Below are 57671 nucleotides of genomic sequence, written 5' to 3'. Positions count from 1 at the left end.
TGCTGCCATTTCACCTGAATAAAGATGTGGATTTATGTCACGAATATCCTTCGTACTAGCATAAACTATTTCATCTTTATTTTCTTTTTCACTAGACTTTGTACTAGCATTTCCTCCACAGCCTACAACCGATAAGCACATAACTGTACTAAGTATAAATGTCGCTAATTTTTTAAATTTCATTATTTAACATTCCCCCTAATCTTTAATAAATCTATTAATAAATTTAATCGCCTTAAAATATGATAAAATCGCCTTATTCATCAAATTATATACCTTAATTGTGACATAATTATGTCATTTTCTCGTCAAAATAAGTACAATTAGCATCTTAACTACAAAAACACTTTAAATAAATCAAAAAAACTGTCTAAATTTTAAGACAGTTTTTTTGATTTATTTATTCTTTTATTTATAATGTATTGTAAACGCAAAATCAGATCCCTTACCTAACTCTGACTTTACGTATATATCCTCATTTAAATACTTCATAATTTCCCATGCTATAGATAATCCGATTCCAGTTCCTTTAGATGAATGTGCCTTATCTACTTTATAAAATCTATCAAAAATAAATGCTATATCTTCTTTGTCAATACCTACTCCTGTATCTGATATAATTACTTCTAAATACTCTTCTTTTTTCTTAACCTCTAATGTAACACTTCCTTCAATAGGAGTAAATTTAAATGCATTATCAAGCAAAATAACAAGAACCTGTTCTATTCTATTTCTGTTAGTAAATATACTTAACGTATCTTCTATATCCACTTTTTTTATAAAATTTATTTCTAAGTCATCAGCTATAACATCAAATTTTTCAATAGTATCTAAAAATATCTCTCTTATATTTACAACCGATTTCTTAAGAGATACATTTCCAGATTGAAGTCTAGATAATTCTAGCATATCTTTAATTAACAATTGTAACCTCATAGATTCTCTAAGTATCATGCTATAATATTTCTTCTTATCAATAATATCTATCAGCATATCATCATTTAATGTTTCTGCCACTGCACGTATTGTACTAATTGGCGTCTTTAATTCATGTGAAACATTTGCTACATAGTCTCGCCTTGTTTGTTCTAACAACTTTGCTTGCTTATCATTTTCTTCAAGTTTTGATGCTAGATAATTGAAAGATTTAGCTAATTTTCCTATCTCATCTCCTTCATATTCTTTAGTTCTTATTGAAAAATCCCCCTGCGACATTAATATAGCTGCTTCTGTTACATCATTTAGAGGCTTGTATAGCTTTCTTAGAAATATATGTGCAGGTACTAATATTGATACTAAAGCTAAAACCATACTTACTGATAAAACTATATAAAATCCTATAAGTGATGATTCATATTCTTCTATCAATTTGATTACAAATACTGAACCTATAATTTTATAGTTTCTTTTTATTGGTTCTCCAATTATCATAACATCTTCTTTTAATCCCTCTAGCTTAGTCATTCTTTTTATAGAATTTCCTCCCAATACAGTACTCATATAAGGATTTAATGCTATATTGATATCCTTCTCTGAAAATATATCATGATTTATCTTTCCTGGACAATTATATATCCTTGCCATATTATCATTTGAAGAATCATAACATTGTATAATTGAAGATGTTATAGATTGTTTATGTATTATTCCATTTATACTATAATCTCTTTCGCCTATATTTTTTGCAAGATTTTTAACTTTTATTTGAGTTTCTTCTAACATAGTATTTAAAAAGTACTGCTTAACAGCAAAACTAGAAAATAATATTGTAATTATTACAGATACTATTGTTATTATACTTATTGTCTTAAATAATCTTTTGAAAATTCCATTTTTCATTGAACTACCTCAAATTTATATCCTACTCCGTATATAGATTTTATATCCCAATTTAGTTCATAATTCGGAATTTTCTTTCTAAGCCTTTTAATTTGAGTATCTACCACCCTAGTATCTCCAAAGTAATCATATCCCCAAACTTCAGATAATATATGCTCTCTACTAAATATATTCCCTGGATTTGAAGCAAGCATATAAAATATTTTAATTTCTTTTGGTGTAACCTTTACATACTCTCCTTTTACATATACCTCATGTTTATCTAAATCTATTTCTAAATTTTCATATTTAATTTTATGCTTAGATTTACATACAGAAGTAGTAGTACGTCTTAAAACTGTTTTAATACGTGCTACTACTTCACGTGGTGAAAATGGCTTAGCAATATAATCATCTGCACCTATTTCTAGACCTATTATTCTATCTACAGTTTCTGCTCTTGCTGTAAGCATAATTATAGGAACTTCACTATTTTTCCTAATCTCCTTACACACATCTACTCCAAATATTTTAGGCATCATTAAATCTAATAATATTAAATCGGGATTTATATTTTTTGCCTTTTGTAATGCGTCTAATCCATCATATGCAGATACATAATTTATACCTTCTATCTTTAAATATTCACCGACTGTATCATGTACAGACTCCTGATCATCGCATATTAAAATTAATAATGGATTTTCCAAATTTCGTCCCCCCAAGCTCATTTATTACTTAATATTTTCTAATTCATTGTCTATATCTATAAATTTAAAGACTATTTCAGTTAATACTCCATCTATAAATAGATTATTCTAAATAAAAAGCAAATTTAATTTAATCGTATTATTTTATTGCATATATTCCAAACATTTTAGTTGGATTACAAAATTCATCTTGTGTAGAGTAAATTTTTTCACTAATCGTATTATCAATTTTGCAACTTGAAAAACCTATTTGATTCAAAATTTTAGTATCCCATTTAGGTCTAGCTTGCATGCTAATATCTAAATTATTTTTTATATCATCACACTCTTTTAGAATACTGTTTTTAATACCTACGTGTGCATGATTAGCATCCAATGTTTTTACTTGATTTGAAAATGATACTTGACCATAATCACCATCAAAATTTAATAATCTTCCATTATGCTTAAGTACTCTGTACCATTCTTTATATGCTTTTTTTACATCTGGTAATGTCCATGTTAAGTTTCTAGAAATTACTACATCAAAGTAATTATCCTCAAAACTTAAATTTTGAGCATCCATTACTTTGAAATCTATATTATAATTCAATAAATGTGATGTTTTATTAGCACCATTAATCATAGCCTCTGTTAAATCTATTCCTACAACATCATGTCCTAAAGATGCCATAAGTATAGCTAAAAAACCAGTTCCTGTACCTACATCCAGAATTCTTAATTTTTTATCTTGAGGTAAATTTTTAGATATAACCTCTATCCAAAGGTTCCTTTTATTACTATTTATTTCAGATATACGTAAGTTGCAAAATTCATCGCTTCTTTCCGTCCAATACTTCTCTATTCTATTAATTAGGTCCATGTAATCCTCCTTTAAATTTCTCGTATACTTAAGTTACAAGACTTTATTTCGTTTATTTTTCACATATAATCAGAAAGATAGGCGTAGAACCGTAGCTTTGTTGCTATTTCTTTTAAATATATTCCCACTAAATTCTCTCCCCAAAAAATAAAAATCATGAAAATTAGTGCAATATATTCATTGTACTAAATCTTCATGATTTAATTTATTTACTATATTTAATTTATTTAAATCGTAACATATGTCTTTTTATAAGTCAATTTTATGTAATAAATTTATTTTAAAAACTAAAAATTCACTTCGCCTAATCGACGTATTGGCGAAACACTTCATGTCGCCAATGACCTTTAAAATCAGATCCGTTTCTCAATTTTAGAGGTTAAAAATTATATTTCATCCACAAACCAGATTAAATATAATTTCCTAGTAATAAAAAAAGACTATCATATAATGATAGTCTTACTGGCGGAGAAGGAGGGATTCGAACCCTCGCACCGGTTTACCCAGCCTAATCCCTTAGCAGGGGATCCTCTTGAGCCGCTTGAGTACTTCTCCGAATTAAGTTATATTTAAATTATATAATAACTTTTTATATTAGTCAATACATTATTTTTATCTAATCTTTCTTAATAATCTATAAAAGGGCAAAAAACTTACGTTCCGCCCTTCTGTCTTATTGATAGCTTATATTAAGCTTCTACCATATATCTCCCTATATCTTTTGCTCTATGAGAATCTGATCCTAAAACCATAGGTATATCATATTTTTGTATCAATTTTAATAAATACCCACTTATATATGGTTCTTTACAGTACTCATATCTAGCTCCTGATACATTGTAATCAACTTCATATCCTTTTTCTTTTATTGATTTAACCACTTCTTCTAATACTATATTATTCTTATAATCATATGGATATATTTGGTTAAATTTCCTTACAAGATTTAAATGACCAATTCTTTTTGGCTTGTACTGCCCTAAATCTGCATCAATTGCTTTTTTAAGAGTTTTATAATATTTATAATAAACATTATCCACTCCACCTAGCAATGTACTAATTTTTTTAAATTCATCTTTGCTAAAATCCATGCAATAATACTGTTTACCTACATTTAGAATGTGTACAGATAAAATTGCATCATCAAATTCATGTCCATAAGTATTTAAAACCTCTTTGATTTCTTTTTCATATCCTTCTAAATAATCAACTTCTACACCTAAATTTATTTTTATCTTATCCTTATATTTTTCTTTAAGTTTATTCACCGTTTTTATATAACAGTTTATGTCTTTTATACTCATTGCACTATCCTTTTTTGGTGAGGGGTCTTCAAAGTTGTCTGGTAGTGGTAAGTGTTCCGTAAAAGTAATTTCTGTTAATCCTACTTCTATTGCTCTCTCAATATACTCTTCAAAGCTATCATTGCTTCCATGAGGGCAATAAGGAGTATGAATGTGACCATCTTTCATAAACTTTCCTCCCTTATGCAACTAATTTTTCTTATTATTTTATAGCTAATTCTAATTAGTCCTTTACTAAAGTATATTATATAATTCTTGAACATTTCAACAAATACCTTTATATATTTGTATTTATAAATAATTTCTAATACTTTTTTATAATTTAAAAAGAAGTATAAATACTCTGTTTAATTAACAAAGTTAAATATACTTCATCTAATTTACTACATGTGTTTTTTCGCTTCTACTAACATTTCATTAGCTTTTTGCATATACTCTATAGCTTTCTCTATGCTACTTGCAGTTTCTTCTTTACCTAATATTCTAGCTTTTTCTACCCATTCATTGAATCCTTCTTGATGTGATTCATTATGATTTACCCAATGAACTAAAAGTATTTTTAATGTTTTTTCATCTTTACTTTCTGCTTCTTCTCCATGGCTATGAGAATGCGTATGACCTAATTCTAAGTCATGATCATGATTATGACCATGGTGGTATCTTAAAGTTTCTTTGCTAAGCATAACTTTCACCCCATATTTATTTTATATTAAATTCTTTCTTTATTACCTTAATTGTATCTTTTATAAGTAATGCTAATGGTTTATTTTCTAAACCAACTATTTCAATATTCTCAGGCATAATTGGTAATAGTATTTTTAAGGCTTCACTATCAGCTACAGCCTCACTCATCTTACTGGTAACTTCCCCCATCATAGAATTAGGCATTACTACAGAAACTGGTGCAACTATTACATTTGCTCTTTTTGAAGATGTAACTATTGCATTTTCCCCCGTAGCTCCTTTGTTAGCATGCGCTTTCATCATTGAGCTAGTTGCTATAGAGTTTGTTCCTAAAGCATATACCTCTATATAAGTTGGTAACTCTTCTCTAAGAGCTAACACTACTTGAGCACCAATTCCTCCGCCCATTCCGTCTATAACTGCTATTATCATATGTATTCCCTCTACTAGTTATTTTCTTCTATTATTATTTTATGATCAATTAATCTGATCTCCTTTATAACTCCATCTACTATTTTTTCTTCTCCAAGTAAGTCTGTTAAATATACTTTTCCATCATATGGATCTATAGTCACTACATTATCCATAATTCTTTCTAACTTATTTTCTTTCAAAATGAAAGCGGCTGACTCACACATATAAATCCCCTCCTAAAGCATTTTTGTAATCAAAAAAAGGTTTCTTGAGGTATCATAATACTCCAAAGAAACCTTCATGATTTCATTATACTCATTTATACTTTTATAAGTTGAGTATATCACTTTATTTAACTTAAAGTCAAATATTTTTACCTTTTTTTACCACAATTAATTTTGATTAATATCTATGTTTAACTCTTTTATTGATAAACATATTTCTTCCTTATTTAAAGGTCTTGAGTAGTTATAAATTGTACTCTTAGGTCTTTCATTATAATATGGTCTATTGCAATTTTTACAACCTGTAATCTCAAAAGGATATCCCTTATGTATATCTTCTAAAATTTTAGAATTTAGTTTTATGTCTTCTATATATCCATCTTTAAAAGTAAAATTTTCTTCTTTATATCCTTTATCTATCATATATGTCATAAGTTGAACTTTTCTATAACTCTCTATAGTCGGCTGATTTATATTTTCCATCCTTGTTCCTTTAACTGGTGTAAATGCGAATAAACTAATTGTAACACTGCTTTCCTTTAAATTTGTATATAAATCAAATATCTCTTTATGAGTTTCACCTAATCCAACTATTATATGAGTACTAATCTTATTAGGATATTTTTTAGCCATCTCATTAATAAAGTCTACTTTATTTTCATAATTATTTCCTTTAATTTTTTCATATAGTTCTTTATTTGCTGCATCTATAGCTATTCCTATTCTATCTGCACCTATACCTAAAAATCTTTCTATATCATCACTATTTTCTATTTTTGCAGATAGTGAAACGGGTATATCTATTTCTTTTTTGATATATTTTATAAACTCTTCTGATGCCTTGTGAGCTTCTTTACTTGACATAGATTGGATACAAATTCGCTTTATGTTATTTTTGTTGTATTTTTTTAAAGATGATGAAATTTCTTCTTTTGTAAACTCTGGCCATACTACTCTAGATAATTTATCTTTTCTTGAATTACTTTCTATTGATTGAGAGCAAAAAGCGCATTTATTATCACAATTGTTTCCAACCATTATATATGCGGTAGTAGGAGGTATATCACTCTTTTTATTTAATAATCCAAGCTCTATTGCTGTTCCTGCAGATAATCTAATCATAATACACAACACTCCTTACCTTCTACTATATTCAAATTCATTTCTAAAGCTTTATTTTTAGCACCTCTAGACGGCAAAACTATTTTATTTATACCACATAATATGGCTATTTTGTCTAATTCACTTCTATACATACCTCTTGGTCTCATACATCCTAAATTAATTTCTGTTTTTGGCAAATTAATTCTAGCTTCACAAATTATATCAGCTACTTTTTCTAATTCTGGTGGAGTTACATTTTCATATTCAGTATTTTTAGTAGGTATTAATACTATAAAGGTTATTTTTTTAGGTGGATCTTTTTTTAGATAATTTATAATTTCATATTCTCCCTTTATTTTTCCACCCTTTAGACCTATACATATATGAGGCGCAATTTCTACTTGTTGTTTTATAAATTCATATGTTTCTATATAATCTTCTTTTTTCTTATCCATTTTATAAACTTCTTTTATAGTTTCTTCATCTAATACAATGTCAAAAGATACTATATCTATATACTTACATATAGATTTTATACTCTCTTTATCCATTAGCCCTAAATGTGCATTTAAAGAATATCCCTGTTTTTTTAATTTTTTAATAGTTTCTATATGATTATTTATAGGCACATCGCCTTCATGTTGACACCCTCCACTTATTAAAAAGCTAGTTATAGTTTTACTCTTTATTTTGCTTTCATAATCATTAATATGTACCATATTATTTAAATAGTGACCATTACAATGAGCACAATTTAAACTACAACTATTTCCAGTAGTACTTATAGCTAATGTTTGATTTGGATAAGAAAATCCTATTGTATTTCCAAAATTATCAACTTTAATATTATAGGCAAGTTTCATTTTTTCATTTAACTTCATAATTATTCACCTATTAAATTCTTAGTTGTTGGGAATTGTTCTATATTTGTATGTGGTAAGAAACATGCAGATATAAATTCATCCATATAAGTTGGATATACGCTTAATTCAACATATGTTATTTGATTGCCTATTTCTTCAAGCTTAAATTTTGCGTCCTTACTTATTAATGTAAGATATGCCCCTACTAAAGAACTATTTCCTATATATACAAATTTTTCTCTATCTATATCTGGAAGCAATCCTATTATAATCGAATTTTCTATGTCTAAGTTATTTCCTATTCCACCAGCAATATATACTTTATCTATAACACTAAAATCCATACCTAAGCTTTCTATAAGAGTTGATGCTCCTGAATATATTGCACCCTTAGCTCTTATAAAATTATCGATATCTACTTCATTTACCACTATATCATTTTCTAAATTATACTCTTCTTTAAATGCTAGTACATACTCACCTATTTCATGTTCATTAAATCTTACCCTTCTATTTTTCAAGTCTCTATGCATCTTTCCTCTTCTGTCAACCACACCCTTTGTAATCATCTGGCAAATTAAATCTATAATTCCAGAACCACAAATTCCAACAGGAGCACATTCGCCTATTATTTGTAATGTAGGGTCCAGAGTATCTTTATCTATTTTTACTTTTTCAATAGCTCCTGCTGATGCTCTCATTCCACAACTTATTCCTCCACCTTCAAATGCAGGTCCTGCTGAACAAGCACAACTCATCATATAATCTTTATTTCCAAAAACTATTTCTCCATTAGTTCCTAAATCTATAAATAATATATTTTCATCTGTTGCCCATATTCCTGCTGATAATACCCCTGCAGTTATATCTCCTCCTACATAACTTGCTACTGACGGTGCTAAATATACATAAGCACTTTCATTTGTATTTAGTCCTAAATCTTGTGCCATAAGATTTGGAGATTTTAAGAATGGTGGAATATAAGGTTCTTGTCTTAAGAAATCTGAAAATACGCCTAAAAATAAACTAGACATAGTTGTATTTCCTGCTACTACAATCGACACTACATTATTTTTAAGAATATTATTTTTTACATATAAGCTACTTAGTAATTGATTTATTGTTTCTTCAATTATAGCTTTATTTAAAGTTTCCAGTCCGTTACCTTTTGATGAATATATTATTCTATTTATTACATCTGCTCCGTATTTAATTTGAGCATTTCCTGAAGATGCCTTGTCTATAACTTCATTCGTTTGTAAATCTACTATACATACAACTACAGATGTTGTTCCTATATCAATAGCTGCCCCATATAATCTTCCTTGTGTATTTCCACTTTCTATATCTAAAATAGTAATTTTATTTTTCTTTTCTACATATGTTATAGTCACTTTGAAATTCTTTTCTCTAAATATTTTTGGCATTTTTCTTAAAAGACTTAAACCAAAATCTATATGATCAAATCCCAAATTATTTCTAACATATCTTTGTAATCTATCAATATCACTTATATTGTCATCTAAATTTGGTTCTTCTATCTCTATATATTTTTTCTTTATATTTACCTCAAATTTAAGATCATGTTCATTTGCTATTTGTTTTGCTCTATCAAATATTTGTTGATCTTTCTTTTTATCTGATCCTTCAATTTTCATTCCATGCATAGATGATGAAAGTTTAGAAGGAACTTCTATCTCTATATCTTCAATTACTTTTGTTGCACAGGCTAAAATATACCCTTGTTCCCATTCTTCATCACTTATATGTCTCGTTTTTTCTGTATCAACTTTCCCCTTTAAAAGTTTCACTTTACACTTTCCACATGATACATTTCCATTACAAGGAGCATCTATAAATATATCTGCCTTTCTCGCAATATCTAGCAAAGTATCCCCTTTACTACAAAAAGCTTCTTTATTATGAGATTTGAAAACTACCTTAATCATACTCTACCCCCCAATATAGTCTTTAATATAATTTTAACATAACTTACCACCATAGTAATTAAATTCACACTTTTAAACAATTTATCCTATAAAAAAGTTCACTTCGCCTGAGCGACGTGTCAGCAAAACATTTCATGTCGCCAACAATCTTTATAATCAGGTCCATTGCTCAAATTTAGAGGTTGGAAATTAATTAATTTTGGGAGATAATTAAGAAACAAATAATTTATAAAATAAAAAGAGCTGTCTCAAAAAACAAGCGAAAGTTTTATTTTTGAGACAGCTCCTATTTATACTGTTCTTAAATTCCTAGCTCCCGAGGTATTTATTTTAAATTTTAGGCAGGTCTCCTGACTTAATTTCATCCTACTTCCTATCCTTCCCGCAAATTCACAGTGGTTAATATAGGTTTCGTCCATATCACAGTAGCGGGAACTGTAAAGGATTTTCACCTTTTTCCCTATTAATCTCCTTTAAGAGAACCTAAAATTTAATATTCAATTTTATTAACGTAAAAAAGTATAGTTGATTCGCGTGCACTCAAATCAACTATACTTTTATATATCTAAATTATTCTAAGCCTTTTTCATAGTCATCAGAGCTTATTAGTTCATTAACTTCATTAGCATCAGACATTTTTACTTTTATTATCCAAGCATCATATGGATCTTCATTTATATATTCAGGTTCATCTTCTAATTTTTCATTGATTTCTACAACTTCTCCAGATACAGGAGCTATCAAATCAGATGCAACTTTAGAAGATTCAACTACACCAAAGTCTTCATCTTTAGTTATAGTATCTTCAACTTCTGGCATTTCAACGAATAACACTTCTCCTAATTGATCTTGAGCAAAATCTGTTATTCCAACATAAGCATATTCACCTTCAACTTTTGCCCATGTATGTTTACTAGAGTATTTTAAACTTGGTATAACTTTCATATTTTTTCCCCCTAATATACTATTTTACATTACAGCTTCCATTCCTAAAGCTGGGTGTCCTTTTTCTTCTAAGAAGGCAAGTACTCCCTCTGAATCAGTAGATATTGTTTCATCACATATCATATCACAGAAGTTTTCTATTCCTGTCATTTCTTGAACTGTAGCATTTAATTTATCAGCTACATACTCTTTTAATTCTTTTGGCATCCATACTATTCTTTCTGGTCCACCTTCAGCATAAGCGAATTTTTTAGAAGATATGAAGTGTCTTCCGTGTCCCATAAATCCTGGAGTTTGAACTCCACCACCTGTCATAGAAGCAAGTTCTCCAAATGTCATACCAACTGGTGTGATACCTGGATGTTCTCTGTTTACTATAACAAATCCATTTGCTTCTGGCATTATACCACATATACATTCGAAGCATCCACAAGAAGTCATTGGATCTTCTAATATAGAATATAATGTAACACTTTCAACAGCACCTTGAGATATTTGACCTACTGTATCATTAACAGAATCCCATACCCCTGTTCTATCATCTAAACATTCACCTTTAACTATTGGTTGACAAGGACCTGTTGGGTCTAATTCTTTAGTTGCCTTAGCATCTAGCCAACTAACTGCTCCACAAAGACCAAGTCTTTCAGGAGTAACTACACAAACGTGAGCTGGAGCAAATGATTGACATAAGTTACAAGAATAGAATGTGTCAACACTTTCATCTACTAATGAAGCTAATCTATTATCTCTAGCCTCATATCTTTCTAAAGCTTCATGTTTTCTTGCAGATACTTCTTTTGCATCAGTTATTATAGTTATTTCACATTTATCAACAACAGATTCAAATTCATCTTTCATCTTAGCATATAGAACTTCTCCTATATGTTCTAATCTAAATCCTTTTTCATAAGCATCTTTAGATATTCTTACCCAAGACATATCTCTTTGACCAACGTGCATTACACCTTCTATATAGTTCATGAAATAGTGGAAACGTCTTTCTAGAACTGGTTCAAAGTCATCTTGCATAGCTTTACCAGCTATTTTAACTACTACAGCTAATGGTAATCTTACTACACCGTCAGCTTCTACTTCATCTACATTTGGTCCTATTATTTCTATTTTATGGTCTTCTACTTCAGTTAACTCTTTTTTAATTACAAGTTCCCAAGCTTCTGTTTTATTTCCACCAAATTCAGCGAACATATCAGCTTTTCTGATTCTTTCACCTTCAAATGCTGCTGCAAATGCTACTGGTATAGGTATTTCAGTTATTTTTATTTTTATTCCTCTAGCTTCTAATGAAGTTGCAACAACTTTATCATAATCTCTTTGAGTTAATAAGTTCATTGGAACTTCAAGAACTGTCTGATCAGTTATAACTGGGAATCCTAAAGCTATTGCTCCTGCACCAGCAGATACAACTAATTCACTTAATGGTCCAAATGCATTAACAAATGCAGGAACTCTCTTAGCTGTATATTCTAATAATCCTGGAAGATCTCCTGGTGTTAATCCTCCGAATATTAATGCAGCTCTTATTGCTATAGATACTACGTGGATAACAGATGTTACATCATATCCTAGAGGTATAACTCTTAGTTCTGCTCCCATTTTTACATCTTGTTCTATAGCTTGATCTATAACTTTACCAACTAAGCAAGTTAATAAACCTTTAGATTGGTAGTCTTTTATAATTTTTGCTGCTGTTTCTGAATCTGGACATTCTCCAAGTACAACAGCAACCCCTGGTATATCTCCTGTTACTAGTGGTACACCTAGTGATCTTATTAATGGGTCACCTACGTGTCCTGCACAAGGTGCTGTGTATGGTTCTTCCATTGTAGAATATTTTAAAGCTTCTATAACTTCAGCTGCAAGAGCTGTAGCTAAACCAGCATTTAAACCATGTTCTAATAAATGAGTTCTATTTATTAGAGATTCAACCACACCTAATGCTCCTTCTAAATCAGCTAATGTATTCATTTTTTGTCCTGTTGCTGCATAAATACATGGTAATGAGTATGCAGTATCAGGAAAAGCTACTTTATGTTCTCTTCCATTTTTTTCTATAGCTTCACTTAACATTCCTTTAGCTGCTGCTAAAGCTTGTTCTGATCCCGTAAAAATTATATTAAATAAATTCATTCTACTTCCCCCTTTTGAGCTTTAAACATTACATTTCAGACTATGCGTTATATGAAAATGCTCCTTCATTTAATTCTAAGAAAGAATCTGCATATAAAGATGCTCCATTTATTATGTCGCAAGATTTTATAGTTTGCATTAATAATTCATCACATGGATTTACTATAGCTGAACTAAATCCATTTGCCATAGCCATAGCTAAGAAGTTACTATCTAATATAGGTCTTATATGTTTTGGACAACCATTAGATACATTTGATAATCCTCCTGTAGTTAAAAGTCCCATTTCAGTCATCATTTTTATAGCTTCTAGAACTTCTGCTTGTTTATCTTGCATACCTTTTATAACTAAGCATAATGGGTCAAATAATATATCAGTTGGTTCCATACCTAAAGTTAAACCTTTTTCTAATATTTCTTGACAATATGCCATACGTTCATCATTATCTCTTGGTATACCTTCTTTAGCACATAAACCTATAACTTTAGCATCGTATTCAGCAGCTAAATCTATTAAATCTATTCTTCCGCCTGCATCAGCAGAGTTTAATATTGGTTTTGCATGAGTTCTATTGTAAACTTTAAGACCTGCTTCTATTGCTTTTCTGTTAGCTGTATCTAATGCTAAAGGCACATTATTAAGCTCAGATTGAAGCATTTGAACTCCCCAAGTCATTACTTCTTCTCCATCTCTTTCTGCTGGACCTATATTAAAATCTATATAATGTGCCCCTGCATCTAATTGCTCTTTTGCTCTTTTTAATATTGGTTCTGGGTCTCTTTCAGCTAAAGCTTTTCTTATTGATGGTGATATACAGTGTATTCTTTCACCTATGATCATAAATTTTTCCATTTACAATTATCCCCCTTTAGTTTTTTATATAGTTAACTTAACATTTTTTATTTAGACTAAGCATTTGCTAAAGCTTCATCTTTTTTTGCTTTATATTCTTTTAAGAATTTAGGTATTTCCATAGATTCTTCTGTTCCTATTATTACATTCCATCCTGGTAAGTTTTCTTCTATATCACCTTTAAGAACTGCAACTTTACCTGGTATTATTAAATCTCTATTTTTAGTCATTTCTTCTACTTTACATTCTTTAACGAATGAAGCAATTGAGTTTCCTCCAAATTTACCTGCAGCCCAAGCAGTAAGAACAGAATATCCTCCTGCATCTGGTATTACTAACCATACTGGTACTTTAGATCTTTCTACATCTCCTGATACTATAAAGTAAGTTAATGCAAAGTCAACAGTAACTATTACTGGTGAATTTTCATCTGGGTTATTTATTGGATAAACCTTAGGTTCAACTCTCATTGGTCTTTGTGGGTCAGTGAATATGTTTTGTCTTAATGCAAATAGTGGTAATGCTTTTGAATAATCTATGTCATCTATTACTATTATAGATCCATATTTAATTGTGAATACTGATGATAATGCAACTTCCATCATAGGATTATCATTAGCTAATTTATTTGCAAATACTATTGAAGGGTATCCGAATGTTCTATCTTGCTCTTTTAATGATATTCTTCTAACTTGAACTGCGTTAGTGTAAGTGTCTTTGATATTTTCCCCTGTTACATCTAATATTAATTCTTTATATCCAGCACCTTGGATAAGTTCAACTGTAGCATATAATTCTTCTAAGTTTGCAGCTTTTACTCCTAATGCTAATTTATTTCCTTTAACTACTTCTATCATTTCTTTGTAGTTATCTTTAGTAGCTCCATATACTATTGGTTTAGAATCTTTTAATATTTCAACAGCTTCTTTTGCAACAGCTGGATCTTCACATTGTAGTATGTATGCTATGTCTAATCCACTATCTTTAACTTTGTTTACTAATTTTAAATAAGCATCTTTGTTCTCAAAGTATTCTAAAACAGCCATTTCAGCTTTCATTTGTTCTCCGATTCTTATATAATCAACCAGCTTCATATTAGCTAATTTAGAATCTATTTGTTCGTCAGTCATACATTCACAGAATGCTACTGCATATCTATTTTTATTAACTAAAGTTTTTTCATGTCTAAATAATACTGTTTCTCCGCCTAATTGATATTCAGAATTTCCAGCACCAAATTTTAAAGTTTTCATTAATGGTGCAGTTGCTTCTGATAATTTTGATAATGCTTCATCTGACATGTGTGGACATTTACTTACTTCTGCAGCTCCTGATGCAACTTTCATACAGAAAGCCATACAAGTTGGAAATCCACAATCCTTACAGTTTTTCTTTGGTGTTAATTTAAATATATCTAAAGCTTTTAATGCCATTATTTTATCCCCCTAACCCTACATTTTAATTAAGCTAATTCGCTAACTAATGTTTTTATAGTTTCTATTGATTTTGGATGACGAAGTATAACTGCATTTGATCCACCAACTAAACAGCTTGCTGCAGTTGAAACTTCCATAGCTATTGTTCTTTGTTCTGGACAACCCCAATCTGGTTCATCTTCTACTGGAGCTATAGCCTCTTTTACATGGCCAACTTCAAATGCTACTGGAGTTATTATAGGCATTTGTAATGATTTATCATTTTGACCAAATGCTGCAAGTCTAATTCTATCCATTGTAGATGCAACATATTCATATCCATAACCAACAGCTGAACATCCTACGTTCATCACTATATTTTCAGATTTAACACCTAATTGAGTTAATAAAACGTTCATTTGTTTTGCTAAATTTATATCTACAGAAGATTCAGCACCTACTTTGTGGCTATAAGCCATACCTGCTGATGCTCCTACTGCTTTATAGTTATCTTCTACTGCTGACATGAATAGACAGTTATGCCCATCAACAGCTTGAGCTATTTTTTCGAATAATTTAGCATCTTTATCATGATTTCCTGTACCTGCTATTACTAAAGGTACGCTAATAGCTTCTACTACGTTTTTAGCAACTTCAGCACATTCTTCTGGAGCTTTATCTAAGCCATTTGGATCAGCTCCATCAAATTTTAAACATATAAAATCTGCTCCTGAGTTTGCTTCAACATATTTAGCCCATTCAACTGGATCATTAGCTACATCTTTATACATTTCTTTATACGCATCAGTCCAACTATCTGGATATATATCTAATATTTGTATTCCTACTTTAGGGCTATTTCCTACTTCTCCATCAAAACTATAGAATGGTAGAACATGTTCTCCACCTAATTTTATTGCTTTTTCTCCTGTTCCTATCTCTACCTCTGATACTTTACCAGAATATTTTTGAACAGACATCTTAAATGCCATACTTTTTTCCCCCTTAAGCCTATTTTAATTCTAATTTAGCAATTATATCACTCATTGCCATTTTAGATTTTGAATCTTCAGGTAGTTTAACTAATGGTATTCCTGAAGAATCGTATTCATATATTAATTCATCTAAAGGTACAACACCTATGAGATTTAACTTTTTATTATTTACTTCTTCTTTAACTCCATCATTTAAAACACCATTTGGAGCTTTATTAACTATTAAGTATGTATTTCCTACACTTAACTTAAGTTCTTCAGCTAAATCTCTTATTCTAGCAACAGCCTGTATGCTACGTCTTGAGCAATCACTTACTAACAATAGTGTATCTATATGTCTAGTAGTTTTTCTGCTTAAATGCTCCATACCTGCTTCATTGTCTATAACTTGATATTTGTAATGATTAGATATTTTATTGGTTTGCTCTCTTAATATACCATTTACATAACAGTAGCAACCTGCTCCCTCTGATCTACCCATTACCATTAAGTCATATCCATCACCTTCTACAATACTACTATTTAATCTGTATTGTAAAAACTGTGCTTTTGTCATACCTCCAGGAAATGAATTCCCTGCTAATTCTCTTTGATTAACTTCTTCTCTTATAGAACCTATAGTTGCTTCTACTTCTACCCCTAGAACTTCATTTATGTTTGCATTTGCATCCGCGTCTACAACTAATACTGGTCCTTTATCATTTTTAACTAAGTGGTCAATTAAAAGCCCTGTCAGACTTGTTTTTCCAGTTCCACCTTTTCCTGCAACAGCTATATTATATCCCATATAAGACTTCCCCCTTAAATCTAGTCAAAACAGAGCTTTTATACTTTTCTCTGTTTTTTTATGCTTTTGCTAATTTAGGAGCTGCATGAACACATTCTCCGTGAACATCATGAAGAGCTTCCATTAAGCCTTCTGATAAACTTGGATGTGCATGTATTACATCCCCTACTTCTTCTACTGTTAATTCTAATGCAACAGCTAGTGATAATTCAGTTAATAAATCTGTAGCATGTGGTCCTACTATTGCTGCCCCTACTATTTTGTCATCATTATCTGCAAGTATTTTTATAAATCCTTGGAAATGTCCTATTGCTTGTGCTTTACCTAAACCTCTAAAATCGAATTGACCTACATGATACTCTATTCCTTCTGCTTGAAGTTGTTTTTCAGTTTTTCCTACTCCTGCAACTTCTGGTTCTGTATATACACATCTTGGTACAGCTAAGTAATTAACTGTTTTAGATTTTCCTAAAGCGTTTTCTACAGCAACCATTCCTTCTTTTGAAGCAACGTGTGCTAAGAATGGTGTATTAATTAAATCCCCTATAGCATATATACCTTCTACATTAGTTTCAAGATGTTCATTTACAACTATTTTTCCTCTTTCCATCTCTATTCCCAATTCTTCGACACCAGAGTTATCAAGATTTGGTCTTCTACCAACTGATACAAGTGCATATTGTGCTGTTATTTGTTTCCCATTTGAAAGCGTTGCTACAGCCTTGTTATCTACAACTTCACAAGTCTGAACTCCAATACCTGTTATTACTTTAATTTTATCCTTTTTAAACTGTCTATGCAACTGTTTAGCGACATCTTTATCTTCATTTATTAATATTTGTTCAGCCATCTCCACTATAGTTACTTCTGTACCTAAAGTTCTAAAGAATTGACCTATTTCGCAACCTATAACTCCTCCACCAACTATTAACAAAGATTCTGGTATTTCTTTTAAACTAAGAACTTCATCACTAGTTATTACAACTTTTCCGTCATATGGGAACATTCTAGGTACTACAGGTGTGGAACCGTTTGCCAATATGATTTTATCAGCCTTTACTATTTCCTTAACTCCGCCTTCTTTAGTAACTTCTATAGTGTTCTTATCAACTAATTTTCCAAATCCATTTATTAATTGAACTCCTCTTTTTTCAAATAAGAATTCTATTCCGCTTATTAATTGATTTACTATTTTATCTTTTCTATCCATTATAGCTGAAAAATCTGGATTAATTTCTCCTTCTATATTAATTCCAAAGTCTTTAGCTTCCTTAACAGACATTAACATAGATGAAGATGCTAATAATGCTTTAGTTGGAATACAACCTACATTTAAGCAAGTTCCTCCTACTCTTCTTTTTTCTATAACTGTAACTTCAGCACCTAACATAGCTGCTTTTATAGCTGCTACATATCCTCCTGGTCCGCCACCGACAACTACTATTTTCATTTGATTTCCCCCCATACTTTAATAATCTTATAAACCAGCTGCATCTAGTATAGCTGGAACATTTTCTTCAGCACCTATAGCCATTATGTGAACACCATCACATAATCCCTCTTCTTTTAGCTGCTTAATAAATTCTCCTGCCATTTTTATACCTTCTGATACCCAATTTTCTTTTCCTGCTGCTCTTAATCTTTCTATTTGATCATCTGGAACAAATATTCCTGGAACATTTGCAGTCATGAATTTAGCCATACCTGGAGATTTTAAAGGAACTATCCCAGCTAATACCTTACAATCCATATCCTTAGTAAGTCTTCTAAACTCTCTCATATGTTCTATATCATAAATTGCTTGAGTTTGGAAGAATCTAGCTCCTGCATTTATCTTCTTTTGCATTTTTAATAACTGTACTTCTATTGGTGTATATTCTGGTGTTACAGATGCTCCTAAGTAGAACTCTGGAGATCCTTTTAATTCATTTCCTACCATATCTTTACCAGATATTAAAGTTCCAGCTGTTTGAAGTATTCCTACACAGTCTAAATCAAATACACCTTTAGCTTGTGGATGATCACCTACAACAGTATGGTCACCTGTTAAAGCTAACATATTGTTTATTCCGAAAACTCCTGCAGATAACATTTCACCTTGTATTGCTATTCTATTTCTATCTCTACCAGTCATTTGAAGTACTGGTTCTAATCCTGCATCTTTTAATAATTTACATGTAGCAAGTGAAGTTGTTCTCATTACTGCTGATTGGAAATCTGTTACATTAGCTGCGTGAACTCTACCGACTAATGGTTTTGCACATTCTAATAAGTGAGAAAGATCTGTCCCCTTTGGAGGAGCCATTTCAGTAGTAACTGCAAACTTTCCACTTTCTAATGTTTCTTTTAATAAGCTCATCTAAAATCCCCCTTTTTAACCTTTTAAAAGCTTTTAAGCATTTGCTGTTTCTTCTTTTTTATTTAAGTTTAAGTGTCTTGGATTATTTTGTTTTGAATAATCTTTTGGTGGTCTTATTTCTAGTAAATTGTCTAATTGTCCTATATCTCTTAATCTTTCATATATTTTAATCCATGCACAGTCATTTTCTGGACTTACTTCACATTTACCATTTTTAGCTCCACCACAAGCACCATTTATTAAACCTTTAGCACACATAGTTACTGGACATATTCCACCTGTCCAACCAAGTTCACATTCTCCACAAGCTTTACAAGCCTCTTCGAATTGACCAACTCTTTCAACTTCACCGATAAATAAAGTATTATTAGCTGGATAAACTGGTTTATTTTTTAAATTTTTAACTACAGTTTGTGTACCATCTCCACAAGCTAAAGATAAAACAGCATCTGCTTCTTTTAATTCTTCTTTTAAAGCCTTTAAATCTTTTTTACATTTAAGTAGGTTACAAGCTGGATCTAGAATTTTATATCCTAAAACTTTTTTACCTTCATTCTCTAAAGTTTCCTTCATTTCTATAAGCTGTTCTTCTCCACCAGTCTTACAAGTAGAGGCACATAGATTACAACCAACTAGAACTACTTTCTCAGCATTTTTTAAAAATCCTAATACTTCTTCAATCGGTTTCTTTTCAGAAATTACCATCCCTATTCCCCCTAAAACTTATATCATTATTTGTTGTTTTGTAACTTACAAGCTTTAACTACATGTTTAGCAAGTATAGATGTAGTCACAGATCCTACCCCTGCAGGAACTGGAGTTATCATAGATACTTTTTCAAGCACTGCATCAGTATCAACATCTCCACATAATTTACCATTTTCATCAACATTTATACCAACATCTATTACTACTGCGCCTTCTTTTACAAAGTTTTCTTTTACCATTTTAGCTCTACCAACAGCAGCTACTAATACATCTGCCTCAGAAGTTACTTCTGATAGATTTTTAGTTCTAGAGTGACATATAGTAACTGTAGCATTTTCACTTAATAGAAGCATTGCAGCTGGTTTACCAACTACCATAGATCTTCCTAATACAGTTACTTTAGCACCTTTTAAATCAACATTATAATGTTTTAATATTTCTACTACTGCTGTAGGAGTACATGGTGGGAACCCACTCTTGTCACCTTCCATAACTTTAGCAGCATTTACAGGGCTGAAACAATCTACGTCTTTTTCAGGTGCGATAACATATTTTGCAGCTTCTTCATCTAATTGTTTAGGAAGTGGTCTAAAGCATAATATACCATGAACATTTTTGTCTTCATTTGCTTTTTCTAGGGCTTTTACATATTGTTCTTGTGTTATATCTTCTGGTAATTCTAATACTTCAGTAGTTATACCTACGCTTTGACATCTTTTTAATGCTCCTCTTTCATATGCTAAATCATCGCCTCTAGCGCCTACTCTAACTATTGTTAACTTCGGATTAATTCCTTCTTTAACTAACTCATTTACTTCTTTTATTAGATTTTCACTAATTTGGTCGGCTACTGGTTTGCCTTTTATTATTTGTCCTTTAGTTGCTGCTACTTCCATTGTTTATACGCCCCCTATATAAATTTTTTATTTATTATGATATATCATATATTTCATATGATATTTATTTTCACATTTAAAGGTTTAAATTTCATATTTTCCAAAATCTTATTTACCTAAAGCTTTTTCTACTTTAGCATACACTTCATCACAAATCTTAACTCCGTCTTCAACTAATTTATCTACTTCTGTTTTAACTTTGTTAACATATTCTTGGTCTTTTATAGAATTTATGTTTATAACTACATTTAATTGACCACCAAGTATAGCCGCTCTTAAACATTGAACACCTACACCAACATCACTTATAGCAAGTCTTGAACCTTTATCAACTAAATCTTCGTGTAATTTTATAGCATCATAGCATACTCTTACTATGTTTAATGGAACTTCACAAGCTACTTTTAAAGCTTTTTCCATTGTTTCCTCTTTTATTTTCTTTTCTTCCTCAGTTTCCTTTGGAAGCCCGTATGCTTTAGAAAGAGGTAAAAAACATTCCGCATCTTTATCTATCATAGATAATAATTGTTCTTCTAATTTTCCTGCTTTAGCAAGAATTTCTTTTACGCTTTCTTCATATTCTGCGTATTTTTTCTTTCCTATTGTTAAATTACATACCATACTACCTAAAGCCATTCCTACTGAACCTACTAATGCTGCGGCTCCACCGCCTCCAGGTACAGCTGCTTTAGATGCTAATACTTCAACAAATTCTACACAACTTTTTTCTGATATTTTCATCAATTCTCCCCCTTAAATACTATAAAGGTCTTATAATTAAGTTATTTTAGTGCAGTGTGTAGTTTTTTACACACTGCATTTTACTACCTTTTATCTTAAATACTAGAATAATCCAGCTATTACTCCATTTTCATCAACATCTATTCTTTCAGCTGCTGGAACTTTTGGAAGTCCTGGCATTTTCATTATTTCTCCTGTTAAAGCAACTATAAATCCAGCACCTGCTGAAACTGCCGCCTGTCTTACAGTTATTCTAAATCCTGTTGGTCTTCCTAATTTAGTTTGATCATCAGTTAAAGAATATTGAGTTTTTGCCATACATATTGGCAGTTTACTAAATCCTATTTCTTCTAATTTAGCTATTTCTTTATCAGCTTCTACCGTAAAGTCTACACCATCTGCTCCATAAATTTTAGTAGCTATTGCATTTATTTTTTCTTTTATAGATAAATCATCTTCGTAGCAGAATTGGAAATCACTTTCTTTATCAGTTAATCTTATAACTTCTTTAGCTAATTCAATTCCACCTTCTCCACCTTTAGCCCAAACTTGAGATAAAGCAACATTAACGCCTAATTCTTCGCATTTTTGTTTAACTAAATTTACTTCAGCTTGAGTATCTGTAGGGAATTCATTTATAGCAACAACTGCAGGTAATTTATATACTTGAGTTATATTTTCAACATGTTTTAATAAGTTTGGAATTCCTTTTTCCAAAGCTTCTAAGTTTTCGTTGTTTAAGTCAGTTTTAGGAACGCCTCCATTATATTTTAATGCTCTTACTGTAGCAACTATTATAACTGCATCTGGTTTTAAGTTAGCCATTCTACACTTAATATCTAAGAATTTTTCAGCCCCAAGGTCAGCACCGAAACCTCCTTCAGTTACTACGTAATCAGCAAAATGCATTGCCATTCTTGTAGCTATAACTGAGTTACAACCATGAGCTATATTAGCGAATGGTCCACCATGAACAAATGCTGGTGTTCCTTCTAATGTTTGAACTAAGTTTGGTTTTAAAGCATCTTTTAATAAAGCTGCCATAGCCCCATTAGCTTTTAATTGCTCTGCTGTTACTGGTTTTCCTTCATAGCTATAACCAACTATTATACGTCCTAATCTCATTTTTAAATCTGAAATATTATCAGCTAAACAGAAAGCTGCCATTATTTCAGATGCAACAGTTATATCAAATCCATCTTGTCTAACTGCTCCATCACCTTTTTTACCTAATCCATCAACGATATTTCTTAATTGTCTATCGTTCATGTCAACGCATCTTCTCCAAGTTATTTTCTTAGGATCGATTCTTAATTCATTTCCTTGATGAATATGATTATCAAGCATTGCTGCTAAAAGGTTATTTGCAGCTCCTATTGCATGGAAGTCACCAGTAAAGTGTAAATTTATATCTTCCATAGGTATAACTTGTGCATATCCTCCACCAGCTGCTCCACCTTTAACACCAAATACTGGTCCTAGAGATGGTTCTCTTAATGCAACTAATACATTTTTATCTAATTTTGCTAATGCATCAGCAACACCTATAGTTGTTGTTGTTTTTCCTTCTCCTGCTGGAGTTGGATTTATAGCTGTAGTTAATATTAACTTAGATTTTTTTCCCCCATTGTCTTTTTTAAGTAAGTTGTAGTCTACTTTTGCTTTATATTTCCCATATAACTCTATGTCATCTTCTGTTAAGCCTAATTTTTTAGCAATCTCTCTTATATCTTGAGGTTTAGCTTCTTGAGCTATTTCAATATCAGATTTGAATCCCATAACTGAACATCCTCCCACAAATTAATATTTTTATATAACACTACTGTATTTATGTAATAGTGTTTTAAAAGCTAGCCACCAAATTTATTGGTGGATAGCTTTTTATCTTATTTAGATGTTTCTAATAACATTAGTTTATTTTTGATTGCCTCGACTTGTTGTTTTGCTAATTCACTTGTGTCGTATGGAGATTTATTTGATCTGTCTGAATCTATAACATCTTGATTATAATAAATGAATCCTAGTGATTCTCCATCTTCTAAATTATTCATTATAAATTGTTCATCATCTTTATTTCTTATTTTATTTCCTACAACAAATACTTTTTTGACACCTATATCATTTCCTAATTTTTTAACTTTTCTATATGTTTGTAAACTTCTTTCTCCAGGCTCAACTACTACTATAAATGCGTCTACACCTTGAGCAGTTCCTCTTCCTAAATGCTCTATACCAGCTTCCATATCCATTACAACTACATCTTTATTTTGTAATATTAAATGAGAACATAGTCTCTTTAACAATACATGTTCTGGACAGACACACCCAGAACCTCCAGAGTCAACAGTACCTAATGTAAGTAATCTAACTCCATTGTGTTCTTTGCAATATTTTTCTGGTATATCATCTACTTTTGGATTTATTTTAAACATTTTACCAAAAGATCCTGCATCTGCTGCTGTTCTATCAGAAACAAGTTTTTTCATTTCTGATATAGGAACTATTGATTCATATATATCTTTAGGAAATCCCAATGCTAAACCTAAATTAGCATCCGGATCAGCATCTACAGCAACAACCCTATATCCGTCTTCAGCAAACATTCTTGATAGCATTGAAGAAAAAGTCGTTTTACCTACTCCACCTTTACCTGTTATTGCTATTTTCATAATTATACCACCTTTTGCCATTCATAACTCAATTTTAAGTTATTTATTTTAAGTTTTTATAATTTTTTTGATTAGTATCCTATTATTTTTTAACTCTTTTTTCAAAAATAGTTTATTTTGTTAAGTTTATGACATGCAAAATAAACTATAGCCAGCTCTCCAATGAACTTATTCAAAATACTAACTTTTCAAAGTAGTATGCATAGCTTTTTTATTCATCTATATAAAGTTGATTATTATCTAATTAAATTTTAAATCCTATGCTTCTGCTGGAGCACTCATTTTTTCTTCAAGTAATGCTTCAAAATGAACACGTTTCTTTTCTATATCTGATATTATTGTAGCTGCTAATTCTTGAGGATTTTCATTAACTGTGAAAGTAGCTCCTACTATATCTTTTAATCCTTCAGTTAATATTTGTACTGTTTTAGCAGATCCACCTACTGGAGGCATTATTCCTAAATAAGTATCTATACCTGAAGCTACAACATAAGTTCCTATAGCAACAGCTTTTTCAGACATCCATTCTGGAGCAACCCCTACAACTGGAAGATCACACATATCCATATCTGCAAATTTAGCACAAGCTGAAACTACATCTAATATACGACTTATATCAACACAAGAACCTAAGTGTAATACAGGTGGAATATCAACTAATTCACAAACTGTTGCAAGTCCTTTTCCTGCATATTTTCTAGCACTCTTATCCATTAAACCAAACTTAGCTGCTGCTTGAGCTGCACATCCTGTAGCAACTACTATTATGTCGTTTTTAATTAATTCTTTTATTACTGTTATATGTGATTCATTTGAAACCACTCTAGCATTGTTACATCCAACTACACCAGCGGCTCCTCTTAATACTCCTGATGTTAAACAGTCCACTAATGGTTTAACTGTTCCAGCTGGGTCTATGTGAGAGTTTACAACTCTATCTAATTGTCCTACTACAGCTTCTACACTGTATCCAACTGTTCCTGTAGATTTTAATTCTGGTATAAGTACTTTTGATTTGTCTCTGTTTTTAAAGTTCAATATAGCTTCTCTAACTATTTGTTTTGCATTATCGAATGCTTCTTCTTCTTTAAACTCTATATATGTTGATCCTGTTATTTTTGCTTTTGGAGATGTTGTTATGAATTTTGTATGATAGCAATCTGCAACTCTTGCTAATGCTGGGAATATACATTGAACGTCAACAATCATAGCTTCTACTGCACCTGTTATGATTGCAAGTTCTTGTTGATGGAAGTCACCTGCTATTCTTACTCCATGTCTCATTGTTACCTCGTTACCTGTACAACACATACCTGCTAAGTTAATTCCATCAGCTCCTTGTTCTTTAGCTAAAGCTACTAATTCAGGATCTTCTGATGCTAAAACTATCATTTCTGATAATGAAGGTTCATGTCCATGTAGTATTATATTTACTTTATTTTGTTCTAATACACCTAAATTAGCTTCTGTTTCTCTTGGTGTTGGTGTTCCAAATAATATATCACTTAATCTAGTACCCATCATAGATCCACACCATCCATCTGATAATGAAGTTCTAAGTGATAAGTGTATTAAACTATCTATATCAGCTGTACATCCTACGTGAGTTGAATGCATTATTGTAGCTATTTCTCTATCTATTGCTCTTGGTTCTATATTTGCATCTTTCCATACTTGTTGTCTTTGAACTGGAGCACTTTTTAAGAATCTTGACACACCAAAAGGCTTACCAAATTCCATTAATGCTATTTCTGCAACTTCATGTGCTATATCATATATATCTCTATCTTCTGTTTCTACATCCCAATCTTTAGCTAAAGCTATTAATTTAGCTTCATCTTTTACTTGATAATTTCCATCTCTACTAGATAATAATAATGTATGAGCTATATCTCTAGCATGGTCTGAATGGGCTGCTGTTCCACCTGCAACCATTCTTGCAAAGTTTCTTCCTACTATAGTATGTTCATCTGCTCCACATAACCCTCTTGGAGTTTTTGGAGTTATTCTACATGGCCCCATACCACATATTCTACAACAACTACCTTGAAGACCAAAGCCACATTGTGCTTTAAATCCTAATTTTCTATCATAGATAGTCTCTACTCCATCTCTTTCAGCCTTATCTAACAAAACATGGCTATTTAAATCGATAGTTAACATTTTTTTATCCATATCCCTATCCCCTTTTATTTTTGATTTTAAACCTAGAGATGATTAAAAAATAATGTCTATATAATAGTTAAAAGTAAAACATACCTACTTAGATTATATACTAAGTTTCTAAATATTTGGTAATTTTTTCAATATTTTTTTAACGCAAATTAACTTTTTATAAAAATTTTATTTTTACATAAATTTATTTATTTATTGTGATTTTTTAAGAATTTAAGTTAGTTAAAGAATTAATATATATTTTTTATATTTATTATGCTATTTCATAAAATATACTTAATTTAGATAAGCTTTATTATTAAATTTAAATTATTCTTAATAAGCCTTATAATTTTAATTTTTTATAAGGCTTAGGCAACTATAGATATTATAGTATTATTTTTTTTATTTGTATACAAAATTAAAAAACTTTAAACTATTATTTCATTTTCTTTGCTACTAATGCTCCATATGCTATAGAATATAATTTTGATTCATGAGTATCTGCTCTAGATACTAAAACAACAGGGGCTTTTGCACCCATTATAATACCTGCTGATTTTGAATTTGCCATATATGTAAATGATTTTCCTATTCCGTTTCCCACTTCTATTGTTGGAACCATTAAAATATCTACATCTCCTGATACTCTACTTTTGAATTTTTTTACTTCACTTGCCTCTTTTGAAACTGCAAGGTCAAATGCTAAAGGTCCTTCAACTATTACATTACTTCCAAACTTACCTTCATCACAAGCTTTTGATAACATATCTGCATCAACTGTTGCTTGCATTTTAGAATTTACTTTTTCTTTAGCAGCTAAGCAAGCAACTTTAACCTCATCTAATCCTAATGATTTGGCTGCTTTTATAGCATTTTTAAGTATTTTCTCTTTTTGATTATAATCTGGAGCTATATTCATTCCACCATCAGTTAATAACAATAATTTATGGTATTTTTCCATTTCATATATCATAACATGACTTAATAAACTATCAGTTCTAAGTCCATATTCTTTGTTTAAAACTGCCTTTAATAATACAGATGTATCTAATATACCCTTCATTACAAAGTCAGCTTCTTTATTTGAAACTAATTTTACTGCTTCTTTTGCACATTCTTCTATTGTTATTTTATTAATAACTTTTATATTTTCCAAGTTAAAATCTATTTCTTTTGATATTGTAGATATTTTTTGTGAGTCTCCAACTAATATAGGTCTTATAATTTCTTTTTCTACAGCATCTTTTATCGCTATTAATACTTCCTTATCATGTGCTGCAGCTACTGATAATACAACTTTTTCTTCCCCTTTTAGGGCATTTAATATATCATCTAAATTTTTAATCAATTAAATCCCTCCCTTTTGATATATACTTACATGATATCATATCTAATACTTCTTAATAATATATAAAATTTAAATTTAAACAAAAAAATAAATGGTAAACTTTATATAAGCAAACCATTTATTTTTTATAAAAATTATTTATAAAATAATTTTTATCTATATTTATCTAATTCTCTCATACATGAAACTGTAATTTCATCTTGTGGGTCTAATTCATATGCTCTTTCTATATAATAAGTAGCATCATCTAATTCTCCATTATTTAAATATGCCATTCCTAAGTTACATAATATTTCTGGATCTTCTTTTATTTTCGCTGCTGTTTCAAAGTACTCTATAGCTTTTTCCATATTAAATGTACTTGCTTCACAAAGTCCCAACTCTACAATAGTGTCTACTTGGTGTGGTTTTATTAATAATATTTTTTCAAAATATTTCTTAGCTTGTTCAATTTCATTCATATTTTTATAAGCTAGTCCTATCATAAATAATAAGTTCCACCAGTCAGAGTGTTCTATTTCTAATGGTAATAACTTTTCTAACCCTTCCTCAGATTTACCTTGGAATACTAAGCTATATCCTTCTTCATATTGTACTTTAAAGTCCATCTTACCTATATTATCTTGAACTTCTGCTATTAAATCTGCTTCTAAACCTAATTTTAAAGCTTCTTCCCATATGTACATACTTTTTACGTATTGTCCTTGATTATAATAGTGGTATCCTAAATGATAATATGCCAATGCAAAATTTTCATCTAATTCAACAACTTTTTCTAGTTTCTCTAAAGCTTCTAATAAGAATTTATTCATACCTTCATTATCAGAGTCTTTTTGATATTGTTTAGCTAATTCTTGACATACAATAGCATAATGATACATTCCTTCAAGGTCTTCAGGGTATATAGTTATAAATGCCTTTAAGTATATTAGAGAATCAGTTACTTCCCCTATATCAAAATATTTTCTAGACATATATCCCATATAAGATTTAGCATCAAAATCAACTTTGTTTTGTAATGCATTTAAAAACTTTTTGTATTCATCATTATATTTAAATTGGCTATCTATACCCATTATATAAATCATTGCATCTGCTATAGACATAGTATTTATATTATCTTGAGCTGTTTTTTCTTTTATCCCTTTTACTAATACTTCATTTTTAACAGGAACATCTAATCCATCTTTAGGTATCTCATAACCCTCTAGTTTAAATTCTCCATCATTTTTAATTTTAATAAAAGCTAATTCTTCAGCTTTTCTCAATAAGTATTTTTCTATTTTAAAATTCATTTTTACCTCCTAAATTTCTACGCTATAGGCTTTTGACTTTTCAAATATTTTTTTATCATCATACACAAACAATACCACATTAGTTTTATCAACTAACTTACTATGTATATTTTCCTTTAATTCTAAAATGTTATATTTAAAAGGCTCAAAATGAACATATTTTATTATATTCTTAGCTGGTGTATTTATAAACTTTGGTAAATACTTAGATAAATTATCTTCATTCTTTAAGAATAAATGACATCTATTTTTAAAGTCCTCCATATCTACCTTATTAAAGAACTGTGGTATGTTTGATGTCTTTCCTAATGATATATAATCATACTTTAGTATATCATTAAAAATTTCATTATCTACATTTATTTTTTCATAGTAAAAATCTAACAATATTTTATATAATTGATTTTTTCCTTGTGCCATATCAAAGTATCCATTTTTATCAAAGTAAGTTGCAAATGCTTCGAAAAATTTAAATGGACTTTCTTTATAAAAATTACTAATTATATATCTCATTGAAAGCACAAAATTCTTAGAATTATAATATTTTTCTAAAATTTCTTCTATATCCTTTAATTTTAAAATCTGTGTATAACTTATATAATCATTATATAAAACTTCATATGGAGCATAATCCTTATATCTAAATCCATGTTGACTTGCAGTATTTCTTATTCCTGTTCCTTTTATCATCTTTAAAAATCCTAATTGTAAATGCTCTATTCCTAAATTAAATACATCATTAAATGAATTTTCAAAACTTGCATAGTCTTCATATGGTAAACCTGCTATTAAATCTAAATGTTGATGTATGTTTCTATATGATGCTATTTTTTGTACTACATAAGATAATTTACCAAAATCATCTCTTCTTCCTACTGCTTCTAGAACTTTATCATTTGTTGATTGTACACCTATCTCAAATTGGAATAAACCTTCTTTACAATCTTTTAAGAATTCTAACATTTCATCATCTAATAAGTGGGCTGTAACTTCAAAATGATAAGTCGTGTAATCATTATCATTTTCCATAAGGAAATTCATAATTTCCATAGCAAATTTTTTATTAGCATTAAAAGTTCTATCTATAAATTTAATTTGCGAAACTCTTGCATTTATTAATGCTTTTAAATCTTTTTTTACTCTATCTATACTAAAGTATCTAAGACCTGGTATAGTCGATGATAAACAATATTGACAATTAAACGGGCAACCCCTTGATGTTTCATAATAAACTATTCTATTTTCATATTCCTCTGGATTTAAATTTTCATATGGGCTAGGTATTTCATCTAAATTCTTTAATAAATCCATTGGCTTATTTTTTACTATTTTATCTTTATCTCTATAAACTAAACCTTCTACATCTTCTATATTTTTCTGCCCTTTTAAGTACATAACTAAATCCCTAAATACTAATTCACCTTCTCCATATAATATATAATCTACAAATGGATAGTTTTTCATAGAACATTCACTGTCATAAGTTACTTCTGGTCCACCTAATGCAATTTTTATATTAGGTTTTACTTTTTTTATGTTATCACAAAGTTTAACTATATCGTATACATTCCAAATATATGTAGAAAATAAAATTACATCGTAATCACCTTTATATATATCTTTTAGTATATAATCTAATTCGTTATTTATTGTATATTCTCTTATTTCTACATCAACTAAATCACGTACAAATTCTTTTAAGTATCTTATAGCTAAATTTGTATGTATAAATTTTGAGTTTAATGTTGTTAATAATATTTTCAAATATTTCACCTCTTTTTAATATTGTTCTATGTTTTTATGCTATATTTAGGTTAAAATAATATATGTAATATATTATCAATTTATTTTTTTTTAGAAGGTTTTCTTATATTTTTTGTAGAAATATTAATTTTAAGTACTATTATTAGAAAGGAAGTTATTTATGGAATTAATCGACCAAATATCTATCAATGCTTTATCTAAAAGAGATTTATTACTAATTATAAAGGCATTAGAATATACTAATGAAAACACTAAGCTTAATGAATTTATAGATCTTAGAAATAGCATCATAAAGGAATTATGCTTTCTAACAAATACAACTGAAGATGTATTTGTTAATTACTTAGAGTCTAATAACTAGGATTTTAAGCTTTTTTAAATTTAAATGTATAATTGCCTGATTTAGATTTAATTTTTAAATTAAGTATATTATTATTAAAACTTTTGGATATAACCGTTATCTGATTAAGTATTGGATCCATTATATTATCACCTTCGTTTAGGCTTATTAATTTTCTTGGGTCTGAATTATTATTATATAAAGTTTTATTTATTTTATAATCTCTCAATTTAATAATATACTGTGCCATTGATAAAATAAAATCTATATTGTCTATATTCGAATTTACATCTTCACCTAATATAGATAGTATAGATTTTTTCATGCCTTCAATTCCTGAATTAATTGTATCCCTATCTTCTATATAAATATCATATAAAATATTTAATATGCTCAACACAATTTTTTCATCATCATATTCTTGAAATTTCAAATCTATATAATTATCAATATTCTGAATAGCATTTATTCTAGCCATTTGAAATTTAATAGTATTTAATTTGTTAAGTTCTATCGAAAATCCTATTATTTTTTCCTTAACCTTTTGTAGCAACTCTGCATATTTTATATCTTTATTTTCTAATAAGTTATGTATTATTGAATTATACATAACTGCTCCTATTATATAATCAAATAATTTTTCTTCTTTCTTTAAGTACTTAATATATTTTTGTATTAACTTAACAACTTCATCTTCACTTTTTTGAATATTAGTATTTGCAAGTATTATAGGCAATAATATATTTAATATATTATTGTAACTTGGCTTTTGTCCATAAAATCTATGATAAACTAATTCATCTCTAAGACGATTCTCATCTATAAATACAAATCGTTGCATATTATTATCTACTAAACATTTCGTATTTATTATTATTAAGTCTTTAATTATTTTATCATCTATATCAAATGAAGCTAAATAAGATTTTTTTATTATATCATATTTCATAAATATTACCATCCTCATGTAATACTCTCTAATAATTATTTTTATCAACTATTACCTTTTATATACTTTATCTATTATCATGCTTTGAAAAAAAAGAGACAGCTTTTAAGCTGTCATCTATAATCTTTTATTTTATAATTTCTACATTCTTTCTGGTGAATGCATTCCTAGTAACTTAAGTCCATTTTCTATAGTTTGTCTAGTAGATTCAACTAATGCTAATCTTGCTTTTCTTAATTCTACATCTTCAACTAATATTGGGTTGTCATGATAGAATTTATTGAATGCTTGAGCTAAATCTAATACAAATCTAGTTACTATATGTGGTTCATTCTTTCTTAATGCAGCAACTATACTCTTATTGAAAGAAGCTATTACTTTTAATACTTCTGAACTATCTTCATTAGTTAATAATTCATAATTAATATCAGTAGATACTTCTTCTTGTGCTTTTCTTAAAACTGCACAACATCTTGCATGAGTATATTGAACATATGGTCCTGTTTCTCCATCAAAGCTTAAAGTTCTATCCCAAGAGAATGTATAATCTTTTATTCTACTATTAGATAATTCTTGGAATACTACTGCTCCAACTCCTACTTGCTTAGCTATTTCATCTGCATTTTGAGCATTAGGATTTTTAGCTAATATTGTTTCTTTAGTCTTATCTATAGCTTGTTTTAAAACATCTTCTAAGAAAACAACTCTTCCTTTTCTTGTTGACATTGTTCCGCTTTCTAGTGCAACCATACCAAATCCAACATGTTCTAAGTCCTTAGCCCATTCAAATCCCATAAGCTCTATAACTTTAAACCATTGTTCAAAGTGTAAATTTTGTTGAGATCCAACTACATATATACATTTATCAAAGTTATATGTTTCTTGTCTATATATAGCAGCAGCTAAGTCTCTTGTCATATATAAAGTAGAACCATCATTTTTAGTTATAAGTGCTGGTGGCATCTTATATGGTTCTAAGTCTACTATTCTAGCACCTTTAGATTCTATTAATAAACCTTTTTCTTCTAACATAGATATAACTCTTGGCATTTTATCTGAGTAGAAACTTTCACCTGCTAAAGAATCAAATTCTATATCTAATAAATCATAAACTCTATTAAATTCTTTTAAACTTTCATCTCTAAACCATTGCCATAAATCAGTAGCTTCTTTATCGCCATTTTCCAATTTAGTGAACCATGCTCTTGCTTCATCTTCCATTTCTGGATGAGCTTCAGCTTCTTCATGGAATCTTATGTATAATTTTAATAATTCTGGTATTGGGCTTGCTTCTACTACTTTTTTATCGCCCCATAACTTAAATGCTACTATTAATTTACCAAATTGAGTTCCGTAATCACCTAAATGGTTTATTCTTGTTGTATTATAACCTTGTGATTCATATATTTTATATATAGCATTTCCTATAACAGTTGTTCTTATATGTCCTATATGGAAAGGCTTAGCTATATTTGGAGAAGAGAACTCTACTATAACATTTTGTCCTTTTCCCATTTCGCTGCGGCCGTAATTTCCTTTTTGAGTCAATACATCATTTATAACTGTTTGTGCTAATTGAGATTTGTTAACGAAGAAATTAACATATCCACCTAATTGTATAACTTTTGATATAGCTCCTTCAGCTTTTATACTTTCTGCTAGTTCCCCAGCTATCATATTAGGAGCTTTTCTAAATATCTTAGATAATTTAAAACATGGGAAAGCATAATCTCCCATATCTTTATTTGGTGGTATTTCTATTAATGCTGATATTTCTTCTAATGATAATTCTTCTATTTTTTCCTTAAGGCAATTTGATATTGCAACCTTAAAATCTTGCATGTTATTTCTCCTCTCTCTATATCTTATTATTTTATGGTAAATCAATTTTCAAGTTTTTTCAAGTTTTTTAAATTTATTTAATATAATTAAATAATTATAATTCTTTTTCGCTTATTACTTTTATACCTTTACTTTTTAATAAAGCAGTTGTCACACCTACTCCAGATATCTTTCTTCCTGAAAATGTACCGTCATGTATACAGTTTGATCCGCATGATGGACTGCTTTCTTTTAAAATAGCTTCTCTACATCCGTATAATTGAGCTATTTTTAAAGTTTCATTTGCTCCCCTTAAAAATTGTTCTGTTGTATCTATATTTTCATTTGTCATTACTCTGCTTCTATCTTTTAATACTGCATTACCATCTAGTTTTTCTATTTCTGATGGATTTCTCGGAGTAGTTAACCCTCCTAATTGTTCTGGACAAACAACTATATACTGTTTATCCTTTAAATACTCCCTAACTTTATCACTGTTATTATTATCCCCATTATATTTACAATTTATGCCAAGTAAGCATGCTGATACTAATATCATTTTTATCCCCTCTTACAACTATCTTTTATTTTGTACATTATTTAAATTTAACTATAGTTACTCCAGCTCCGCCTTCGCCATATTGTCCTGGTCTCTGAGACTTAACATGTTTATTTCTTCTAAGTATATCTTGTAATCCTGCTTTTAATACTCCGGTCCCTATACCGTGTATTATAGTTGCAGTTTCCAAGCCTGCTACATATGCATCATCTAAATATTTTTCTACTTCCATTATAGCTTCTTCTAAATTAAGCCCTCTTAAATCAACTTCACTTCTTATACTGCCCGACTTAGATTTTATTATATTTCTAGTTGATTTAGTAACTGTTGTCTTAACATCTTTTTTTGATTTTTGTAATGATTTATATGGTAGCGTCATTTTCATTATACCAATTTGAACAACTGCTTCTTTTTTCTTTTCATCCACAGATACTACGCTTCCATTTTGATTTAATGTTATTACTTTTACTTCATCCCCAGTTTTTAAATTCTTTATTTCTTTTGTAGCTACCTTAGGAACTATCATACTTTTAACTGTAGGTTGAAGGCTTCCCATAGAATTAGTTAATTCTTTTCTTAATTCTTCAATCTTACGATTTTTTTCCTTAGAGGCTCTTTCTTCCTCTAATATTCTAAGCTCTTTAATTATATTATCTACTTCTTCTTTTGCTTGTCTTGTTATTCTAAATGCTTCTGATTTAGCTTGTTCTATTAATTTGTCTCTTTGAGTTGTTAATTTCTCAAGTTTTTGATCGTACTCTTGTTTTAAAGTTTCTATTTCTAACTTTAATTTTTCAGCTTCTTCTCTTTCTTCTACAGCCTTAATTCTATTCTTCTCAACATTTTGAAGTATATCTTCTAATTCTAAATTATCTGTATTTATAAATTCTTTAGCTCTAGTTATTACATAATCACTAAGACCTAATTTTCTAGAAATTTCAAAAGCATTAGATTTACCAGGTACTCCAATTAATAATCTGTATGTTGGACTTAAAGTTTCTATATCAAATTCTACAGCAGCATTTTCCACTCCTGGTTTAGTTAATGCATAGTTTTTAAGTTCACTATAATGTGTTGTAGCTATACACTTTGCTCCAGCCATATTTACGTCTTCCAATACAGATATAGCTAATGCTGCACCTTCTATTGGATCTGTTCCTGCCCCTAATTCATCAAATATTACTAACGAATCTTGTGTTACTTCTTTTAAGATTGTGACTATATTTGTCATATGAGACGAGAAAGTAGATAAACTTTGCTCTATACTTTGTTCATCTCCTATATCTGCAAATATATTATCATATACACACATACTACTTCCATAATCAGCTGGTATATGAAGTCCACATTGATTCATAAGTGCAAAAAGTCCTACTGTTTTAATTGTTACAGTCTTCCCACCTGTGTTAGGTCCTGTTATAACTAAAGTGTGAAAGTCTCTTCCTAAATAAATTGTATTTGGAACTACTTTATTATTATCTAGTAATGGGTGTCTTCCATTTTTTATATTTATATATTTATCTTTATTTAATTCCGGTTCTATACCTTTTATTTGTATAGATAATTTTCCTTTAGCAAATGCAAAATCTAGCTTACCTAAAATTTCTTGATTAGATATCAAGTCATTGCTAACTGATCCTACTAAATCTGATAGTTCTGCTAATATCCTTTCTATCTCTTCTTGTTCATTTAATCTTAATTGTCTAAGCTCATTATTCATTTCTACTATACTCATTGGCTCTATGAATAATGTTGCGCCTGATGATGATTGATCATGAACTATTCCTGAAACCTGAGATCTATACTCTGATTTTACAGGAACTACAAATCTATCCCCTCTTACTGAGATTATAGCATCTTGTAAGTATTTTTGATATGTAGTTGAAGTTATTATTGAATTTAATTTTGATCTTATCGATTGATTTTTTTGAACTATCCTTCTTCTTATATCTCTTAATGTTGATGAAGCATTATCAGATATCTCTAATTCACTTACTATAGCTGTATATATTTTATCCTCTATTTCTCTATATGCATATAATGAATTCGATAAAGTTTGTATTATTGGATAATTAAAATCTTCTTCATCGCTACTAGATAAATTATTTTTTAAAATTCTAGAAACTCTTAAAGTATCTGCTATCATAATTAAACTTGCAGGATCTAATGATGCACCTATTTGAGCTCTTTTAACTTTAGCTTCTATATCGTGTATTCCTTGTAACCCTATCGACCCTCTTTTTATAAGTATAGCTTGTGATTCACTAGTTTCTTCTAACATATATTTTACTTCTTCAAAATTAGAACTTGGATTTAAATTTTCTATATATCTCAAACCTAAAGAAGATGAAGCTTTTTTCTTTAATAGGTCAATTATTTTATTTAATTCTAAAACTCTTAATGATTTTTGATTCATGCTTCCTCCTTAAATACGTATTTATTTTTATAATGTTTATTTTATGTACATTTGTATTATACTATTTATGTAGCTATTTATATATTATACATAATCAAAGTTTATTTTGGACAAAAAATCTCCTTTAAATTTTTAAAAGTAGATTTTTTTTAATTATTGACTTAAAATAGCTATTTTAACCAAACTTATTTACTAAGAGGAGCTGGTATTTATGGAAAATGTATTAAAAGGATTAAATCCGGAGCTGGTATTTAAGCACTTTGAAGAGATATCTCAAATTCCTAGAGGTTCTGGCAATGAAAAAGAAATAAGTAATTTTTTATGTGATTTTGGTAAAAAATTAGGACTTGAAGTTATTCAAGATGAGCACTTAAATGTTATAATTAGAAAACCCGCTACAAAGGGATATGAAAATTGTCCTGGTGTTATACTTCAAGGTCACATGGATATGGTATGTGAAAAAAACAAAAATACTCAACATGATTTTACAAAAGACCCTATAAATTTAAAAATAGAAGATGACATGATTTATGCTACTGGTACTACTCTCGGTGCAGATAATGGTATTGCAGTTGCCATGGGAATGGCTATATTATCTTCAAATGATTTAGAACATCCAGATATAGAATTACTTGTTACTTCTGATGAAGAAGCTGGTATGACTGGTGCTATGGGATTAGACGCAAGTAACCTTAAAGGTAAATATATTATAAATTTAGACTCTGAAGAAGAAGGATACATATTAGTTAGTTGTGCTGGTGGTACTACTGCTTTTGTTAAGCTTGATGCACAATATACAGATGTTGATTCTAACAAACAAGCTTTATTATTAGAAATAAAAGGACTACTTGGTGGTCACTCTGGTATGGATATCATAAAACAAAGAGCTAATTCTAATAAACTTTTAGGTAGATTATTAAACTTATTAACTGTCGAATATGATCTTGCTAAAGTTGAAGGAGGTTCTAAAAATAATGCTATTCCACGTGAATCTGATTGTGTAATTACTGTAGCTAAAGATGATATTGATAATTTCAAAAAATCTTTAGCTGAAATCGAAAAAATATTTAAACATGAATTCAGCACTTCTGACCCTGGAATAACTATAAACTGTTCTGAAACTACTACTGAAAAAGTACTTACTAATGATTGTAAAAACAAAGTTATAAGAATGCTAAACGTAATACCAAATGGTATACAAACAATGAGTATGGATATAGAAGGTTTAGTTGAAAGTTCAACTAATTTAGGGGTTCTTAGAACTACGGAGTCTGAAGTTACTTTTGAAAATGCAGTTAGAAGTTCTGTAAAGACGTTAAAAGAAGATATCACTAATAAAATGAATCTTTTAAGTGATTCTTTAGGTGGTCAATTTAAATTATATAGTGACTATCCTGCTTGGGAATATACTAAAGGTTCAGAATTAGAAAAAATATGTGTAAATGCTTACAAAACCTTAACAGGTAAAGAACCTATAATAATGGCTCTACATGCAGGTCTTGAATGTGGATTATTACTTGATAAAATGCCTCATGCTGAGGCTATATCTATCGGTCCTAATATGTATGATGTTCATACACCTAATGAACACTTAAGTATTTCATCTACTTCAAATACTTGGGATTATTTATTAGCTATTTTAAAATCCATGAAATAATTTTATAGTTAACCTACCACTTGGGATACATATAATTTCAGCCCAAGTGGTAGGTTATCTTACTCTACACCTTTGTAATAGTGCGCAGTTGTTATTCCTACATCATCTAAAGTATTATATAATTTAGTAGCTTTCGAACCTAATCTATAGTCATTTTTTAAAACTTCTATGTATGATTCTATTATTTCCTTTACAACTTTTTTATTCTCTATTGTAAAATCTAATCTAAATATATTTATACCTATTTTATTTAACTCTTGTAAGTTATCTAACATACAAGTTACTTTAGAATTATAAATTGTACTTCTACAGAATATATCTTGAGATATTCTATATTGTTCACCTTTAAAGTCTCTTAATGCATAAGTACTTTCATTACATTTTGATACTCGTTTATCTTTTTTACAATCTCTAACTATCACTCCCATAGGACAATACTCGCTTACCATCATAGGTGCATAGCCATATACAACTGACTCTATTTGAATATCTGTGTATTTTAAAGTTTCTTCTATCTCATTCATATTTAATTCTTGAGATAAACATAAAGTATCTACACCAGCATCTTTAAAATAATTTATTGTCTCGCTATTAAATGCATTTAAATAGTAGTCTATACTTAAATTTTTGTCTTTAAAATATTTCATAGCTCCAAAAGTACCAACTTGTACATTTTTTATATCTAATGCTCTTACTTTATCTAATTGCTTATACTCTTTATTTCTTACAATTCTTGGAGAAGAGTATATAACTTCTTTGTTTAACTTAAAAGCAATCTCTAATGCATCTTTTAAAGTATTTGCATCTTCATAATAAACTGTATCTATATCACATTCTAAAGCTGCTTGTAATTGCTCTAAATTTTTCACCTTAGCTCTTAATTTAGAATTACTTTTTTTGTTTAATGTGCTTGGATTATAACATACTTTTTCATTCTTATAATTTCTATTTTTTATATAAATTCTTTCGTTACTTAACTCATCTATACATTCTCTTCTCATTTGATTTAATATACTTATTGGTAAACTAACGCCATTATCTATTATTACATTTATATTTTTTAAATCATATGGAGTGTTTCCTAGCTTTTGTATCTGTGTTTCAACCTTTTGGGCACTCAAAGCTACATTCATAGCTTTTTCTACTATTTTATCACCTTTAATAGTTACTTTGTTTCCTTTAAAATCGCTCATTGTAAGAATTGGATTTTCATCTAACTTAATTATAATTTCAGCTTCTATGTCTATTTTTTTATTTTCTTTATCTTGTTGGAATGTTGACTGAACTCTATTTATCAATTCACTATCAGATGTCTTAAATATTATTTGATTTCTTCTTGCCTGTCCAATAAAATCTAATTCTATAGTATCACCCTTATGAGCTATATTAGTTATTTCATTATTCTTTATAATTCTTCCTATAGTTCCTCCACCAAGGTTTATTCCGTCACCTTTTTTAAGAGTATTTTCTAGTTTTATTTTAAGTCTTTTGGCTTTCTTATTATAATCTAATACCCTACCTATATATAAGCCTTGATTATTAGGTATTTCTGAGTTCATTACATCTTTACCAACTTCTCCTAGTATATGACCTTTGGTAAATTTTCTATTAAATATCGTATATAAATCATTTATTGTTTCATTAGATATATTTAGTTTCTTTTCGTTTAGATACTCATTAATCGCTGTTCTATAGCTTTCTATTACTGTTGCCACATATTCTGGTTTTTTCATTCTTCCTTCAATCTTTAATGAATGAACTCCTGCATCTATTATCTTGTCAATTTCTTCTATTGTATTTAAATCTCTTGGACTTAATAGGTAGTCTCCATTACTATTTATTATCTCACCACTATTAATATCTATAAGTTCATATTTTTGTCTACAAGGCTGAGCACATCTGCCTCTGTTACCAGATCTATTACCTATCATACTACTCATTAAACATTGTCCTGAATAACATACACATAATGCACCATGGACAAATACTTCTATATCCACATTCGTATTATCGCATATGTTCTTTATTTCAGCTACATTTAGTTCCCTTGCTAAAACTACTCTATCAAATCCTACATTCTCAAGATATTTTACATCTTCTAATGAATGTGCAACCATTTGAGTACTTGCATGTAATTCAAAATCTGGAATTAGTTTTTTTACTAATCTAGCCATACCTATATCTTGAAGTATTATCGCATCTATATCTATATCATATAAGAATTTAATATATTCAATAAAATCTTCTATTTCATTTTGTTTTATTAATGTATTTGCTGTTACAAATACCTGTACATCTCTTATATGTGCATATTTTACAGCTTCTTTTAATTCATCTCTATCAAAATTATTTGCAGATGCTCTTGCACTGAAATCTTTTCCACCTAAATATACTGCATTTGCTCCGTTTTGAACCGCAGCTTTTAGTGCCTCAAATGACCCAACTGGTGCTAATAATTCTACATCTTTCATTGTCTGCCTCCTTTAAGGAATATTTATCCTAATATTTATAATATCCTTAATCATAAAAATTAAAACCTTCAGGTTAATCCTGAAGGTTTTAATTTTCATTATCTTGCTGCCCTAAGATACTTAACTTCATTTTCAAGTTCTGTGAACTTTAATTGTAAGCTATAAGCCTTATTTTGGAATTCTGAAGCTAAGCTTTCTGCTATAGTAGCTCTTTCATTAGCTTCTTCAGCTTGAGTTTTTAATTCTTCTACTTGAAGTTTATAATTTTCTAACTCTTCTTTTGAGCCTTCTTTTTTATTTTTCAAATTATCCAATTCTAACTTATGATTTTCTATTTGTTTAAGTAAATCTTGTATTTGTGCTTTATCTGATTCCACTTCTTTTGATTTATTACCTAAATCTTGTTTTAATTTCTCTACTTCTAATTTAAGTTTTTCATCAGGTGTTCCTATTTTACCTTTTAAGTCGTGATTTTCAGTAGTTAATTCATCATTAATTTCAGAGCATTCAAATAATATGTCTGTAATATTAATTGCTGCAACTATTGATGCCATAGATAAACTTAATCTAGGATTACTTTCTATGACTTTACTCATTTCTTTGTCAACAAAATCAGCTACTTTAAGCATGTGCTGTTCAGATTTATCTCCTACCATAGGATACTCAGCACCTTGAATCTTTACCATTACCTTATTCATACTAATCCCCCCTATATCAGATGAGTTAGTTTGATCTTAAGTTAGCATTTAATTTTTCACTTAGCTCGCTTAATATCTTATCATGTACCTTAGCTACATCTTCATCTGTTAAAGTCTTGTCTTTACTTCTATAAGTTATAGAATATGCAATTGATTTATGTCCTTCTTCTATTTGAGTTCCTTTATAAACATCAAATAATTTATAATCTTCTACAAGTCCTTCTCCATTAGCTTTTATGATATCTTCTATTTGTTTTACAAATACTTCATCTTTTACTATTAAAGCTATGTCTCTAGATGTAGATGGGTATTTTGGTAATGGAGTATAAATTACAGTCTTATTTGAATTCTCAAATACTAAATCAAGGTCTATTTCTGATACATAAACCCTTTGACCTAAATTATAATTTTCTATTACATCTGGATGTAATTCTCCAAAAGTACCTACATATATATTATTATACACTAATTTAGCACATCTTCCAGGATGGAATGTTGAATTATTAGTTTCTGGTAATATTTCACAAGCTTCAAATCCTACATTTTTAAGAATAGTTTCTACCGCACCTTTTAATACAAAGAAATCTACATCCTTACCATATATACCTATACATAAATGGTTTGTTTCTACAGGAAGTCCATTTTGTGGTGTAAATATATGACCACATTCAAACGCTCCAACATTCTCAACTTTACGAGATACATTTGTAGATAAAACATCTAACATATTAGGTATCATTGTTGTTCTCATTACTGAAGTTTCATCACCTAATGGATTTATTAATTTAACAAATTCTCTCTTTTTATCATCTTGAGGTAGATTTATTTTATCAACACCTCTTGGACTTACAAATGAATATGTTAGTATTTCATTTAGTCCTATTGAAGTAGCTGTATTTTTTATACTATCCATGAATTTTTGTTTAGGAGTTTTTGCTCCTGCTGTAACATTTCCTTCTAATGAAGCTGCTGGTATATTTTCAAATCCATATATTCTAGCTATTTCTTCTAATACATCCGCTTCTTGTTCCATATCTAATCTAAAACTTGGAACTTCTATTTCTAATTTTTCACTAGATTTTAAGTTACATTTAAACTCTAAAGATTCTAATATATTAACAAATTGATCCATAGGAACATCAACACCTAATAAAGCATTTATTCTTTGTGGATTTACTGATAATGTTTTAACCTCTTGTTTTGTTGGGTATTTATCAACTATTCCTTTTAATACAGTACCAGCCCCTAACATCTCTATTAGTTGTGCCACTCTATTTACTGCATCTTCAACAAGATTTGAATCTATTCCTTTTTCATATCTTGCAGAAGCTTCTGTTCTTAATCCTAATTTTTTAGATGTTGATCTTATATTTTCTGATTTAAAGTTTGCACTTTCTATAAGTATAGATGTTGTTGTGTCTTTTATTTCAGAATTAGCTCCACCCATTACACCTGCTAATGCAAGAGATTTTTCACCATTTGTTATAACTAACATATCTTTATCTAATGTTCTTTCAACATCATCTAATGTAGTGAATTTTTCTCCTTCTATAGCATTTTTAACTACTATTTTACCTGTAGATACTTGATTTAAATCAAATGCATGTAATGGTTGACCAAGCTCTATCATAACATAGTTAGTTATATCTACTATATTATTTATAGGTCTAACACCAGCTTCTATAAGCTTTCTTTGCATCCAGTATGGAGATGGCTCTATTTTTACATCTTTAACTATTCTTGCTGCATATCTTCTACAAAGATCTTCATTTTCTATTTCTATGTCAAAATTAATGTCTTCATTACTTTCTTTTACTTCTATTTTAGGATATTTTAAATCTGATCCAATAGTTACAGCTGCTTCTCTAGCTATACCTATCATAGATCTACAATCAGGTCTATTTGAAGTTAATTCAAATTCTATTAAAGCATCCTTAATTCCTAATACATCTTTTACATCTTTTCCTAATTCGTAACTATCTTCATGGTCAAGTATATATATTCCATCTCTTTTGTATTCTTCTACATATTGTGATTCTATTCCTAATTCGTCACCAGAACACATCATACCTTCTGAAGTCTCGCCTCTTAATTTACCTTTTTTTATTTTTATTCCTCCAGGTAACTTAGCTCCAACTCTAGCCACTGGTATGTAGTCTCCTTCTGATACATTTTTAGCACCTGTAACTACTTGTATAACTTCTTCTCCAACATCAACCTTAGTAACTATAAGTTTATCAGCATTTGGATGTTGTGTTATTTTTAATATCTTACCTACTACAACTTTTTCTATTTCTTTTCCGTAAAAATCTACTTTCTCAACTTTAGTTCCTGTCATAGTCATTTTATCAGCGAACTCTTTTGTATCCATATCTATATCAACATAATCTCTAAGCCATTTTAAAGATACTAACATTTAAATCCCTCCTAATTAAAATTGATTTAAGAATCTCATATCATTTTCAAATAATAATCTTATATCATCTATTTCATATTTAAGCATAGCAAGTCTTTCAACTCCCATACCAAAAGCAAATCCACTATAAACTTCTGGATCTATTCCACAATTTCTAAGTACGTTTGGATGTACCATTCCTGATCCTAATATTTCTATCCATCCCTCTTGTTTACACATTGGACATCCTTCTCCACCACATTTGAAACAAGTTACATCAACTTCTGCACTTGGTTCTGTAAATGGGAAGTTATGTGGTCTAAATTTAGTATTTGTTTGGTCTCCAAATAACTCCTTAACGAAGTTGTTTAATGTTCCCTTAAGTTGTGCCATTGTAACGTTTTTACCAACAACTAATCCCTCTATTTGATGGAACATTGGTGAATGTGTTGCATCAGGAGAATCATATCTAAAGCATCTACCTGGAGATATTACTTTTATTGGCAATTCTTCATTTTTCATAGTTCTTACCTGAACTGGAGATGTTTGAGTTCTTAATAATAGTTCACTATTTACATAGAATGTATCACTCATATCTCTTGATGGATGGTCTTTAGGAGCATTTAAAGCATCAAAGTTATTTTCTATAGTTTCTACTTCTGGACCTTCAGCAATGCTAAATCCTAATCCCATAAATATTTCTGTTACTTCATCTATAATTTGAGTTATAGGATGTTTTTTACCAACTGTAAATACTTTACCTGGCATTGTAACATCTATAACTTCGCTAGATAATTGTTTTTCTTTTTCTATTAATTTTATTTCTTCTTTTTTAGAGTTTATATTACCTTCTAAAGACTCTCTTACTTCATTTGCTACTTTACCTACTACTGGTCTTTCTTCAGCAGATAATTTACCCATTTCTTTAAGTATTGAAGTTATTTCACCTTTTTTACCTAAGTACTTAACTCTTAAACCTTCTAGGTTTTCTATGCTCGATGCATCTTTTATTTCACTTAAAGCTGCTTCTTGTAAATTAAGTAATTTTTCTTGCACAATTATCACCCTTTCAATATTTCTTTATATTAAAAAAAGCCCTTCATCCCAAATAGGGACGAAAGGCTATAGTTTCGCGGTACCACCCTAATAGTTTAATAATAAAAACTATTATTATTAAACCACCTCTAAAAACTTAACGCGTTTTAACGTTAAAGCCTACTATATTTTCAGCTTTAATACTCCAGAGTGAACTTCTTTTGAATACTTAGAAAGTACTTCCAGCCTAGGTACTTATTTCTGTGCTAAGTTAAATCAAAATACTTTTCTCTTTCACAGTATTTTTTATTTACATTTTGATATATTATTATACCATATGTATGATTTTCTTACAATATATTAGACTAAGTATTTCTTTATCTCATACATTAATATAGCTGAACTTATAGCTGCATTTAAAGATTCTGCATTTCCATATATAGGTATCTTTACTAAGGTATCTGACTTAGATATTAAATCATCATTTATTCCATTTGCTTCATTTCCTATTACTAGTGCAACCTTATAATTATATTCTATTTCATTATAAAAATTATTTGTATTAAGATAACTAGATACTATATCAAAGTTCTTTAACTTCAACAATCTAACTGCCTCTTCTTGTGTTGCATTAATTATATTCATATCAAATATAGATCCCATAGTAGATCTTATAACTTTTGGATTATATATATCTACACAACCCTTTAAAGTTATTATAGCATCCACTCCTGCTGCATCTGCTGTTCTGATTATAGTTCCCATATTACCAGGATCCTGTATTCTATCTAATACTAATACAAATTTGCTTTGATCATTCAAATTATTTTCTAAGGTTCTTTCTTTAAACTTAACTACAGCTATAATACCTTGAGTATTTTCTGTATCTATTAATTCTTTAAATATCTTATTTGTAGTTTTATATATATTTATATTTTTTATACTAAGCTCTTTTAAAAACTGCTCATGTTCATCTTTATTTTCAAAATCTTCATTTATAAATACATAATCTATATTAGCATTACATTGTATTGCTAAAGTTAAAATTCTGTATCCTTCTATCATAAATTTAGATTCTTTTGTTCTGTTTTTTGTTTTAAGTAATGATTTAGTATATTTTATCTTTTCATTATCTTTGCTAGTTATTATAGTAGTCATTACTATCTTCTCCTAATTAAATCCTTATTTTCAGTAGCTATAGAGCTTATTTTACTATTTTCTCCTATTACAACTAATATACTGCCTGTTTTAAGTTCTTCTGAAGGAGAAGGTGTAACATTTATGCTTTTACCAGACTTAATAGCTAATACAGTTATTTCATATCTAGCTCTTAAATCTAATTCTATTAATGTTTTTCCTACCCAACCACTTGGCGTTACTATTTCAACTATAGAATACTCTGGATCTAACTCTATATGGTCTAGTATATTATCAGAAACTAAATTATGCGCAACTCTAACCCCCATATCTCTCTCTGGGAATACCACTCTATCTGCACCGATTTTATATAAAACTTTCGCCTGTAGTTCATCTTTTGCTTTACATACAATTTGACTTACTCCCATTTCTTTGGCTATAAGAGTTGCCATTATTGATGCTCTTATATCTGATCCTATTGCTATTATTGCCACATCAAAATTACCTAAACCTAAAGATCTAAGAGATAATTCATCAGTTACATCTACAATTGCTGCATGAGTTACTTTATCCGATAAATTTTGGATTATATCTTCACTTTTATCAATAGCCATAACTTGGTGACCTAAAATATGCATTGTCGTAGCTACTGAAGCTCCAAATCTTCCACATCCTATAACTATATATTGTTTCATAAACCTTTCCTCCAATATAATATTTAACTAAATATTACATAATTTTTTAGCTAACATATATTTTATTTTTAAAATTTATCCTACTATTATTTTTCCTTCTGGATATCTAATTAATTGATTTTTCTTTGTACCTTTAGATACTAATGCCATAAATATAGTAAGAGATCCGACTCTTCCCATAAACATAAACAACATAATTAAAGTTTTTCCTAATATACCTAAACTTGGAGTTCCTCCAATACTTAATCCTACTGTAGCAAATGCTGATACAACTTCAAATCCAGCTTCAACTAAAGTAAATTTTGGCTCTCCTAGTGATATTAATAGAGTTCCTAATACTACTACAGATATGCCTATAAAAAATATACCTAAGGATTTTCTAACTGTAGAAATACCTATTCTTTTTTCATAAACTTCTATATCTGCCTTTTCAAATATAAAGCTTTTTACTGTAAGGAATAATGTTGCTAATGTTGTAGTTTTTATACCTCCACCAGTAGATGCAGGAGATGCTCCTATAAACATTAAAATTATCATTACAAATATACTTCCTTGATGTAATAAAGTTAAATCTATCGTATTAAATCCTGCAGTTCTTAATGTAACTGATTGGAATATTGAAGCTAATATTTTTCCATTCAGATTTAGTTTTCCTAAAGTATCTGGATTATTAAATTCTGAAAATAATATCATTAATGTTCCTATAACTATAAGCATTGTAGTTGTAAATAAAACAATTTTAGAATGTAGATTTAGTTTTGACAATCTCTTATGTTTTATAACATCAAGTATAACAGGGAATCCTATCCCACCTAGTATTATAAGCCCTGATATAGTAAGTGTTATCGTAAAATTATTTACATATGATGTTACAGAAGAAAATGGTCCAGTAACTGACCCCATTAAATCAAATCCTGCATTGCAAAATGCTGATATAGCATGGAATATACTATACCAAATACCTCTAGATAATCCAAACTGAGGTATAAATACTGTAGACAATAATAATGCTCCCATTCCTTCTATTAAAAATGTTATTAATATTACATATCTTGTTAGCTTTACTAGTCCAGACAAATCTATTTGATTTAATGATTCCTGTATTAATAGTCTTTCCCTTAAATTTATTCTCTTTTTAGTTATAAGAGCAAACATCGTAGTAGTTGTCATAAATCCAAGTCCACCAATTTGTATTAATGTTATTATAACTACTTGACCAAAGTGACTCCAGTATGTTGCTGTATCCACAACTATTAGACCTGTAACACATACTGCTGATGTTGCTGTAAATAATGCATCTAATAAACCTATACTTTCTCCACTTTGAGTAGATATAGGTAAATTTAATAAAAGACCTCCTATTAATATTACAGTAGCAAAACCTATAACCATAATTCTAGATGGATCTAATTTATTAATATACATAGCAAGCCTTTTAAACATAGTCTTCACTTTAATATAGACCTCCTTTTTGTGTAAACCTCATAATCATTACTCTATTATATTCCAATTTTTATTTAAAAACAACACTATAAAAATTCAATTTTTATTTATTAATTTTTTAATATTCACATATTATGCCCACCTTATAAAAATATTATATTTTTTAACAATAAAAAGCCTTTGAATATATAATTCAAAGGCTTTTTGTAATATAATCGATTTATATTAAGCTAATTTTGACTTAGCTACTTCTACTAATTTAGCAAATCCTTCTGGATCTTGTATAGCCATTTCAGATAACATTTTTCTGTTAACTTCAACACCTGCTAATTTTAATCCATTCATGAATCTTGAATAAGACATTCCGTTCATTCTAGTAGCAGCGTTTATTCTTTGTATCCAAAGTTTTCTGAAATCTCTTTTCTTTAACTTTCTACCTATATATGCATTTTTTAATGCCTTCATTACGAAAGTATTTGCTGGTCTATATAATTTGCTTCTAGATCCTATGAATCCTTTTGCAAGTTTTAATACTTTTTTATGCTTTTTACGAGCGTTCATAGCTTTTTTAACTCTTGCCATCGTTATGACCTCCTTTATTTTCCTCTTCTAGTTTATCTATTTTTTTATTAATCCGATTTTTAGTATGGTAATAATTGTGCTATTCTTCTAGCATCACCTTCACTAACTATTCCTGCTTTTCTTAATTGCATTTTAGTTTTAGCTGATTTTTTAGTTAGTATGTGTCTTCTGAAAGCCTTAGATCTCTTTAATTTTCCACTTCCAGTTTTTTTGAATCTTTTAGCAGCACCTCTATGAGTTTTCATTTTAGGCATGATAAATTCCTCCTCTCAGTTAATCATCTATTTTTTTGGATCTATGATTACAACCATATTATTACCCTCAAATGCTGGGGCTTTTGTTGGTTCTCCAAACTCTTTCACTAAATCTATAAATTTAATCATTACTTCTTTACCAATGTCTTTATGTCCTAATTCTCTACCTCTAAATCTAAGTTCAACTTTAACTTTGTCTCCCTTTTTAAGGAACTTTATTGCATTGTTTGCTTTTGTATTTAAATCATTAGCTTCAATACCTGGTCTAAGTCTTACTTCTTTTACAGTTATTGTTTTTTGATTTTTTTTAGCTTCTTTTTCTTTTCTAGCTTGCTCGTATTTATATTTCCCATAATCCATTAATTTGCACACTGGCGGATTAGCATTTGGTGATATTTTTACTAAATCTAAATTTTTACTATTTGCTAGTGTTTGCGCTTCTCTTGCAGACATTATTCCAAGCTGCTCACCAGTTTCTGAGAGAATTCTTAATTCTTTATCTCTTATTTGATCATTCATTGACAATTCTTTGCTAATGGTAGGACACCTCCAAATTATTATATATAAAATAAAAAAAGCGAATGATTTTATCATCCGCCATATAAGTTATCAAATCTAAATATCAAATACATATCTTATAATATGTATTACTTTAACTTATATTTACCTTACGAACCTAGATTGTAAGGTGAGAAGCGGACTTCTTCTTGTTATTTCTTAACTACTTTATATAATATAACATGTTTAATAAAAAAGTACAATACTTTTTTATATATTTTTTAACTTTTTTTAAATTAAATTTAATATGAAATATATAAATTTCACTCTTATTATATTAGATATATTTTATATTTGCTAGTAATTATTTAAGTAAATTGTGGTTATACTTAAAGATGTTGTATATTTATGATTTATTTATGGAAAATTTTAAATAATAAATATTAGCAACTTTGGAAAATATAAAGTAAATAAATAATTTTTATTATCTGAGGTGTATGGCTATGAAAATGTTAAATAACTTTTTTAAGAAAATCAACAAACCAGTCCCAGTATTTGCACAAACAAAAATGGAAAAGGAAAACCCTAATGAAGATTCAAGCAGCACTAAACCAAAGACTACATTTAATGATGTTGCTGGGCTAGATGAGGTAAAAGAAGAACTTTTTGAAATAGTAGACTTCATGAAATCTCCTCAAAAATATCAAAAAATGGGGGCTAAAATTCCTAAGGGTGTTCTATTTTATGGGCCTCCTGGAACTGGTAAAACATTATTAGCCTCTGCAGTTGCTGGAGAAACTAACTCATCATTTTTCAATGTTACTGGTTCAGAATTCGTTGAAAAATATGTAGGTGTTGGTGCTAAACGTGTTAGAACATTATTTGAAAAAGCAAGAAAAGAAGCTCCTAGCATAATTTTCATTGATGAAATTGATGCTATTGGTGCAAAAAGACATTTAGAAAGCAACAACGAAAAAGACCAAACTTTAAATCAACTATTAGTTGAAATGGATGGATTCAACAAAGATTCTAACGTAATTATCGTTGGAGCTACAAACAGATTAGATTTACTTGACGAGGCTCTACTTAGACCTGGAAGATTCGATAGACATATACACATAGGCGCTCCTAATTATCATACTAGACACGAAATCCTAAAGGTACATACTCAAAATAAGCCTCTTGATAAGTCTGTGGATTTAGAACTTTTAGCTAAAAAAACTCATGGTTTTAATGGTGCACATTTATCAAATATAGCTAATGAAGCTGCCATATTTGCAGTTAGAGATAATAGTGACATTATAACTAATATTCATTTTGATAAAGCACTTGAAAGAGTTATCGCTGGTTTAGAATCTAAAAACTCTCAATTGATTGAAAAAGAGAAAAAAATAGTTTCTTACCATGAAGCTGGACATGCGCTTATCAGTGACATGTTGGGTATATGCCCTATACAAAAAATATCAATAGTTCCTAGAGGTGAAGCTTTAGGTTATGTTCTTCAGTTACCTGATGAAGACAGATACATTTATACTAAAGATGAATTAATTTCAAAGATAAAAATACTACTTGCTGGTAAAGCTTCTGAAGAAATAATCTTTAATCATAAGTCAACAGGTGCAAAAGATGACTTGAAAAAAGTAACTGAAATTGCAACTCAAATGGTTTGCGATTATGGAATGAGTGATTTAGGTTTTATGACTATCGACGGAAATACAAAAACATTTTTATCTAGTCAAATTCAAAAAGAAACTAACAGTATAGTTGAAACTTGCTATAAGGAAACGCTAAATCTTTTAAATAATAATATAAATGATTTACATGTAGTTTCTAAATTCTTATTTGATAAAGAAACTATGACTCATGAAGAATTAAAATCTCTAATAAAAAAAGAAGCTGTTAACTAAAAAAAGCAAGCCCTAGGATAAATCCTTTGGGCTTACTTTTTTTATATTTATTAATATAATTAAGCTTGGATAACATTTACTCTATCTTCTACTTCTTTTGATAAAGTTTCCATAAACTCACTTAATTCTAAACTTCCCATTTCACCGTTATCTCTTGATCTAACAGACACTTTGTTTTCAGCTTCTTCTTTTTCACCAACTACTATCATATATGGTATTTTTTGAAGTTGAGCTTCTCTTATCTTAAATCCTGTCTTTTCTGCTCTATCATCTATTTCAACTCTTATACCTTTATCAAATAAAACTTTCTTAACTTGATTAGCATAATCATTGTATTTATCTGATATAGGAAGTATTCTAACTTGAGTTGGAGCTAACCATACTGGGAATTTACCAGCATAATGTTCTATTAATATTCCTATGAATCTTTCTATACTTCCAAATGCAACTCTGTGTATCATAACTGGTCTATGTTTTTCACCATCTTGACCTACATAACTTGCATCAAATCTTTGTGGAAGTTGCATATCTAATTGTATAGTCCCACATTGCCATGTTCTTCCTAAACAATCTCTTAAATGGAAGTCTATTTTAGGACCATAGAATGCTCCATCTCCTTCATTTAAGATATATGGTAGATTTAACTCTTCTAAAGCTTCTCTTAATCCATTTTCTGCAGTTTCCCATTCTTCATCAGTACCTATTGAAGATTCTGGTCTAGTAGATAATTCTAAGTGATATTCAAATCCAAAAGTCTTATACACTTTATCTATTAAGTTTATTACACCTTTTATTTCATCTTTTATTTGTTCTGGTAACATATATATATGAGCATCATCTTGAGTAAATGCTCTAACTCTCATTAAACCATGTAACGCTCCTGATAATTCATGTCTATGAACTCTACCTAATTCAGCTGCTCTTATAGGGAAATCTCTATATGAGTGTGGCTTAGACTTGTAGAATAACATTCCTCCTGGGCAGTTCATTGGCTTAATTGCATAGTCTTGTTCATCTATTTGAACAGTATACATATTTTCTTTATAATGGAACCAGTGTCCTGAAGTTTCCCATAAATTTTTATTTAATATTATTGGAGTTTCTATTTCTACATATTCATCTTCTCTGTGTATTTCTCTCCAGAATTTTAATAATTCATTTTTTAGAGCCATACCTTTTGGTAAGAATAATGGGAATCCTGGTCCTTCTTCTGGTATAAAGAATAATTCTAATTCTTTACCTAATTTTCTATGGTCTCTTTTCTTTGCTTCTTCTAATAAATGTAGGTATTCTTCTAAATCTTTATTTTTTTCGAATGATATACCATATATTCTTTGAAGCATTTTATTTTTTTCATCTCCACGCCAATAAGCTCCTGCTACACTTAATAACTTAACTGCTTTAACTTTTTTAGTTGAAGGTAAGTGTGGTCCTCTACATAAATCTGTAAAATCACCTTGTTTATAGAATGATATTACTTCTCCTTCTGGTAATTCTTCTATAAGTTCAACTTTGTATAATTCACCATTTTCTTTAGCCCATGCTAGAGCTTCTTCTTTTGGTAATTCATATCTTTCTAATTCTATATCTTCTTTAGCTATTTTTTTCATTTCTTTTTCTAATTTTTCTAAGTCTTCTGATGTTAATCTTTGTTCTAAATCTATATCATAATAGAATCCATTTTCTATAGATGGTCCTATTGCAAATTTAGCATCTGGATATAATCTCTTTATAGCTTGAGCTAATATATGAGCTGAAGTATGTCTAAATACATCTTTGCCTTCTGCATCTTCAAATTTAAATAAATTTAACTCGCAATCTCCCTCAACTGTATAGTCAAGACCTACTATGTTTCCATTAACTGATGCTGCTACAACATTTCTAGCTAATCCTTCACTTATAGATTTTGCTATATCCATAACAGACATCTTATTTTCATATTCTCTAACTGATCCGTCTTTCAAAGTAACCTTTATCATGATTTTCCTCCTTGTATATTTTTTTATAAAATAAAAAAACCCGTCCCAAATATATTTGGGACGAGTAATAATTCGCGGTTCCACCCAAGTTGGCATATACAAAATATATAACCCTCTTGATGACTATAAGGTAGTCAACCGAATACTTTCACATAATATTTATGCTACTAAATTCTGCTCCAAGGTAGTTTTCAAATAGTCATTTTTTAGATGGGCTCTCAGCCTTTGACCCTTCTTCTCTGATAAACTGTATCTATTTTACTCTTTCTCTTCATAGCTAAATTTTTAATTAGTATAATTATATCAGATACTTACATACCTAGCAATAGTAATATTTATATAAATATTGTAATTACACCTTGTATTATACCTATCATAAAACCTAACACAAGACCTAACACCTCAATATGTTTTAATTCTTGCTTTGCTATTTTAATAATTATATTTTCTAATTCATATAAATCTAAATCATTAATCTTATCCTTTACCATTTCTTGTACATTTATACGTTCATTGGCTTTATTTATCATTTCTTCACTTAAATCATCTATACTTTGCTTAACCTCTTCTTCTATTATATCATTTATATAATTTTGAACCATTCCTTTTAGGGGTCCTGGTATAAAGCCAGCTTTTTCTTGTACTATCATTTTCACTTTTATTTTTATGTACTCAACAAGCTTATTTTTATCTTCTTCTGTTACAATATTAGATAAAATTTCTTCTGTTGATATAAATTCATTTTGAATAATTTCACCTATATTTTCTGCTATTTCATTTTTTCTCTTTGGTATAAGACCGATTATATTTATATTTAAAACTGGAATGTTGATAGGCTCTATCGGCCTAAAAATTAATTTTATCGCAACTACATTAGTTATATATCCTATCATCCCACCTATAATTGCTAAGATTAGTATCCTTAAAATATTGTCCATAACAAAATCTCCTAACTTTCTATTAACTTAATTTACTCATAATTTATTATTCTATCATATATGTCTATATATTTTAAATAATAAATCAAAAGTATTAGTTAATTCTATTATAAGAACATATTTAGATATCATTTCTTAGCATTAATTTATAAATAGACTATTTATTAATTTTGTAATATTATACTCACTCTATCTCCAAAAATAGATTTTATTGTATCTACAATTTCACTAGAAGAATTATTTTTCAATGAATCTAAAATTTCTATTTTTTTAGGACATAAAGATAATAATGTACTTATCAAAAAATCTTCATAGTTTAGATTTTCTCGTATAACCATATTTAAAATCTCTTCATCCTCAATATTTTGTATTTTATTTCCATATTTATCGTATAAGATAAATGAACTATCATTCATTATATGTACTCGTAATAAATCTATTTTTTCTTCTTGTATATTAATGAAATATTTTAAAACACTTATAAATTCATCTTGATCTTTTTTTATTAAATATTCTTCTAATGCTATGTCTCCTATTGCTGAAATATACTTCATGAATTCTTTCATTCTAAACGTTACAAATCCGTCTATATTTAAATAATCATTATTTAATATATAATTATATACTTTATTTTGTACAGTATAACTTATAAAAGGTTCCTTCTTTTCAAATAAATCTAATGAACACATATAAATATCATCTTTATCCCATTCATATGTATCACTATTATTTTGTAATATATATTCTTTTAATAATTTATTTTTCATTATGTTAATTATTAAACCTGTTATTTCCTTACAGACTTGTTCAACGTGTAAAGTATCTTTCACATCTACATCTATTACTAATTCCATAATTCCATCTTCACACAATAATTCTTTTTTCAACGTATTATCATTTAATAATTCTGCTGCATGATTTTTATATTGTGGTAAAAAACTTAGATGAATTTTATTTTCTGTCAAATTTATCGCTCCTTTCTTGTAATAAGAGGAACATAGAGATTAAGTTTGATAATATATCATTACTAAACTTAACAGTTTTTATATACTTTTGTATATTTAATAATCTATTTAGGATACTACTTTATTTTTTTAATTTAACCTCCCTTCTATATACTTTTTATTATTTCTATATTTTTATATTTAATTCATCTTACTTATCCCACATATATATTTTTAATTTTTAAAATTGCTATTTTTAAATAAAATTTGTATTATGCTATAACTGTTTATAGAAATAAAAAAAGTGATAGCTATGCTATCACTTTTTTTATTATCTTTCACCTTTTTTATATGGATTTCCAAGCGCTGTTGGAGCCTTAGAACTCTTAACAAATAATACAAGTACTATTAATGTAACTATATAAGGTATCATAGATAATAAGTTTTCATTTATACTAAATGGTAATTCTGGATTTCCAAAGTATACTGATAATGCAGTTGAGAAACCAAATAATAAACAAGCTGCCATAGCCCATTGTGGTCTCCACTTACCAAATATTACTGCAGCCATAGCTATATACCCTTGACCAGATATTAGAGTTGGTCTAAATGAAGAAACTACAGCTAAACTCATTGAAGCTCCTCCTAAACCTGCTAATATCCCTGATATTATAACTGCCATATATCTTACACGACTAACATTTATTCCTAAAGTATCTGCAGCCCCTGGATGCTCTCCTACTGCTCTTACTCTAAGACCAAATTTAGTTTTATATAAAACATACCATACTACGAATACTAATATAAATGCTAGAAATACTGTAGCATATGAGTTAAACATAGTATCTAATATTCCACCTTGTGGGAATAAACCATTTAAAGGTCTTGGTATTTTGCTTTCCATTGGTATAGTCGGAGTCATTGTTGCCCCACTGAACATTATTTTAGATGTAAATAATGCAACCCCTGGTGCTAATAAGTTTATTGCAACCCCTGATATTGTATGATCTGCATTAAAACTTACAGTTGCTATTGCATGTATTAAAGCAAATAGTCCTCCTGCTAATCCACCTATTAAAAACGCCATCCAAGGATTTCCCATAAGATACCCTGCAGCCGCACCCGCAAAGGCACCTATAGTCATCATACCTTCAAGTCCTATATTTACTATACCTGAATTCTCTGAAAAAACTCCACCTAATGCTGTAAATATAAGGGGTGTAGAGTACATTAAAGTTGTACTAACAATTAGAGCGAAATCTTGCATTATACATTGCCCCCTTTACTTTTTCTCTCTTTGAACTTAACATATAACATTCTTAAAACACTGCTTAATGCAATGAAGTAAACTATAGATCCTATAACTATGTTTACTACTTCTGATGGAGCTCCTACAACTTGCATCTTAGTTCCACCATATTTAAATGCTCCAAATAATAATCCTGAGAATATAACTCCTATTGGATTACTGTTTGCAATTAATGCTACTGCTATACCATCAAATCCATAACCTTCTTGAGCTGCTAATATAGTTATGTTATTAGATACACCCATAACTTGTATTGCACCTGCAACACCCGCAAGTAATCCTGCTATAGCCATAGATTGTAATACAGATTTGTTAACATTTACTCCACCGTATTCTGCACCAAATTTATTATGTCCTACTCCTCTTAACTCAAATCCTAGAGTAGTCTTAAATAATATAAATGCTATTATAAAAACAAATATTATAGATATAATGATACCCCAGTTTACCTTTGTGGCAGGTCCAACTAGACCAGTTAACCAATCTATACCTATTCTTGCTGATTCATGTATATCTACTGACGCTTCACTATTTGGTTTAGCAAGCCATGTAGTTTTTATCATAAAGTTGCTTAAATAAAATGCAATCCAGTTTAACATTATTGTTGCTATAACTTCATTTATACCAAA

General features: G+C 29.2%; 50 protein-coding genes, 1 tRNA gene, 1 riboswitch and 2 other annotated features (2 of these 54 cut by a window edge). Of the genes, 3 read left to right on the top strand and 48 right to left on the bottom strand.

Features of this window, described 5'->3' with window-relative positions; all coding sequences use genetic code 11:
* The 29 genes from nikA to CHF27_RS04790 form a co-directional block, all read right to left on the bottom strand.
* Positions 1 to 183, bottom strand: partial view of a nickel ABC transporter substrate-binding protein gene (gene nikA, locus CHF27_RS04930; protein ID WP_095406663.1) — the 5' end (the start) only. Its footprint begins 1416 nt before the window's first position; only the first 183 of its 1599 coding nucleotides appear in the window; the start codon lies at positions 181 to 183; its stop codon lies off the left edge, out of view.
* A gap of 225 nt (positions 184 to 408) precedes the next feature.
* Positions 409 to 1839 (bottom strand): sensor histidine kinase, encoded by a 1431-nt coding sequence (locus CHF27_RS04925; RefSeq protein WP_095406664.1) that lies wholly within the window; start codon positions 1837 to 1839, stop codon positions 409 to 411.
* Positions 1836 to 2528: a response regulator transcription factor gene (locus CHF27_RS04920; protein WP_243444948.1), complete on the bottom strand. Its 693-nt coding sequence runs from the start codon at positions 2526 to 2528 to the stop codon at positions 1836 to 1838. The genes CHF27_RS04925 and CHF27_RS04920 overlap by 4 nt, the downstream gene beginning before the upstream one ends.
* Before the next feature lie 139 nt (positions 2529 to 2667).
* Positions 2668 to 3390 (bottom strand): class I SAM-dependent methyltransferase, encoded by a 723-nt coding sequence (locus tag CHF27_RS04915; RefSeq protein ID WP_095406666.1) that lies wholly within the window; start codon positions 3388 to 3390, stop codon positions 2668 to 2670.
* Positions 3391 to 3853: 463 nt separating this feature from the next.
* A tRNA-Ser gene (locus CHF27_RS04910) sits at positions 3854 to 3945 on the bottom strand.
* 134 nt (positions 3946 to 4079) lie between these two features.
* The gene (gene hisJ, locus CHF27_RS04905; protein WP_095406667.1) at positions 4080 to 4862 is read right to left on the bottom strand and encodes a histidinol-phosphatase HisJ; all 783 of its coding nucleotides are present in this window, start codon (positions 4860 to 4862) and stop codon (positions 4080 to 4082) included.
* 215 nt (positions 4863 to 5077) lie between these two features.
* Entirely contained in the window at positions 5078 to 5377 is a 300-nt protein-coding gene (locus CHF27_RS04900; protein WP_095406668.1) for a hypothetical protein, read from the bottom strand.
* Between the two features lie 16 nt (positions 5378 to 5393).
* Positions 5394 to 5810: a DUF3842 family protein gene (locus CHF27_RS04895; protein WP_095406669.1), complete on the bottom strand. Its 417-nt coding sequence runs from the start codon at positions 5808 to 5810 to the stop codon at positions 5394 to 5396.
* A 14-nt stretch (positions 5811 to 5824) separates the two neighbouring features.
* Positions 5825 to 6016, bottom strand: coding sequence for a CooT family nickel-binding protein (locus CHF27_RS04890; protein ID WP_095406670.1), 192 nt, complete (start codon positions 6014 to 6016; stop codon positions 5825 to 5827).
* A gap of 168 nt (positions 6017 to 6184) precedes the next feature.
* Positions 6185 to 7138: a radical SAM protein gene (locus CHF27_RS04885; protein WP_095406671.1), complete on the bottom strand. Its 954-nt coding sequence runs from the start codon at positions 7136 to 7138 to the stop codon at positions 6185 to 6187.
* On the bottom strand, positions 7135 to 8001 hold the full coding sequence (locus CHF27_RS04880; protein WP_243444947.1) for a radical SAM protein: 867 nt from the start codon (positions 7999 to 8001) through the stop codon (positions 7135 to 7137). Before CHF27_RS04880 ends, CHF27_RS04885 begins: the two co-directional genes overlap by 4 nt.
* A gap of 2 nt (positions 8002 to 8003) precedes the next feature.
* Entirely contained in the window at positions 8004 to 9932 is a 1929-nt protein-coding gene (gene acsV, locus CHF27_RS04875) for a corrinoid activation/regeneration protein AcsV (protein WP_095406673.1), read from the bottom strand.
* A gap of 323 nt (positions 9933 to 10255) precedes the next feature.
* Positions 10256 to 10434: riboswitch (cobalamin riboswitch) on the bottom strand.
* 68 nt (positions 10435 to 10502) lie between these two features.
* A complete protein-coding gene (gcvH, locus tag CHF27_RS04870; RefSeq protein WP_095406674.1) occupies positions 10503 to 10877 on the bottom strand; it encodes a glycine cleavage system protein GcvH in 375 nt (124 codons plus the stop codon).
* 24 nt (positions 10878 to 10901) lie between these two features.
* Positions 10902 to 13028: an acetyl-CoA decarbonylase/synthase complex subunit alpha/beta gene (gene acsB / locus CHF27_RS04865; protein WP_095406675.1), complete on the bottom strand. Its 2127-nt coding sequence runs from the start codon at positions 13026 to 13028 to the stop codon at positions 10902 to 10904.
* Between the two features lie 40 nt (positions 13029 to 13068).
* Positions 13069 to 13881, bottom strand: coding sequence for a carbon monoxide dehydrogenase/acetyl-CoA synthase methytransferase subunit (gene acsE, locus CHF27_RS04860; protein WP_095406676.1), 813 nt, complete (start codon positions 13879 to 13881; stop codon positions 13069 to 13071).
* 56 nt (positions 13882 to 13937) lie between these two features.
* Positions 13938 to 15314 carry an acetyl-CoA decarbonylase/synthase complex subunit gamma gene (gene acsC / locus CHF27_RS04855; protein WP_095406677.1) on the bottom strand — a complete coding sequence of 459 codons (1377 nt, stop codon included), beginning with the start codon at positions 15312 to 15314 and terminating at the stop codon, positions 13938 to 13940.
* Between the two features lie 29 nt (positions 15315 to 15343).
* A complete protein-coding gene (gene acsD, locus CHF27_RS04850; RefSeq protein WP_095406678.1) occupies positions 15344 to 16288 on the bottom strand; it encodes an acetyl-CoA decarbonylase/synthase complex subunit delta in 945 nt (314 codons plus the stop codon).
* Positions 16289 to 16307: 19 nt separating this feature from the next.
* On the bottom strand, positions 16308 to 17078 hold the full coding sequence (locus CHF27_RS04845; protein WP_095406679.1) for a carbon monoxide dehydrogenase accessory protein CooC: 771 nt from the start codon (positions 17076 to 17078) through the stop codon (positions 16308 to 16310).
* Between the two features lie 58 nt (positions 17079 to 17136).
* Positions 17137 to 18528, bottom strand: a complete 1392-nt coding sequence (lpdA, locus tag CHF27_RS04840; protein WP_095406680.1) for a dihydrolipoyl dehydrogenase — start codon at positions 18526 to 18528, stop codon at positions 17137 to 17139.
* A 27-nt stretch (positions 18529 to 18555) separates the two neighbouring features.
* Positions 18556 to 19437 carry a methylenetetrahydrofolate reductase gene (locus CHF27_RS04835; RefSeq protein ID WP_095406681.1) on the bottom strand — a complete coding sequence of 294 codons (882 nt, stop codon included), beginning with the start codon at positions 19435 to 19437 and terminating at the stop codon, positions 18556 to 18558.
* A 33-nt stretch (positions 19438 to 19470) separates the two neighbouring features.
* The gene (locus CHF27_RS04830) at positions 19471 to 20142 is read right to left on the bottom strand and encodes a methylenetetrahydrofolate reductase C-terminal domain-containing protein (protein WP_095406682.1); all 672 of its coding nucleotides are present in this window, start codon (positions 20140 to 20142) and stop codon (positions 19471 to 19473) included.
* 26 nt (positions 20143 to 20168) lie between these two features.
* On the bottom strand, positions 20169 to 21041 hold the full coding sequence (locus CHF27_RS04825) for a bifunctional 5,10-methylenetetrahydrofolate dehydrogenase/5,10-methenyltetrahydrofolate cyclohydrolase (protein ID WP_095406683.1): 873 nt from the start codon (positions 21039 to 21041) through the stop codon (positions 20169 to 20171).
* A 108-nt stretch (positions 21042 to 21149) separates the two neighbouring features.
* Positions 21150 to 21782: a cyclodeaminase/cyclohydrolase family protein gene (locus CHF27_RS04820; RefSeq protein WP_095406684.1), complete on the bottom strand. Its 633-nt coding sequence runs from the start codon at positions 21780 to 21782 to the stop codon at positions 21150 to 21152.
* A 102-nt stretch (positions 21783 to 21884) separates the two neighbouring features.
* On the bottom strand, positions 21885 to 23561 hold the full coding sequence (locus CHF27_RS04815; RefSeq protein WP_095406685.1) for a formate--tetrahydrofolate ligase: 1677 nt from the start codon (positions 23559 to 23561) through the stop codon (positions 21885 to 21887).
* 107 nt (positions 23562 to 23668) lie between these two features.
* Positions 23669 to 24451, bottom strand: coding sequence for an ATP-binding protein (locus CHF27_RS04810; RefSeq protein WP_095406686.1), 783 nt, complete (start codon positions 24449 to 24451; stop codon positions 23669 to 23671).
* Between the two features lie 258 nt (positions 24452 to 24709).
* Positions 24710 to 26626: an anaerobic carbon-monoxide dehydrogenase catalytic subunit gene (gene cooS / locus CHF27_RS04805; protein WP_095406687.1), complete on the bottom strand. Its 1917-nt coding sequence runs from the start codon at positions 26624 to 26626 to the stop codon at positions 24710 to 24712.
* Positions 26627 to 27044: 418 nt separating this feature from the next.
* The gene (locus CHF27_RS04800) at positions 27045 to 27956 is read right to left on the bottom strand and encodes a bifunctional enoyl-CoA hydratase/phosphate acetyltransferase (RefSeq protein ID WP_095405235.1); all 912 of its coding nucleotides are present in this window, start codon (positions 27954 to 27956) and stop codon (positions 27045 to 27047) included.
* A 152-nt stretch (positions 27957 to 28108) separates the two neighbouring features.
* Entirely contained in the window at positions 28109 to 29251 is a 1143-nt protein-coding gene (locus tag CHF27_RS04795) for a tetratricopeptide repeat protein (RefSeq protein WP_095405234.1), read from the bottom strand.
* A gap of 9 nt (positions 29252 to 29260) precedes the next feature.
* A complete protein-coding gene (locus CHF27_RS04790; RefSeq protein ID WP_095405233.1) occupies positions 29261 to 31015 on the bottom strand; it encodes a B12-binding domain-containing radical SAM protein in 1755 nt (584 codons plus the stop codon).
* Positions 31016 to 31175: 160 nt separating this feature from the next.
* Here CHF27_RS04790 and CHF27_RS04785 point away from each other — a divergent pair, with 160 nt between their 5' ends.
* Positions 31176 to 31376, top strand: coding sequence for a hypothetical protein (locus CHF27_RS04785; RefSeq protein ID WP_095405232.1), 201 nt, complete (start codon positions 31176 to 31178; stop codon positions 31374 to 31376).
* A gap of 4 nt (positions 31377 to 31380) precedes the next feature.
* Here the strand turns inward: CHF27_RS04785 and CHF27_RS04780 are convergent, their stop codons facing one another.
* From CHF27_RS04780 to CHF27_RS04765, 4 genes are all read right to left on the bottom strand, one after another.
* The gene (locus CHF27_RS04780; protein WP_095405231.1) at positions 31381 to 32304 is read right to left on the bottom strand and encodes a hypothetical protein; all 924 of its coding nucleotides are present in this window, start codon (positions 32302 to 32304) and stop codon (positions 31381 to 31383) included.
* 141 nt (positions 32305 to 32445) lie between these two features.
* Positions 32446 to 34146, bottom strand: coding sequence for an arginine--tRNA ligase (argS, locus tag CHF27_RS04775; RefSeq protein WP_095405230.1), 1701 nt, complete (start codon positions 34144 to 34146; stop codon positions 32446 to 32448).
* A gap of 94 nt (positions 34147 to 34240) precedes the next feature.
* A complete protein-coding gene (locus tag CHF27_RS04770) occupies positions 34241 to 34684 on the bottom strand; it encodes a DUF523 domain-containing protein (protein ID WP_095405229.1) in 444 nt (147 codons plus the stop codon).
* Between the two features lie 37 nt (positions 34685 to 34721).
* Entirely contained in the window at positions 34722 to 37100 is a 2379-nt protein-coding gene (locus CHF27_RS04765) for an endonuclease MutS2 (protein ID WP_095405228.1), read from the bottom strand.
* Between the two features lie 211 nt (positions 37101 to 37311).
* Here CHF27_RS04765 and CHF27_RS04760 point away from each other — a divergent pair, with 211 nt between their 5' ends.
* Positions 37312 to 38757, top strand: a complete 1446-nt coding sequence (locus CHF27_RS04760) for an aminoacyl-histidine dipeptidase (RefSeq protein WP_095405227.1) — start codon at positions 37312 to 37314, stop codon at positions 38755 to 38757.
* 59 nt (positions 38758 to 38816) lie between these two features.
* Here CHF27_RS04760 and CHF27_RS04755 read toward each other — a convergent pair whose 3' ends face one another.
* From CHF27_RS04755 to infC, 10 genes are all read right to left on the bottom strand, one after another.
* A complete protein-coding gene (locus CHF27_RS04755; RefSeq protein ID WP_095405226.1) occupies positions 38817 to 41228 on the bottom strand; it encodes a DUF3656 domain-containing U32 family peptidase in 2412 nt (803 codons plus the stop codon).
* Between the two features lie 98 nt (positions 41229 to 41326).
* Positions 41327 to 41926, bottom strand: coding sequence for a cell division protein ZapA (gene zapA / locus CHF27_RS04750; protein WP_095405225.1), 600 nt, complete (start codon positions 41924 to 41926; stop codon positions 41327 to 41329).
* 25 nt (positions 41927 to 41951) lie between these two features.
* The gene (gene pheT, locus CHF27_RS04745) at positions 41952 to 44342 is read right to left on the bottom strand and encodes a phenylalanine--tRNA ligase subunit beta (protein WP_095405224.1); all 2391 of its coding nucleotides are present in this window, start codon (positions 44340 to 44342) and stop codon (positions 41952 to 41954) included.
* Between the two features lie 15 nt (positions 44343 to 44357).
* On the bottom strand, positions 44358 to 45377 hold the full coding sequence (pheS, locus tag CHF27_RS04740; RefSeq protein WP_095405223.1) for a phenylalanine--tRNA ligase subunit alpha: 1020 nt from the start codon (positions 45375 to 45377) through the stop codon (positions 44358 to 44360).
* A gap of 51 nt (positions 45378 to 45428) precedes the next feature.
* Positions 45429 to 45663: a binding site (T-box leader), on the bottom strand.
* 53 nt (positions 45664 to 45716) lie between these two features.
* Entirely contained in the window at positions 45717 to 46514 is a 798-nt protein-coding gene (locus CHF27_RS04735) for a TrmH family RNA methyltransferase (RefSeq protein WP_095405222.1), read from the bottom strand.
* Between the two features lie 2 nt (positions 46515 to 46516).
* Complete coding sequence (locus CHF27_RS04730; protein WP_095405221.1) at positions 46517 to 47188, bottom strand: potassium channel family protein; 672 nt, start codon at positions 47186 to 47188, stop codon at positions 46517 to 46519.
* A gap of 75 nt (positions 47189 to 47263) precedes the next feature.
* A complete protein-coding gene (locus CHF27_RS04725) occupies positions 47264 to 48631 on the bottom strand; it encodes a TrkH family potassium uptake protein (protein WP_095405240.1) in 1368 nt (455 codons plus the stop codon).
* A gap of 225 nt (positions 48632 to 48856) precedes the next feature.
* Positions 48857 to 49213 (bottom strand): 50S ribosomal protein L20, encoded by a 357-nt coding sequence (gene rplT, locus CHF27_RS04720; protein ID WP_095405220.1) that lies wholly within the window; start codon positions 49211 to 49213, stop codon positions 48857 to 48859.
* A gap of 59 nt (positions 49214 to 49272) precedes the next feature.
* On the bottom strand, positions 49273 to 49467 hold the full coding sequence (rpmI, locus tag CHF27_RS04715; RefSeq protein ID WP_095405219.1) for a 50S ribosomal protein L35: 195 nt from the start codon (positions 49465 to 49467) through the stop codon (positions 49273 to 49275).
* Positions 49468 to 49494: 27 nt separating this feature from the next.
* Positions 49495 to 50061, bottom strand: a complete 567-nt coding sequence (infC, locus tag CHF27_RS04710) for a translation initiation factor IF-3 (RefSeq protein ID WP_199533611.1) — start codon at positions 50059 to 50061, stop codon at positions 49495 to 49497.
* 407 nt (positions 50062 to 50468) lie between these two features.
* Here infC and CHF27_RS04705 point away from each other — a divergent pair, with 407 nt between their 5' ends.
* Positions 50469 to 51872, top strand: a complete 1404-nt coding sequence (locus CHF27_RS04705) for an ATP-dependent metallopeptidase FtsH/Yme1/Tma family protein (protein WP_095405218.1) — start codon at positions 50469 to 50471, stop codon at positions 51870 to 51872.
* Positions 51873 to 51931: 59 nt separating this feature from the next.
* Here the strand turns inward: CHF27_RS04705 and thrS are convergent, their stop codons facing one another.
* The 5 genes from thrS to CHF27_RS04680 form a co-directional block, all read right to left on the bottom strand.
* On the bottom strand, positions 51932 to 53851 hold the full coding sequence (thrS, locus tag CHF27_RS04700) for a threonine--tRNA ligase (protein ID WP_095405217.1): 1920 nt from the start codon (positions 53849 to 53851) through the stop codon (positions 51932 to 51934).
* Between the two features lie 53 nt (positions 53852 to 53904).
* Positions 53905 to 54135 (bottom strand) — a binding site (T-box leader).
* Between the two features lie 51 nt (positions 54136 to 54186).
* Positions 54187 to 54789 carry a DUF445 domain-containing protein gene (locus CHF27_RS04695; protein ID WP_095405216.1) on the bottom strand — a complete coding sequence of 201 codons (603 nt, stop codon included), beginning with the start codon at positions 54787 to 54789 and terminating at the stop codon, positions 54187 to 54189.
* A gap of 164 nt (positions 54790 to 54953) precedes the next feature.
* A complete protein-coding gene (locus CHF27_RS04690) occupies positions 54954 to 55754 on the bottom strand; it encodes a putative sporulation protein YtxC (protein WP_243444946.1) in 801 nt (266 codons plus the stop codon).
* Between the two features lie 310 nt (positions 55755 to 56064).
* Positions 56065 to 57000, bottom strand: a complete 936-nt coding sequence (locus CHF27_RS04685; RefSeq protein ID WP_095405215.1) for an ABC transporter permease — start codon at positions 56998 to 57000, stop codon at positions 56065 to 56067.
* Positions 57000 to 57671, bottom strand: partial view of an ABC transporter permease gene (locus CHF27_RS04680; protein ID WP_095405214.1) — the 3' portion only. It continues 414 nt past the right edge of the window; 672 of the gene's 1086 nt are visible here — the last part of the coding sequence; the start codon falls outside the window, past its right edge; its stop codon occupies positions 57000 to 57002. The genes CHF27_RS04685 and CHF27_RS04680 overlap by 1 nt, the downstream gene beginning before the upstream one ends.

The sequence above is a fragment of the Romboutsia maritimum genome (genome assembly GCF_002251085.2).
GTDB lineage: Bacteria > Bacillota > Clostridia > Peptostreptococcales > Peptostreptococcaceae > Romboutsia_B > Romboutsia_B maritimum.
Note: the sequence above shows the minus strand (reverse complement) of the source record. Positions and strands in the feature narration are given on the sequence as shown.

Excerpts from the sequence above, each read along its gene's own strand:
- CHF27_RS04845 (WP_095406679.1), bottom strand. The coding sequence starts at position 17,078 with ATGGGATATAATATAGCTGTTGCAGGAAAAGGTGGAACTGGAAAAACA.
- CHF27_RS04815 (WP_095406685.1), bottom strand. The coding sequence starts at position 23,561 with ATGGGATTCAAATCTGATATTGAAATAGCTCAAGAAGCTAAACCTCAA.
- lpdA (WP_095406680.1), bottom strand. The coding sequence starts at position 18,528 with ATGAAAATAGTAGTTGTCGGTGGCGGACCAGGAGGATATGTAGCAGCT.
- zapA (WP_095405225.1), bottom strand. The coding sequence starts at position 41,926 with ATGAATAAGGTAATGGTAAAGATTCAAGGTGCTGAGTATCCTATGGTA.
- thrS (WP_095405217.1), bottom strand. The coding sequence starts at position 53,851 with ATGATAAAGGTTACTTTGAAAGACGGATCAGTTAGAGAATATGAAAAT.
- CHF27_RS04880 (WP_243444947.1), bottom strand. The coding sequence starts at position 8,001 with ATGAAGTTAAATGAAAAAATGAAACTTGCCTATAATATTAAAGTTGAT.
- CHF27_RS04735 (WP_095405222.1), bottom strand. The coding sequence starts at position 46,514 with ATGACTACTATAATAACTAGCAAAGATAATGAAAAGATAAAATATACT.
- CHF27_RS04755 (WP_095405226.1), bottom strand. The coding sequence starts at position 41,228 with ATGAAAGATGTAGAATTATTAGCACCAGTTGGGTCATTTGAGGCACTA.
- CHF27_RS04835 (WP_095406681.1), bottom strand. The coding sequence starts at position 19,437 with ATGAGCTTATTAAAAGAAACATTAGAAAGTGGAAAGTTTGCAGTTACT.
- acsB (WP_095406675.1), bottom strand. The coding sequence starts at position 13,028 with ATGAATTTATTTAATATAATTTTTACGGGATCAGAACAAGCTTTAGCA.
- CHF27_RS04770 (WP_095405229.1), bottom strand. The coding sequence starts at position 34,684 with ATGATATTAGTATCAGCATGCTTACTTGGCATAAATTGTAAATATAAT.
- rplT (WP_095405220.1), bottom strand. The coding sequence starts at position 49,213 with ATGGCAAGAGTTAAAAAAGCTATGAACGCTCGTAAAAAGCATAAAAAA.
- gcvH (WP_095406674.1), bottom strand. The coding sequence starts at position 10,877 with ATGAAAGTTATACCAAGTTTAAAATACTCTAGTAAACATACATGGGCA.
- CHF27_RS04810 (WP_095406686.1), bottom strand. The coding sequence starts at position 24,451 with ATGAAAATAGCAATAACAGGTAAAGGTGGAGTAGGTAAAACGACTTTT.
- CHF27_RS04760 (WP_095405227.1), top strand. The coding sequence starts at position 37,312 with ATGGAAAATGTATTAAAAGGATTAAATCCGGAGCTGGTATTTAAGCAC.
- acsC (WP_095406677.1), bottom strand. The coding sequence starts at position 15,314 with ATGGCATTAAAAGCTTTAGATATATTTAAATTAACACCAAAGAAAAAC.
- CHF27_RS04785 (WP_095405232.1), top strand. The coding sequence starts at position 31,176 with ATGGAATTAATCGACCAAATATCTATCAATGCTTTATCTAAAAGAGAT.
- CHF27_RS04765 (WP_095405228.1), bottom strand. The coding sequence starts at position 37,100 with ATGAATCAAAAATCATTAAGAGTTTTAGAATTAAATAAAATAATTGAC.
- rpmI (WP_095405219.1), bottom strand. The coding sequence starts at position 49,467 with ATGCCTAAAATGAAAACTCATAGAGGTGCTGCTAAAAGATTCAAAAAA.
- cooS (WP_095406687.1), bottom strand. The coding sequence starts at position 26,626 with ATGGATAAAAAAATGTTAACTATCGATTTAAATAGCCATGTTTTGTTA.
- acsV (WP_095406673.1), bottom strand. The coding sequence starts at position 9,932 with ATGATTAAGGTAGTTTTCAAATCTCATAATAAAGAAGCTTTTTGTAGT.
- hisJ (WP_095406667.1), bottom strand. The coding sequence starts at position 4,862 with ATGAAAGATGGTCACATTCATACTCCTTATTGCCCTCATGGAAGCAAT.
- CHF27_RS04730 (WP_095405221.1), bottom strand. The coding sequence starts at position 47,188 with ATGAAACAATATATAGTTATAGGATGTGGAAGATTTGGAGCTTCAGTA.
- acsE (WP_095406676.1), bottom strand. The coding sequence starts at position 13,881 with ATGGAAAAATTTATGATCATAGGTGAAAGAATACACTGTATATCACCA.
- CHF27_RS04900 (WP_095406668.1), bottom strand. The coding sequence starts at position 5,377 with ATGCTTAGCAAAGAAACTTTAAGATACCACCATGGTCATAATCATGAT.
- CHF27_RS04830 (WP_095406682.1), bottom strand. The coding sequence starts at position 20,142 with ATGGTAATTTCTGAAAAGAAACCGATTGAAGAAGTATTAGGATTTTTA.
- CHF27_RS04825 (WP_095406683.1), bottom strand. The coding sequence starts at position 21,041 with ATGGAAGTAGCAGCAACTAAAGGACAAATAATAAAAGGCAAACCAGTA.
- CHF27_RS04725 (WP_095405240.1), bottom strand. The coding sequence starts at position 48,631 with ATGTTTAAAAGGCTTGCTATGTATATTAATAAATTAGATCCATCTAGA.
- argS (WP_095405230.1), bottom strand. The coding sequence starts at position 34,146 with ATGCAAGATTTTAAGGTTGCAATATCAAATTGCCTTAAGGAAAAAATA.
- CHF27_RS04885 (WP_095406671.1), bottom strand. The coding sequence starts at position 7,138 with ATGATTAGATTATCTGCAGGAACAGCAATAGAGCTTGGATTATTAAAT.
- CHF27_RS04890 (WP_095406670.1), bottom strand. The coding sequence starts at position 6,016 with ATGTGTGAGTCAGCCGCTTTCATTTTGAAAGAAAATAAGTTAGAAAGA.
- CHF27_RS04925 (WP_095406664.1), bottom strand. The coding sequence starts at position 1,839 with ATGAAAAATGGAATTTTCAAAAGATTATTTAAGACAATAAGTATAATA.
- pheT (WP_095405224.1), bottom strand. The coding sequence starts at position 44,342 with ATGTTAGTATCTTTAAAATGGCTTAGAGATTATGTTGATATAGATATG.
- CHF27_RS04820 (WP_095406684.1), bottom strand. The coding sequence starts at position 21,782 with ATGAAAATATCAGAAAAAAGTTGTGTAGAATTTGTTGAAGTATTAGCA.
- acsD (WP_095406678.1), bottom strand. The coding sequence starts at position 16,288 with ATGGCATTTAAGATGTCTGTTCAAAAATATTCTGGTAAAGTATCAGAG.
- CHF27_RS04895 (WP_095406669.1), bottom strand. The coding sequence starts at position 5,810 with ATGATAATAGCAGTTATAGACGGAATGGGCGGAGGAATTGGTGCTCAA.
- infC (WP_199533611.1), bottom strand. The coding sequence starts at position 50,061 with ATGATAAAATCATTCGCTTTTTTTATTTTATATATAATAATTTGGAGG.
- CHF27_RS04915 (WP_095406666.1), bottom strand. The coding sequence starts at position 3,390 with ATGGACCTAATTAATAGAATAGAGAAGTATTGGACGGAAAGAAGCGAT.
- CHF27_RS04685 (WP_095405215.1), bottom strand. The coding sequence starts at position 57,000 with ATGCAAGATTTCGCTCTAATTGTTAGTACAACTTTAATGTACTCTACA.
- CHF27_RS04795 (WP_095405234.1), bottom strand. The coding sequence starts at position 29,251 with ATGAATTTTAAAATAGAAAAATACTTATTGAGAAAAGCTGAAGAATTA.
- CHF27_RS04695 (WP_095405216.1), bottom strand. The coding sequence starts at position 54,789 with ATGGACAATATTTTAAGGATACTAATCTTAGCAATTATAGGTGGGATG.
- CHF27_RS04705 (WP_095405218.1), top strand. The coding sequence starts at position 50,469 with ATGAAAATGTTAAATAACTTTTTTAAGAAAATCAACAAACCAGTCCCA.
- CHF27_RS04780 (WP_095405231.1), bottom strand. The coding sequence starts at position 32,304 with ATGAAATATGATATAATAAAAAAATCTTATTTAGCTTCATTTGATATA.